Raw genomic sequence first — 53,390 nt, forward strand, 5'->3', positions numbered from 1 at the left:
CCATCCACGCCACCTCCGTCGCGCTGCTCGAGGAGGTGCGCTTCGACCGGCGCCGCGTCACCAGCGATTCCTGGGAGAGCTTCCCGATCCTCCGCTTCTCCGAGGTGCCGAAGGTCGCGGTGGACATCGTCGCCCGGCCGGAGCAGCCCTTCCTCGGCGCCGGGGAGGCCAGCATGGCGCCGACCATCGCGGCCATCGCCGGCGCGATCACCGAGGCCCTCGGCGTGCGGCCGCGCGCGCTGCCCTTCACGCCGGAGAGGCTGGCGACGGCGGAACCGTGACGGTTTGCCTGCGGGCACCGTAACGGCTTGCGCCAGATCAAGGCGCCTGGGCATCCCGTCTGCCATAGGCCAGTCTGCACCCGTCCTGCCGCGGGCCGTGACGCACGGGCGGCGGGGCGGGACCCGTGGCTCCAGGGGAGCCGTCCGCCGTCGGGAGGAAGCCGCCGTCATGACCCGCCTTGCCGTCACCGACGGTCCCGACACCGTCCCTGTCCGCCCCGGCCGCGACGTGCCGCGCTGATGGATCCGATCCTGATCGCCGGCGGCGGCATCGGCGGCCTCGGCGCCGCGCTCGCGCTCGCCCGGGCCGGCTTCCCGGTGCGGCTCTTCGAGCGCTCGGCGGAGTTCCGGGAGGTCGGCGCCGGCATCCAGCTCGGCCCCAATGTCTTCCACATGTTCGACCGCCTCGGCATCCGGACGGCGGTGGACCGCGACGCGGTGCGGCCGGACATGCTCTCCATGCGCTGCGCGGTGGGCGGGCAGGAGATCACCCGCGTGCCGCTGGACGGCATGGTGGCGCGCTACGGCAACCCCTATGCCGTGACGCACCGCGCCGACCTGCACCGCACGCTGCTCGAGGCCTGCGAGGCCGAGCCGGCCATCACGCTCGAGACCAACCGGCCCGTCGCCGTCTTCATCGAGGATGCGGCGGGCGTCACCCTGCGGCTCGAGGATGGCGAGTCGGTGCGCGGCAGCGGGCTGATCGGCGCCGACGGGCTCTGGAGCCGCACGCGGCAGGTGGTGATGGCGGATGGCCGCCCGACCGTCTCCGGCCACATCGCCTATCGCGCCGTGCTGCCAATGGAGAGCCTGCCGGAGGAGATGCGCGGCCACCGCGTCACCCTCTGGGCCGGGCCGCGGCTGCACCTCGTGCACTACCCGCTGCGGCGGGGGGAGGTGATGAACCTCGTCGCCGTCTTCCATTCCGACCACTATGTGGAAGGCTGGGACCAGGCCGGCGACCCGCGCCTGCTATGGCGGCACTTCGCGGCCACGCGGCCCGAGGTGCGGGAGATGCTCTCGCGCATCGAGACCTGGCGCTTCTGGGTGCTCTGCGACCGCGAGCCGCGGCGGGGCTGGACGCGCGGCCGCGTCACGCTGCTCGGCGATGCGGCGCATCCGATGCTGCAATACCTGGCGCAGGGCGCGAACATGGCGCTCGAGGATGCGGTCTGCCTGGCGGACCAGCTCCGCCGCTCCGACGGCGACGTCGCGCGCGCCTTCGCCGAGTACGAGGACCTGCGGGTGCTGCGCACCGGCCGGGTGCAGACCATGGCGCGGGTCTTCGGCGACATCTACCACGCCGGCGGCGTCCGGGCGGAGCTGCGCGACCAATGGCTCGGCGCCCGCGACCCGGTGGCGGCGCGGGAGGGCATGGCCTGGCTGTATGAGCGGCCGCGCTGGCCCGGCGACGAGGGATAGCCAGCGGCACGGCGTCCTCACGCCCCGCTGTTGCTGCCCTTGCTGCTGCCATAGGGCGGCGGCGTCGTCGCGGGCTGCAGCGGCCCGCAGGCGGCGGCGCCGAGCAGCGCCAGGAGGATCAGCCATCGCATCGCGCCGGTTGCAGCGCGCCGCCGGCGCTCGGGTCGCGCCGCCGCCCGATCAGGCCGGCGTGAGGCCACGCGTCACGGAATGCCGATCAGCTTGTGCGTCTGCAGGGAGAGCCGCCAGCGCGGATGCCGCAGGCAATGGGCGACCGCCGCCGCGGTATTCGCCGCGCGGTCCGGCCCGTCCATCGGCTGCAGGAAGAAGTGCCGGAAGTCGAGCTGCTCGACCGCCTCCGGCAGCAGCCCCGGCTGCGGGAAGACCAGCTTCAGCTCCTCGCCCCGCGTGACGCGCAGCGGCGCGCCGGCCTTCGGGCTGACGCAGAGCCAATCGATGCCCGGGGGCGGCTCGATCGTGCCGTTGCTCTCGACCGAGACGGAGAAGCCCGCCGCATGCATCGCCTCGACCAGCGGCGCGTCGAGCTGCAGCAGCGGCTCCCCGCCGGTGAAGACCACGTGGCGATGCGCCGCGCCGCCCGGCCAGGCGGCGGTGATGGCCTCGGCGAGTGCCGCGGCATCCGGGAAGCGCCCGCCGCCCTCGCCATCCAGGCCGATGAAATCGGTGTCGCAGAAGCGGCAGACCGCCGTGGCGCGGTCCTCCTCCCGCCCGCTCCAGAGGTTGCAGCCGGTGAAGCGGCAGAAGACCGAGACGCGGCCGGCCTGGCCGCCCTCGCCCTGCAATGTCGGGAAGATCTCCTTGACCGCGTAGCTCATGCCGCGGCGGCCTCCGGAGCGACGATGTCGTTGATGCTCATATCGGCGCGGCGCCACCAGCCCGCGCGCGCCGGCAGCCAGTCCAGCGGGTCGCCCGCGAAGCCGACGGTATTGGTCGGCGTCTCCTCGATCTCCAACGCTACCACCGCCAGCCGCCCGCCATCCTCGGCGAGGAAGGCGCCGAGCTTGGCGGCGAAGAGGCAGCAGAGCAGTTCCGTGGTCGGGTCGCCGGGCGTAACCAGGATGCGGTCGAGGCGATGCGGCTCCTGCGCCCGGAACCAGCCGAGCAGCGGATCGGCGGCGGAGAGCTGCAGCGCGTGGTCGACGCGGTCGTCGATCCAGCGATGCCAACGCCCCTTCGCGCGCTCGAAGGGCTCGACCATGTTGGCGGCGCCGTCCAGCGGCGCGGGCCGCGTCGCGCGCAGGCGGACCGTCACCGTCTCGGTATGGCCATGCGGCACGGCGCATTTCGGCGAGGCCTCGGAGAGCAGCCGGTGCGCCATGGCAAAGCGCCGGCGGAAGACGAGTTCAAGCATGCGCGTCCCGCCAGGCCTCCCAGCCCTTGCGGCGAAGCTCGCAGGCCGGGCAGGCGCCGCAGCCGAAGCCCCAGTCATGGCGATGCGCGCGGTCGCCGAGGTAGCAGCTATGCGTGTCCTCGCGGATCGCCTCCACCAGCGGCGCGCCGCCCAGCCGCTCCGCCAGCGCCCAGGTCGCCGCCTTGTCGCGCCACATCAGCGGCGTGTGCAGCACGAAGCGCCGCTCCATGCCGAGGTTGATCGCGACCTGCAGCGCCTTCAGCGTGTCGTCGCGGCAATCGGGATAGCCGGAATAGTCGGTCTCGCACATGCCGGCGACCAGGTGCTTCAGGCCGCGGCGATAGGCCAGCGCCGCGGCGAAGGTGACGAAGATCAGGTTGCGGCCGGGCACGAAGGTATTGGGCAGCCCGTCCGCCTGCATGGCGATGGCGGTGTCGCGGGTCAGCGCGGTGTCGGAGACGGCGCGCAGCGCCTCCAGCGCCAGGACATGGTCCTCGCCCAGCCTCGCGGCCCAGCCGGGGAAGTCGCGCACGAGCCGGGCGCGGAAGGCGTCGCGCACCTCCAGCTCCACGCGGTGGCGCTGGCCATAATCGAAGCCGATGGTCTCGACCCGCGCGAAGCGCTCCAGCGCCCAGGCGAGGCAGGTGGCGGAATCCTGCCCGCCGCTGAACAGCACCAGCGCCGCGTCGTCCCTCATGCCCTTGCCTCCAGCCGCATCGCCGCCCAGCGCGCGGCCTCCGCCACCACCGGGTCGGCATCCTCCGCCCGCGCCTGCGCGGCTTCGCGCAGCGCCGGATCGCCGCTGTTGCCGATGGCGATCATGACGTTCCGGACGAAGCGGTCGCGGCCGATGCGCTTCACCGGGCTGCCGCTGAACAGCGCGCGGAAGCCGGCGTCGTCCAGCGCGGCGAGTTCGGCCAGCCGCGGCGCCCGCAGCGCGGCGCGCGGCGCGAAGCCCGGCTCGGCATGCGCGCGGGCGAATTTGTTCCAGGGACAGACGGCCAGGCAGTCGTCGCAGCCATAGATGCGGTTGCCCATCGGGGCGCGGAATTCCTCGGGGATCGGCCCCTTGTGCTCGATCGTCAGGTAGGAAATGCAGCGCCGCGCATCCAGCCGGTAGGGGGCGGGAAAGGCGGCGGTCGGGCAGATGTCGAGGCAGCGGTGGCAGCCGCCGCAATGGTCGCGCTCCGGTGCGTCGGGCGGCAGCGCCAGCGTGGTATAGACCTCGCCGAGGAACAGCCAGGAGCCATGGCTGCGGCTGACCAGGTTGCTGTGCTTGCCCTGCCAGCCCAGCCCCGCCTGCTGCGCCAGCGGCTTCTCCGCGACCGGCGCGGTGTCGACGAAGACCTTCAACGCGCTGCCCGCGAAGCGCTGCACCATCCAGCGGCCGAGCTGCTTGAGGCGCGACTTCACCACGTCATGGTAGTCGCGCCCCTGGGCATAGACGCTGACGGCGCCGCGGTCGCGCCGCGCCAGGATCGCCAGCGGATCCTCCTCGGGGCCGTAATTCATCCCGAGGGCGATGACGCTCACCGCCTCCGGCCAGAGCGCGCGCGGCTGGGCCCGCTGCGCGGCACGGTCGGCAAGCCAGCCCATGCCGCCCTGCATCCCGGCCGCGAGGAAGGCGTCGAGCCGGGCGCGCACCGCCGCGGGCAGCAGGGCCTCGGTGAAGCCCACCCGGTCGAAGCCGAGGCGCAGCGCCTCGGCCCGGATCAGGTCGCGCGCCGCCGGGCCGGCCGGTGCGGCGGGCATGGCCGGGCGGGGCGCGGAAGGGGTGGGGGCCTCGGGCATGGCGCGCATCCCTAGGGCAGATGCGCCCGATGGGGAAACGCCCGCCGCCCGGGGCAGCCCCGAAACCCTGGAATATCCGGGCTTCGACGATCTAACGTTCCGGCAGAAGCGGCCGCAGGCCGCCGCAAAGGGGAGGACCGACCGCATGACCCGCTGCCCAGCCTTGCCACGCCGTGCCGTGCTCGGCCTTGCCGCCGCCCCCCTGGCCGCCCCGGGCCTGGCCCGCGCCCAGGCGGGCCGCAGCCCCGGCACCTGGCCGGAGCGGCCGGTGACCCTGGTGGTCGGCTTCCCGCCGGGCGGGCAGACGGACCTCGCCGCGCGGGTCCTGCAGAGCGGGCTGCAGGTGGCGCTCGGCCAGCCGGCGCCGATCGACAACCGCGCCGGCGCCGGCGGCAACATCGGCACCGAGCAGGTGCTGCGCGCCCGGCCGGACGGCTACACGCTCTGCGTCGGCAATGCCGGGACCTTCGTGCTGAACCCGCACACCATGCCGGGGATGGGCTTCGACCCGCTCGACCTCGTGCCGATCGGGCTGATGCTGCAATCGCCGCTGCTGCTGATGGTGCATGCCGGCATCCCTGTCCGGACCTTCCCGGAATGGCTGGCCTGGATGAAGGCCCAGCAGCCCGGCGGGATCGATGTCGGCACCACCAGCGCCGGCGGCATCGCGCATGCGGCGGCCGAGAAGCTGCGGACGCGCATCGGCGGCAACCCGACCTTCAACCTGGTGCATTACCGGGGCAGCGGGCCGGCGCTGCAGGACTTCATCGCCGGCCGCTACCAGACGCAGTTCGAGGCGCCCTCGCTGGTCCATGGCTTCGTGCAGGAAGGGCGGCTGCGGCCGATCTTCGTCACCGCGCCGACGCGCCTGGCGGCCTTTCCGGATGTGCCGACGGCGGAGGAGGCGGGGCTGCCCGGCTTCCACGTCGCGGCCTGGGTCGGGCTCTTCGGCCCGCGCGGCCTGCCGGCGGAGATCGTGCAGAAGGCCAATGCGGCGCTGAACCGGGCCTGCCAGGACCCGGTCGCGAAGCAACGCCTGGCCGAGCGCGGCGACGAGATCGGCGGCGGGACGGTCGAGGAATTCGCCGCGCGGGTGCGGCGCGACCATGCCGAATGGGGCGCAATCGTGCGGGAGGCGGGGATCCGCGCGGAGTGACCCCGGCAGCGCGGCGCGGTCAGCCGCGCCCGCGATAGGGCTGCACGCCCTGGTCCGGCACCCAGAGACCCTCCGGTACCGGGTCGGTCTGGTAGAAGACGTCGATCGGGATGCCGCCGCGCGGGTACCAGTAGCCGCCGATGCGCAGCCAGTGCGGCGAGAGCTCCTCCACCAGCCGGCGGGCGATGCCGACGGTGCAGGCCTCGTGGAAGGCGCCGTGGTTGCGGAAGCTGCCGAGATAGAGCTTCAGCGACTTGCTCTCCACCAGCCAGTCCCGCGGCACGTAGTCGATGACGAGATGCGCGAAGTCGGGCTGCGCCGTCAGCGGGCAGAGCGAGGTGAACTCCGGCGCGGCGAAGCGCACGAGGTACTGCAGGCCGGGATGCGGGTTCGGCACGCGCTCGAGCACGGCCTGCTCGGGGCTCTCCGGCTGCGCGGCGGGGCGGCCGAGCAGCGTCAGGCCGGAGGTGTCGGTGGTGGCGTCCGTCATCGCAATGCCTCGCGGTCCTCGGCGAGTTCGGCCTTGGCCGTGTCGTCGGGCGGGGAATCCCCGGCGGCCCAGGCCGCCTCCAGCGCCGCGGCGTGCGCGTCCAGCCGTCCGGCGGATATGGCCTCGCGCAGGCCGCGCGTCAGGTCCTGGTAGTACTGGATGTTGTGCCAGGTCAGCAGCATCGGCCCGAGCATCTCCTCCGCCTTGATGAGGTGGTGGAGATAGGCGCGGGAATGCCGCGCGCAGGCCGGGCAGGCGCAGGCGGGGTCGATCGGCCGCGCATCCTCGGCATGCCGGGCATTGCGCAGGTTCAGCACGCCGCGGCTGGTATAGGCCCGCCCCGTTCGCCCGCTCCGGGTCGGGATGACGCAGTCGAACATGTCGATCCCGCGCCGCACCGCGCCGAGAATGTCGGCCGGCGTGCCGACGCCCATGAGGTAGCGTGGCGCCTCCTGCGGCAGCAGCGGCACGGTGCAGTCGAGGACGGTGAACATCGCCGCCTGCCCCTCGCCGACGGCGAGGCCACCGACTGCATAGCCCTCGAAGCCGATGGCGGTCAGGGCGGCGACGCTCTCCGCCCGCAGCGCCGGATAGGTGCTGCCCTGGACGATGCCGAAGAGGCCATAGCCCTCGCGCGGAGAGAAGGCCTCGCGGCAGCGCTTCGCCCAGCGCATGGACAGGCGCATGGAGGTCGCGGCCTGCTCTTCCGTCGCCGGGAAGGGCGTGCATTCGTCGAGGCACATGGTCACGTCCGCATCCAGCAGCCGCTGGATCTCGACGCTCCTCTCCGGCGTCAGGCGGTGCCGCGTGCCGTCGAGATGGCTGCGGAAGGTGACGCCCTCCTCGTCCATCTCGCGCAGCTCGGAGAGGCTCATCACCTGGTAGCCGCCGGAATCCGTCAGGATCGGGCCGTGCCAGTCCATCAGGCGGTGCAGGCCGCCGAGCCGGCCGACGCGCTCGGCGCCCGGGCGCAGCATCAGGTGGTAGGTATTGCCCAGCACCATGCGCGCGCCCGTGGAGCGCACGGCATCCGCCGTCATCGCCTTGACCGTGCCGGCGGTGCCGACGGGCATGAAGACGGGCGTCTCCACCTCGCCATGCGCGGTCTTCAGCACGCCGCGGCGCGCGGCGCCGTCCTGCGCCAGCTTCGTCCAGTGCAGCGTCATGCGGCGGTTCCTTTGCCTTCGCTGGCCCCAGGGCCAGCTACGGCGTCCTCGTTCCGGAACAGCAGGCTGCCGTCGCCATAGCTGTAGAAGCGGTAGCCCTGCTCGATCGCATGCGCATAGGCCGCGCGCATGCGGGCGGTGCCGGCGAAGGCCGAGACCAGCATGAAGAGCGTGCTCCGCGGCAGGTGGAAATTGGTCATCAGCAGGTCCGCGGCGCGGAAGCGGTGGCCGGGGAGGAGGAAGATGTCGGTCAGCCCGCGCCAGGGCCGCACCGGGCGCAGCTTGTCCTCCACCCCATCCTCCTCCCCTCGGGCCGCCGTCTCCAGCAGCCGCAGCGCCGTCGTGCCGATGGCGAGGATACGCCCGCCCGCCGGCCGCGCCGCATTGATCAACGCCGCGGCCTCCTCCGTCACCTCGCCCCATTCGGCATGCAGGCGGTGCTGCCGCGGGTCCTCGGCGCGGAGCGGCAGGAAGGTGCCGGCGCCGACATGCAGCGTGACGGTCGCGCGCCGCACCCCACGCGCCTCGAGCGCGGCGAGCAGGTCCTCGGTGAAGTGCAGGCTCGCGGTCGGCGCCGCGACGGCGCCGGGGCGACGGGCGAAGACGGTCTGGTAGTCCGCCCGGTCCTCGGGGCGCGGCCCCTCGGGGCGGGTGATATAGGGCGGCAGCGGCACCTCGCCGGCCGCCTCCAGTGCCGCTGCCAGCCGTGCCGGGTCGGGGCCGAAATCGAGCCGCGCCGTGCCGCCCTCCCGCGCCAGGACGCGGCAGGGCAGGTCGGGCGCGCCCTCGATGGCGATGGCATCGCCCGGGCGCAGGCGGCGGGCATTGCGCACCAGCGCCTCCCAGGTGCCGTCCTCCGCCGCCCGGTTCAGCATGATCTCGATCGCGGCCTCCCCGCGCCGGCCGCGCAGCCGCGCCGGGATCACCCGCGTGTCGTTCACCACCATGACGTCGCCGGGGCCGAGCAGCCCGGGCAGGTCGCGCACGATCCGGTCCTCGGACCCCTCCGGCCGGACGACGAGCAGCCGCGCGGCATCGCGCGGGCGCATGGGCGCCTGGGCGATCAGCCGCTCGGGCAGCGCGAAGTCGAAATCCTCCGTCCGCAGGGCGGGCCGGTGAGGGGCGGGGGTGTCGGGCACCGCGGGGGGCTAGCGCGCCGGCCCGGCGAAGGCAACCGATCCGGCGGCGGGGGGTTCTCCGCTATTCCCACCCGTGTATAACGATCGCGGCTCCGCCCCTGCCTCGCCCCTGGCCCGCCGCTTGCTCCGCCGCCCGCATCCACTCGCGAAAGGACCCCTGCATGCGCCGCCGCACCCTCCTGCTCGCCGCGTCAGCGCTGGCCCTGCCGACCCTCGCCCGGGCGCAGGCGCCGCTCACGGTCTTCGCCGCCGCCTCGCTGCAGGATGCGCTGCGCGCGCTGGAGCCGGCCTGGCGCGCCGCGGCGCCGGGGAACCCGCCGCTGCGCTTCTCCTTCGCCGCCTCCTCCGCCCTCGCCCGGCAGATCGAGCAGGGCGCGCCCGCCGACCTCTTCCTCTCGGCCGACGAGCCCTGGATGGACTATGTCGCGCAGCGCGGCCTGATCCTGCCGGAGACGCGGACGAGTTCGCTGGGCAATGCCCTGGTGCTGGTCGCGCCGGCGGACAGCCCGCAGCCGCCGCTCGCGCTCGGGCGCGGCACGGACCTCGCCGCGCTGCTCGGCCCGCAGGGGCGCCTCGCCACCGGCGATCCGGCGCATGTGCCGGTCGGGCTCTATGCCAAGGCGGCGCTGGAATGGATGGGCCAGTGGGCCACCCTCGCGCCGCGCATCGCCCGCGCTGATTCGGTGCGCGCGGCGCTGCTGCTGGTCGAGCGCGGCGAGGCGCCGCTCGGCATCGTCTACCTGACGGATGCGAAGCTGAGCCAGGGCGTGAAGCTCCTCGGCACCTTCCCGGCGGAGAGCCATCCGCCCGTCACCTATCCCTTCGCGCTGACCAAGCGGGCGGAGGGCAATGCGCCGGCCCGCGCGCTGCTGGCCTTCCTCTCGGGGCCGGCCAGCATCGAGACCTGGCGCCGCTTCGGCTTCGCCGTCGCGCAGCCCTGAGCGCAGGCCCGGCACCGGCCATGCGGTCGGAGCCAGGTCAGGGCTGCGCCTTCGTCCTACCGGTGCGGGCAGCCCTCGCCGACCTCCTCGCGCGCGGGCGCGAGGCCGAGCCAGGCCTCGATCACCGCCGGCTCGAACCCCACCTCGCGCCGCCCGCCGCTCTCCAGCAGTGGCCGCCGGATCAGCAGCGGCTCCGCCAGCAGCAGCGCCATCGCCGCCTCCGCATCCAGGGTCTCCGGCCGCAATTCGCCGCGGGCGATGCGCGGCGCCGCGCGGTTGAACCAGGCGGCCACCGGCCTGTCGCCGAAGAAGCCGCGCAGCCGCTCCGCCGTCCAGGGCTCGCGCAGCAGGTCGCGCCGCTCCACCGCATGGCCGGCGGCACGCAGCACCGCCTCCTGCTGCGCATTGCCGGCGCAGCCTGGCTTGCCGAAGAAGACGACCTTCGCCATCACGCCGACCCCGCCATCGCGGCCTCCGCCCGGGCGACCCGCGCCGCATGCGCCGCCCTTCCCGGCGCGACACCAATGGCCGCGACGCGCGCGGCGAACCGATGGCTCTCCATCCGGAGCCTCCCCCTGACGCCGCCATGGGGCAGCAACGGCCGTGCCAGGGCGCGATGCGCCGGCATGCGGGGCTGGCGCACCGGGCCGAGCCGGCCGCGCTGTCGGAAAGCCGACAGCATTGTCGCTTGCCCGCGTTGTTCTTGCGCCGATATAGCGGAGCCCACCGCGGCCACCGGCCCGGTTCCAGCAGGGAATGCCCCGATGAAACTCTCCGCCCGCAACCAGCTCCCCGGCACGGTCGAGGCCGTCGCGCCCGGCGCCACCACCGCGCATGTGACCATCCGGCTGAACGGCGGCGGCACCGTTGTCGCCTCCATCACCAACGAGGCGGTGGCCGAGCTCGGCCTCGCGCCGGGCGACAGCGTGCATGCCGTCATCAAGGCCTCCGACGTCATGGTCGGGAAGGACTGAGCCGGGATCGGGCCGCCCGCCGCGCGGCCGGCCCGCCGGCCGCGCGCGCCACCCCGCCGGCGCCGGGGCTGCCCTGCGCAGGCCGCGGTTCCGGTCCCCGGCCTGCATGCCAGATTGGGGCGCACCGCCCCCACCGAGGCCGCCATGCCCTTCACCCTCTCCACCGCCCGCCTCGACGCCATGCTGCGGGAGGATGCGCCCTTCGGCGACATGACCACCCGCGCGCTCGGCATCGCCGACCGGCCGGGCCGCGCCCTGCTGCGGGCCGGCGCGCCGATGACGCTGTGCTGCGCCGAGGAGGCGGAGCTGGTCTTCCGCCTGGCCGGCGCCACCGATGTGCGGCGCTTCGGCTCGAGCGGCTGCCAGCTCGAGCAGGGGGCGGACATCCTGATCGCGGATGGCCCGGCCGGCGCGCTGCACCTGGCGATCCGCACGGCGCAGGTGCTGCTCGAGGTCGGCAGCGGCGTTGCGACGCGGGCGCGGCGCATCCTGCTCGCGGCGCGGCAGGGCAAGGCGGACATCGCCGTCGCCTGCACGCGCAAGCACCTGCCGGGCACGAAGGACGTGATGCTGAAGGCGGTGATGGCGGCCGGCTGCACGCTGCACCGCTTCGGGCTCTCCGAGAGCATCCTGGTCTTCGCGCAGCACCGCGCCTTCCTCGGCCGGGTGCCGCCGCGCGAATGGATCGCCGCCATCCGGGCGGCGCAGCCGGAGGGGCGGATCGTCATCGAGGCGGAGAGCGTGGACGAGGCGGTGCTCTTCGCCAATTCCGGCGCCGATTGCGTGCAGCTCGACAAGATGGCGCCGGAGCAGGTGGCCGAGGCGGTGCGCGCCATCGCCGCGCTCGGGCGGCGCGTGCCGGTCGCGGCGACGGGCGGGATCCATGAGGGCAATGCCGCGGCCTATGCCATGGCCGGCGCGGATGTGCTGGTGACCTCGGCGCCCTATGCCGCGCCGCCGCTCGACGTGAAGGTTGCCGTGACGGAGGGCTGAGCGCCAGAAGGGACGCCCGCTTGGACCCGCTGATCCCGGTCGTCGCGCTCGGCGCCGCCGCCGGCGGCTTCGTGCAGGGCCTCTCCGGCTTCGCCTTCGGGCTGGTGGCGCAGGCGATCTGGGCCTGGACGCTGGACCCGGTGCTGGCCGGGCCGCTGACGGTCTTCGGCTCGCTGGTCGGGCAGATGCTGGCGATCGGCACCATCCGCCGCGGCTTCGAGGCGCGGCGCGCGCTGCCCTTCATCCTCGGCGGCGTGCTCGGCGTGCCGCTCGGCGTGCTGCTGCTGCCGCGCATCGACCCCGGCGGCTTCCGCATCGCGGTCGGGCTGCTGCTGGTGGTGTGGTGCCCGGCCATGCTCCTGGCGCGCGACCTGCCGCGGATCGAGCGCGGCGGCCGCTTGGCCGATGGCGCCGCGGGGATGCTGGGCGGCATCATGGGCGGCCTCGGCGGGCTGACCGGGCCGGCGCCGACCCTCTGGGTCACGCTGCGCGGCTGGGGGCGCGACGCGCAGCGCTCGGTCTTCCAGGCCTTCAACCTGGCCATGCATGCGCTGACCATGGCGGCCTATCTGGCGAGCGGCACGGTGACGCCGCGGGCGGCCTCGCTCTTCCTCGTGGTGGCGCCGGCCATGCTGCTGCCGGCGCTGCTCGGCGCGCGGCTCTACCGGCGCTTCAGCGACATCGCCTTCCAGCGCCTGGTGCTGGGCCTGCTGGCGGCGACGGGACTCGTGCTGCTGGCGACGGCGCTGCTGCGCTGAGGTGCGCTGCAGCGGATGGGCGTGGAGCGGATCCGCGCGCCCGGACCTTCGCCTCCGTCCGCGATCCGCCCTATTCCGCCGCGACGCCCTGCACAGCCTGCAGCGCCGCCAGCACGCCGAGGGCGATGCGCGCGGCGCGCGGCGGGATGCCCTGCCAGGGCGCATCGGGGCGCGGGTCGATCTCCGCCAGCTTGGTGCCGCGCGGCAGGCCGGGGCGGGCACGCACCAGGCCGCGCACGATGCCCGCGAGCGGCGCGGCGACCGGCGCGCCGCCGAGATGGCCCAGCACCGCGCCGGCGGCCACCGCATCGCCGGGCGCCCGCAGCGGGACCCAGGTGCCGGGATGCGCGGCATGGACGAAGCGCTCGCTGCCGGCGCCGCCGAGCGGCACGGCCTGGCCACTCGGGCCGGCCGTCGCGCCCTGCACCAGCACGCGGCCTTCGGCGCCCGGCAGCGTCTCCACCGCCACATGCACCTGCTGCCCGGCGGTGAAGCCGGGACCGATGCCGATGGCGCGCGCGGCGAGCGGCCGCAGTTCTTCCGGCTCGGCATATTTCCGCAGGCGCGCGTCGACCAGCAGCGCCGGGAAGGGGAGGGCGCCGAGCACGACTGCGAGATGGCCGCGGGTGACGCTGATATGGCGATGGTCGGGCCGCTCGCCGGCGAGGGCGGTGACGCCGTCCAGCACGGCCTCGCCCGCCTCGATCGCGTCGTCGAAGGCCATGCCGCGGCGGAGCACCGGCACCGCCGGGTCGCGCAGCAGCAGCACGGCGTGACCCGCGCGATGGAGGTGCCAGCCGATCGCCGAGGCTATGTCGCCGGTGCCGAGCACCAGGGCGAGCGGGGCCGGGGGGCGGCTCGGGTCGGACATGGCGGCCCTCCATCGCGTGGTCGAAGGCGGTATTGCATCCGGCGTGCCAGCGCGAATCCCAGGCATTTGCGGCGATGGCGCGCCCAGCGGCAGGTCGGTTGTCGGACAAGGCACAGGACGGAAGGCCACAGCGCCGCGGTGGCGGGGCGCGCGCCGCTGCGCTAACCGCCTCGGCGACACATGGAGGGATTCTGCCGCATGCGCCGCCTGCTGCTCCTCGCCGGCCTGCTCGGCCTCGCGCTGCCCGCCCCCTACAAGCACGCCCTGGCCGAACCGGTCCGCTTCGTCGCCTTCGGCGACATGCCCTATTGCCGGCCGGAGGCGCCGGAGCGCTGCGCCGCGGAGGAAGGGCGCGTCGCGCGGCTGATGGCGCAGATCAACGCGGCGCGGCCGGCCTTCTCCATCTTCGTCGGCGACACCAAGGGCGGCGCGGAGCTCTGCACCGACGAGAAGGTGCTGCGCGCGCTGTCCTGGATGACGCTGGCCGACCAGCCGCTGGTCTATACGCCCGGCGACAACGAATGGACGGATTGCTGGCAGGACCGCGCCGGGCGCTATGACCCGCTGGAGCGGCTCGCGCTGATCCGGCAGCGCTTCTTCCCCCGCGCCGAGAGCCTCGGGCGGCGGCCCATGCCGCTCGCGCGCCAGGCGGCGCCGACCGTCGAGAATGCCCGCTGGCTGCGCGAGGGCGTGCTGTTCCTGACGCTGCATGTCCCCGGCAGCAACAACGGCCGCCCGGCGGAGCCCGGCGAGCCGGGTGCCGCCGGCCTGCCGGGCGGCGCGGCGGCGCTGGCGGAGTTCGAGGCGCGCGACGCCGCCAACCGCGCTTGGCTGGCGGCGAGCTTCGCCGCGGCGCCCGAGGCGCGCGGCGCCGTCATCGCGCTGCAGGCCGACATGTTCTTCCGGCAGGTCTGCGGCCAGGGCTATGACAGCGGCTACCGCGCGATGCGCGAGGCGATCGCGCGCGAGGCCGCCGCCTTCGGCCGCCCCGTGCTGCTGATCAACGGCGACAGCCATTTCTACATCCACCATGAGCCGCTGGAGGCGGCGCCGAACCTGACGCGGCTGCAGGTGCCGGGCGAGGCCGACGTGCAGGCGGTGGTCGTCACCTTCGACCCGGCCGCCGGGACGCCCTACCGCTTCGAGGTGATCGGCGAGGCGGGCAGCCCGCCGCAGCGACCGCCCTGCGCAGGCTATACCTCCTCGATGCGGTCGACCCGGTCCGGGTAGAAGGCGAGGTGGCCGGCGATGGCGGCGACCGCCGGGTAGGGTGACTCGTAGGTCCAGATTGCGTTCTCGGTGCGGCGGCCATCGGCGGCGATGCTGTAATAGGCGGCATCGCCCTTGTAGGGGCAATGCGTCGCGTGCGGCGTGCGCTCGAGCAGCGCCATCTCCGCATCCTCCCGCGGGATGTACTGCACCGCGGGGTAGCTCGCCTCCTTCAGCGTCAGGGCGCGCAGCGTATCGGCCACCACGCGGCCGTTGAAGGTCACGCGCACGCGCTTCGGGTTGGGCGCGATGGTGATGGGATGGTCGGGGCCGGGCAGCTTCATGCTCTCCTCCACGGTCGGTCGCGCGCCGCGCCATGCCGCGCGCGCATGGGGTCGATAAGGCAACGGCCTTGGCCGGGCCGGGTTCGCCCCGGCGAGACTGGCCTCGCTGTCGGTCGCGGCGCGGTAACCGCCGCGGCCGCCCCGACGAACCGGATGCCCAGGAGACCACGCGCATGACCCAGAGCACCACCCCCGCCGCGGGCTGCGGCACTGCGGAGGGCGCGCCATGACCACCACCGCCGATCGCGCGCTGCGCATCCTGGCCTGGATCGCCGCCCTCTGGATCGCCTACGAATTCCTCTGGTACGAGCAGTACAAGCTGGCCGGCCCGACGCTGGTCTTCGACCGCCTCTCGGACTGGAGCGGCATCCCGGAGAAGCCCTTCCGGCTCTTCGTCGCCAGCATGGAGATCTGCGCCGCGGTGCTGGTGCTGATCCCCCGCACGCGGGTCCTCGGCGCCGCCTTCGCCATGGGCATCATGTCCGGCGCGATTGTCTTCCACCTCTTCACGCCGCTGACGGTCGATCCCTACGGCGATGGCGGCAAGCTGTTCAAGGAGGCCTGCTTCACCTGGGTGATGGCGGGTTTCGTCCTCTTCGCCCATCGAAGGGAGGCGCTGGACCTGCTGCGGCGCTATGCTCCGCGGATCGGTGCGAGGATCGCCTGATCCCATGAGCCTGCAGCGCCCGCCGCGGGATACGCGGCTCGACCTGCTCCGCGGCTGGCTGCAACTGCAGATCTTCGCCTCCCATGCGCATGGCTCGTTGATCGGCGCCTGGCTGATCAGCGCGGCCTGGGGGCTGTCCGACAGTTCGGAGCAGTTCGTCTATCTCTCCGGCTTCGTGCTCGGCTCCGTCTTCACCCTGAAGGCGCATCGCGGCGGCTGGCGCGCCGGCCTCGCCGATCTGGGCCCGCGCATCCGGCGGCTCTGGACCACGCATATGGTCGTGCTCTGCGCCATGGCGGCGATGGTGCTGGCGGTGGAGATGACGGTGCCGCTGCCCGGCGAGGCGGCGCGGCTCGGCTGGTCCTGGCTGGCGGAGGCGCCCTGGCTGGCGCTGCCCGCCGCGGGCACGCTGCTGTGGCAGCCGATCGAGATGGGTATCCTGCCGGTCTTCATCTGGTCCATGCTGCTGCTGCCGGGCTTCCTGTGGCTGGCCGAACGCTTCGGGCCCTGGGCGCTCGCGCCCTCCCTCGCGCTCTACCTCGCGGTGCAGGAATGGGGCTGGCAGGTGCCCGGCCTCGGCGGGCGGGAGGTGGAGTTCAACCCGCTGGCCTGGCAGGCGCTGTTCCTGCTGGGCGCCTGGTTCGGCCGGCGGGCGCTGCTGCATGGCCGGGCGATCGGGTTGAACCGCTGGGGGTTGGGTGCGGCGCTGCTGGTGCTGGCGGCGGGGGCGGGGCTGCGCCTCGCCTCGCATCTCGGCGCGCTCGATGTCTCGGGGCTGGACGACAAGCAGCACCTGGCGCCGGCGCGGATGCTGCACAGCCTGTCGCTGGCCTATGCGGTGGTGGCGCTGTGGCGGGTGCGGGAGGTGGCGCTGCGCGGCCCGCTGCTGCGCGCCCTGGCCGCGGCGGGGCGGCAGAGCCTGCATGTCTTCTGCGTCGGCCTCTTCCTCAGCTACGGCCTGGCGGTGCTGTTCCGCCAGCAGGGCTGGCAGTGGTGGCTGGAGGCGCTGGTCGTGCTCGGCGGGCTGGCCCTGCTGGGCTTCGCGACGGCGGCCGAGTGGTCGCCCGGTCTGGCCCGCGGCGTGAAAAACCCGCAGAAATAGAAGGGGGACCGGGGGAATACCTTCCCCCGGACTCTTTTCTGCCGGGAGATCGGGATGCTCCTCTCCAACTGCCGCCTGCCCGACGGCCGCGCGGGCATGCATGTGCTGGTCCGTGGCGAGCGCGTGGCCGCCATCCTCGACGCGCCGGTGGAGGAGGCCGATGTAGTGGACCTCGGCGGCCATCTGCTGCTGCCGGCGCTGACCGATTTCCACCTGCATCTCGACAAGTCGCTGTTCGGCCTGCCCTGGATGCCGCATGCCGCCGGGCCCGACCGGATGAGCCGCATCGAGACCGATGCGCGGGTGCTGCCGGGCCTGCCGGTGGAGCCGCGCGCGACCGCCATGCTCCGCCGCTGCATCGCCGCCGGCACCGTGCATTTCCGCACGCATGTGGACATCACCCCCGCCTTCGGCCTGCGCAACCTGGAGGCCGTGCTGCGGGTGCGGGAGGCGCATGCGGATGCGTGCCACATCCAGACCGTCGCCTTCCCGCAGGCCGGCGTCATGCGCGCGCCCGGGACGCTCGACCTGTTGGAGGAGGCGCTGCGGATGGGGGCGGAGGTGCTGGGCGGCCTCGACCCCTGCGAGGTGGACCGGGACCCGAAGGGGCAGCTCGATGCGCTCTTCGCGCTGGCGGGGCGGCATGGCGTCGGGCTCGACATCCATCTGCACGAGGCGGGGGAGCTGGGGCTGTTCACGCTGGCCGAGATCTGCGCCCGCACGCGGGCGGCGGGCATGCAGGGGCGCGTCTGGGTGAGCCACGGCTTCGCGCTGGGGGCGGCGCCCGAGGCGCGGCTGGGGCCGGCGATGGAGGGCATGGCGGAGGCGGGGGTGGGGCTGGTGAGCCATGGCGCCGGCGCGGCGCCGCTGCCGCCGCTGCTGCGCCTGGCGGAGGCCGGGGTGCGCGTGTGCCTGGGCAACGACAACATGCGCGACACCTGGGGCCCCTACGGCACGGGGGACATGCTGGAGCGCGCGGCGATCGTCGGCTGGCGGCTGGATGCGCGGACGGATGCGGCGATCGGGCGGCTGTTCGCCATGGTGGCCGAGGATGGGGCGCGGGCGCTGGGGGTGGAGGTGCCGGCTGTCGCGGTGGCGGCGGTGGCGAGTTTCGTGGGCGTGCCGGCCGAGGGGGTGGCGGAGGCGGTGGCGCAGCATCCGGGGCGGGGAGTGGTGGTGTTCAGGGGGAGGGCGGTGAACGAAATTTGAAAGCACAGAGTCGAATTGATGGACAGCAGAAAAAGAAATGACCGATTCGAGACAATATTACGGCCGCGCCAAAAGCTGGCAGTCGCCTTTAACGCGGCCAAGACAAAAAAAAATACAATTGTCAGTCGTCTGAATCTTCTTCGAGATCAGAAATCTTTTGTGTGTCCTGTCTCAGACCGACTTCGGCTCCGCGAACTATATTTAACGAGGGTCTATAAAGTAGTGGAATTTCGAAGACGGTTCCATCTACGGATTCTATTCGCCTGAATACACCGATCGCTAGGAGTTGATCAATCCTATTGTATGTCTCTTTCGACTCCGTACTCCAAATCGCACCTAGTGTTTCAACTGATTGCAAGCTTTTTCTGCCTCTAAGCTCTTCTACCCAATTTTTGCAAAACGCGTATTCAGCGTAAATGGTATTAACCAGTCTGTTGTTTGACACCGGTAACAGAGCTGCTTTGAATGCTGCACGCTCAAACAGCAACTCAGCTAGCGGCGGGGCCAGCGATTTCTCAAATCGTTGAAGTTGCTGGTTCCTTAGGGCAGATAGAAATTGGATTAGTTCACGGGGCGTCGCTTGGTTGCGCCCATCTTGAAGGCGGCCACAAACCCAAGCAAAAGTCCGCGGATTTTTTCCTGTATCAATTTTATCAGGAAATATCCTGTCGACTAGCTGTTCTTGCGCAACGATATCATTCAAGACATCATCTTTCCTTATTTGGTAATCAATACATAGCAAGTCGCTTTGTAGTAGTCGACGAATAAAGACATTAAATAAAAGGCTATTGTCCCACGCAAGTGTAGTGCTTTTTTCTGGGCTCGCTGCGTGAGTAGCCTCTCGGAAGCCGGTCTTTATGATACGATCCCATATATCAGATCGGACAAAAAGCTTCGGTCGTATCCGATCTAGCCTCGCCATGTCTTTATAAGCCTGAAAAAGTGCTCGAAGAGCTCTGGATTCAATCTCATCATTGCCTGAAAAAGCGACATCTAACCTATCAAGCAACAACCAGATTGTTTGGCCAGAGGCTTCAAGCGAAGAATTCAGTTTTATGAGAATTTCTCTGATCGGGCGAACCCCTTTGTCTCTCGCTTCTAGTGAGGGTTCGGAGAATGAAATTTTCCCTGTGATACCGGTTATCGTACCGCTTTGATCGAAGTGGGTGGTTGTAGAAACATCTTTTGGGCGAAAAAATGAAGTAACATAGGCGGAGATTCTTTTTATAATTGTGTTGAGGCTTGGATCTCGATCAATCAGTTTAAGATCAGCAAGATACGAAAGTACATCTTGAAGTGCTTGGTTGTTAACTCCTGCATCTCGTGCGCGAACTGCAGCCACTGAGCATAGGTAAAGCTTCCAAAGCCCAATAAATTCGTCCTCAGTGGGCGGTAGTTCAGATCTTATTTCGTTGAATGCTGGATCTTCGTCGGGATTCTCAGCAGGAACAAGAAGAATATCACGATCGAAAAGTTCATCCTCTTTCGCCATCATTAAATGATAAATTGCACTTTTTCCTGATCCCTTTGCGCCATAGATAATGTCTACATTTCCACCGAATATCTTCTGCCACTGATCTGTTTCCACAAAATATTTTGCAAGTTCTTTTGCTTCGTGTTCCGCGACGTCGTGTCCGAAATGCAGGGACTGAATGACTTTCTTCTTGTCCATCCCGGGGTCTCCATAGTCGTAGATGAGTCGAATTTTCATAGCAGAAATGTCGCGACAATGGCAACCAAGGAAAATTTTCGTTTTTAAGCGCAACTTCTTCGTCGCTAAGGGCTAACCCAAGTTAGAGGATGGCATTATCTCCTAATTAGTTTATCTACCCTCACGCCAACCCTAACCAAACAAAAATAGGAAAATAGTCTTGATCTTCCCTGGCCCGCCGTCCTATCCTCCCAGCCAGGACCGCGCCGCCGAGGGAGCCCCCGCCATGCCCTTCACCCCCCGCCGCCCCTGGGAACCCCTCTCGGACGCCGAGTGGGACGCGCTGCGCCCGCATCTCCGGCCGGAGGACCGGCCGGGCCCCCCGCTCGTCGATCCCCGCGCTCGCATGGACGCCATCCTGCACATGGCGGTCACCGACCAGCCCTGGCGCCTGCTGCCGGAGCGCTGGGGGAAGGGCGCCACGGTGGGCCGGCATTTCCGCCGTCTCGCGCATGGCGGCCTCTGGTCCCGGCTGCTGGAGGCGCTGGCCGACCCCGACTGCCCGCGCGCCCTCTCGGCCATCGCCTATTGGCTCTGCCGCGCCGCCCGCCGCGCCATGCGGCTGTTGCAGATGGCGGGGATCACGCTGGCGCGGAGGCTCCGCCTCTACACGGCGCTGCCGATGCTCCCCTGGCTGATGCCCGACCCGGATTTGTCCGAACTGGTGTTCCGCGACATCGCCAAGGTCATCAAGGACATCCCCCGGCGCTGGCCGGGGAGGGGGGTGCTGCGCAATCTCGGCCATCTCCTGCGCATCGCGGGCGGGCGGCCCGTCTGGTCGAAGCGCTTCGCCCCGCCCTGATGCAGCCGGCGCCCGCGCTGCCCGCGCGGCGGGCACCGCGCGTCCCGCGGGCGCGGATCGTGCCTTGCGCGGGGGCTGGCGGGCCGGTTGCGGCATGGCAAGCTCCGGCGGCGGATGCAGCGCGACCGGCCTGCAGGGAGATGCTTGATGAGGAGAATGCTGCTCGGCGCCGTCGCGGCGCTCGGGCTCGGCGGGATCGCGCCGGCCCAGACCCTGTCGACGCCCACCGTGCCGGCGGGGCCGAAGGTTGGCATCGTCGCGGTCACGCAGCCGCTGCCGACGCAGCCGCAGTATACGCGCGTCGACGTGCCGGTGCTGAAGGAAGGCCTCGCCGCGGCGAGCAACGGCCGGATCGAGGTGCAGCTCTCGACGCATGCCGAGCGCAACCTCGCGGGCACCGAGATCGTGCGGCTGGTGCGCTCCGGCCAGGCGGATATCGGCGCGAGCACGCTGACGACGCTCTCGGGCGACGTGCCGATCCTCGATGGCGTGGACCTCGCCGGCCTCGCGCCCGAGATCGGCACGGCGCGCAAGATCGCCGAGGCGATGCTGCCCGTGGTGAACCGCGACCTCGAGCGATTCGGCGCCCGGCTGATGGTGATCTATCCCTTCCCGGCGCAGGTGGTCTGGTGCCGCCAGCCCTTCGCCAGCCTGGCCGAGCTGAAGGGCCGCAAGGTGCGGACCTTCGGCAACTCGCTGGTCGATTTCTTCACCGCCCTCGGCGCGCAGCCCGTCTCCATCGGCTTCCCCGAGGTCTATTCGGCGCTCGAGCGCGGCGTGGTGGACTGCGCCATCACCGGCACGGGCAGCGGCGTCGCGGCGCGCTGGCCGGAGGTGACGACGCATGTCTCGGCCCTGCCGGTCTCCTGGGCGCTGGCGGGGTACATGGTGAACCTCGCCTGGTGGAACCGGCTCGACCCCGCGGTGCGGGCGGCGGTGGAGGCGAGCCTCGCGGAGGTGAACGAGAAGCAGTGGGCGCTCGGCGCGGCGGCGACGCGCGACGGGCTCGACTGCGCCACCGGCAAGGCGGATGCCTGCCGCATCCACACCTTGGCGACGCGGCCGGTGACGGAGGTCCCGCCGACCGAGGCCGACCGCGCCATGATGCGCGAGATCCTGGACCGCACCGTGCTGCCCGGCTTCGTCAAGCGCTGCGGCGCCCGCTGTGGCGAGACCTTCAACCAGGTGATCGCGCCGCTCGCCGGCGTGCGCTTCGGCGGGTGAGCGACGCGGCTTCCATCCCGGCGCCGCTGCGTGCGGCGCGGCGCCTGCGGGCGGGCATCTCGGCGCTCGCCGCCGTGATGGCGCATGTCGCGGGCTGGAACTACGTGGCCTGCGCCCTCTTCATCACTTTCGACGTGGTGGCGCGCAGCCTGTTCGGCTTCTCATCGAAGGCCACCATCGAGGTCACCGGCTACATGCTGGCCGGCGGCATCGCCTGGGGCTTGGCGCATACCCTCGCGCGGCGGGCGCATATCCGGGTGGATGTCTGGGTGAACCGGCTGCCGCTGCGCATCCGCTCCGTCCTGCACCTGGTCTCGCTGCTGCTGCTGCTGGGCTTCGCGCTGTTCTGCGCCTGGGCCGCCTGGTCGCTGCTGGATGAGAGCCTGCTCTTCGATGCGCATGACAACAGCGCGCTGCGCCTGCCTCTGGCGGTGCCGCAGGGCATCTGGGGCTTCGGCATCCTGGCCTTCTGCCTGATGATCACGGTGCTGGCGGTGGAAGCCGCGCTCTCCCTGCTGCTCGGCCGCGCTGAGGAGCTCGACCGCCTGCTCGGCTCCCGCACGCTGGAGGACGAGACCGAGGAGGCGCTGGAAGCGGTGCGGATGGCGCGGGAGGGCGCCCACGCGCCCGATGGCCTGCAACGGACGGTCCAGCCATGATCGCGGTCGTCTTCCTGCTGGCCCTGCTGGCCGCCGCGATCGTTGCCGCGGCCTCCGGCGGGCAGGCGGTGCCGGTCGCGGAGATCCTGGCTCTGACCGGCGTCTTCCTCGTCTTCTTCGGCGCCGGCGTCTATGTCGCGGCGGTGCTGGGGCTGCTCGGCATCCTCATCGGCCTCACCTTTTCCGACCGGCCCTGGTGGGCCTTCGCCGGGCAGACGCTGTGGGGGCCGTCCTCCAATTTCGTGCTGGTGGCCGTGCCGCTCTTCCTGCTCATGGGGGAGATCCTGCTGCGCGCCGGCCTGTCGGACCGGCTCTACCGCGCGCTGAATGCCTGGCTCGGCCGGCTGCCCGGCGGGCTGCTGCACACCAACATCGTCTCCTGCGCGGTCTTCTCCGCAATCTCGGGCAGTTCGGTTGCGACCGCCGCCACCATGGGCTCGGTCGCGCTGCCCTATTTCAACAGCTCGGCCTATAGCCAGCGCATGGTGCTGGGCTCGCTGGCGGCCGGCGGAGCGCTGGGCAACCTGATCCCGCCCGGCATCACCTTCATCATCTACGGCCTGATCACCGAAACCTCCGTCGGCGCGCTCTATGTCGCCGCCCTGCTGCCCTCCCTGCTCGTCACCGGCCTGTTCATCGCCGTCATCCTGGTGCATGGGCTGACCCATCCGTTGGACCGGCCGGCACCGCTGCCGCTGGCGATGCGGCTGCGGGCGCTGCTGGACCTGGTGCCGACGCTGCTGCTGATGCTCCTCGTGCTCGGCTCCATCTATGCGGGCTATGCGACCCCGACCGAGGCGGCCGCGCTCGGCGTGGTCGGCGCCGCGCTCTTCGCCGCGGTCGAGGGCAAGCTCTCCTTCCGCCTGCTGAACGCGAGCGCCGAAGCGACGGCGCGCAACACGGCGCTGCTCGGCCTCATCATCTTCGGCGCCTACCTGCTGAACTACCTGCTGACCGCGATCAACGTGCCGCAGGCCCTGGCGCAGTTCATCGGCCACCTGCCGCTGCCGCCCTGGGCGATCATGGCGGCGATCCTGGCGCTCTATCTCGCGCTCGGCACCTTCATGGAGGGCTTCTCCATGATCATCACCACGGTGCCCGTGGTCTTCCCGGTCGTGACCGCGCTCGGCTACGACCCGATCTGGTTCGGGGTGATGGTGACCATGCTGGTGGAGATCGCGCAGATCAGCCCGCCGGACGGCACGGTGATGTATGTGCTGCAGGGCATGCGGCCGCGCCCCGGGCCGATCACCGACGTCTTCGTGGGCGTCACGCCCTTCCTGGCCGCCTATCTGCTGGCGGTTGCGCTGCTGATGATCTGGCCGGGGATTGCGCTCTGGCTCCCAAGGCTTATGGGTTGAGGCATGAGCGAACGTCCTGTCCGCATCGCCGTCGATATCGGCGGCACCTTCACCGACCTGCAGGTGCTCGATGCCCGCGATGGCAGCGTGCGCGCCTGGAAGACGCCGACCACGCCGGAGGACCCGAGCATCGGCCTGCTGCGCGGCGTTACCGAGGCGGCGGAGCGCTTCGGCTTCGCGCTCGCCGAGGTCGGCCTGCTGCTGCACGGCACCACCATCGCCACCAATGCGGTGCTGGAGCGGAAGCTTGCCCGCGGCGTGCTGCTGACCACGGCCGGGTTCGAGGACGTGCTGGAGATCACCCGCCATGTGCGGCGGGACCTCTACAAGGTGGACCTCGACCCCTTTCCCTGCCTGATCGAGCGCGACCGGCGCCTCGGCGTGCCCGAGCGCATGCGGGCGGACGGCACGGCCGAACTGCCGCTCGACGAATCCGCTTTGCCCGGCCTGATCGCGCGGCTGGACGCGCTGGGGGCGGAGGCGGTGGCGGTCTGCCTGCTGCACAGCTATGCCAACCCGGCGCATGAGCAGCGGCTGAAGGCGCTGATCGCCGCGGCGCGGCCCTCGCTGCCCGTGTCGCTCTCCGCCGAGATCAGCCCGGAGATCCGCGAATACGAGCGCAGCAGCACGACCGTGCTGAACGCGCTGCTGATGCCCGTCGTGAAGGCCTATCTCGACCGGCTGGAGGCGCGGCTGGGCGAGGGCGGATTCCACCCGCTGGTCTTCCTGGTGCAGTCCAATGGCGGCGTCTGCAGCCTGCGCCAGGCCGCCGCGCAACCGGCGCGGCTGCTGCTCTCCGGCCCCTCCGGCGGTGCGCTGGCCGCGGGGCGCATCGCGCAGTTGCTGGCGCGGCCGAACCTGGTCGCGGTCGACATGGGCGGCACCAGCTACGACGTCTCCGTCGTGCAGGATGGCCGCGTCAGCGTGGTGACGCAGGGCGAGATCGACCGGCTGCCGGTGCGCCTGCCGATGGTGGAGATGCGCACCATCGGCGCCGGCGGCGGCTCCATCGCCAGCGTCGATCATGGCGGGCGGCTGACGGTCGGCCCGCGCAGCGCCGGCTCGCGTCCCGGTCCGGTCGCCTATGGCCGCGGCGGGGAGGAGCCGACGGTGACGGATGCCAACCTCGCGCTCGGACGGCTGGATCCGGACTACTTTCTCGGCGGCATGATGAAGCTCGACATGCCGGCGACGCGCGCGGCGATCGCGGCGAAGGTCGGCACGCCGCTCGGCCTCGCGGTGGAGCCGGCGGCGCAGGGCATGCTCACCGTGGTGAACGCCAATCTCGGCGCGGCGGTGCGACTCTCGCTGTTCGAGAAGGGGCTGGATCCGCGCGACTTCTCGCTGCTCTCCTTCGGCGGCGCCGGCGGGCTGCACGCGACCGACGTGGCGGCGGAGATGGGCATCCGCGAGGTGATCTTCCCGCGCGAGCCCGGCACGCTCTCCGCCTATGGCATTCTCTACTCGGACCTCGTGCAGGACATCGCGCGCTCGCGCGTGATGCCGGCGGTGCCGGCCAGCCTGCCCATGGTCGAGGCGCTGGTGGCCGAGTTGCGGGCGGAGGCGGAGGCCGGCCTGGCGCGGGACGGCGTGCCGCCCGGGCAGCGCGAGGTCGCGGTCGCCGCCGACATGCGCTACCACGGCCAGGCCTTCGAGCTGTTGGTGCCCTGGCCGGAGGCGACGGCGCTCGCGCCGCTGCTGGCCCGCTTCCACGCCATGCACCGCCAGCGCTTCAGCTACGCCGACGAGGCCGAGGCGGTCGAGATCGTCACCCTGCGGGCCATCGCCACCGGACGCCTGCCGAAGCCCGATGCTGCGGAGGCGACGCCCGCCGCACGCCCGGCGCTGAAGGGCAGCCGCCGCGTCTTCGAGGACGGCGCCTGGCGCGACGTGCCGGTCTGGGACCGCGAGGCGCTGCCGCCCGAGGACCGCATCATCGGCCCCGCCATCGTCGAGGAACCCTTCGCCACCCATTGGATCGGACGCGGCTGGACCGCCATGCTCGGCGCTGCCGGCGCCCTCATCGCCCAAATGGACGCAAGGAGTGTTGGCGCATGACCCTCGGCCCCATCGAGATCGAGGTCATCCGCAACGCGCTGACGGCCGCCGCGGCGGAGATGGACGTGACGGTCTGGCGCACCAGCCGCAGCACCATCGTGCGGGAGTTGCTGGACTATTCCACGGCCGTCTTCGATGCCGAGGGCAACAACCTGGCGCAGTCCGCCCGCATCCCGAGCCATCTCAACAGCATGTCGCATTTCCTGCGGGAATTGCTGGACAAGTGGGTGGACCCCGCGACCTGGGGCCCGGACGACGTCGTCATCTCCAACGACCCCTATTGCGGCGGGCAGCACCTGCCGGACATCTGCGCCTTCAAGCCGGTCTTCCACGAGGGCCGGCGCATTGCCTTCGTCGGGACGCTCTGCCACCACATCGATGTCGGCGGGCTGGTCGCCGGCAGCTATGCCGCCAAGGCGATCGAGATCTTCCAGGAAGGCCTGCGCATCCCGCCGCTGAAGCTGATCGAGAACGGCAGGCGGAACGAGGGCGTCTGGGCGATGATCCGGCAGAATATCCGCAAGCCCGAGCTGCTGCTGGGCGACCTGCAAAGCCAGATCGCCTCGCTGGAGGTCGGCGCCGCGGCGCTGCGGCGGCTCGCCACGCGCTACGGCGCCGAGGGGATGATCGAGGCCGGGCGCCGGATCCTCGACATGAGCGAGCAGGCGATGCGCGCCGCCATCTCCCGCATGCCGGACGGAACCTACGAGTTCACGGATTGGCTGGACGATGACGGCATCGACCTCGACAAGCCGATCCGACTGCATGTCGCGCTGACGATCCAGGGCGACAGCATCTCGGTGGACCTTTCGGGCTGCTCGCCGCAGGTGCAGGGGCCGACCAATGCGACCCTGGCCAGCAGCAATGCCGCCGTGATGTTCGCTGTCATGTGCGCCTGCGACGAGCCCTTCGCCGCCAATGCCGGCTGCTATCGCCCGGTGACCACCATTGCGCCGGAGGGGCTGGTGGTGAATGCCCGCCATCCCGCGCCGGTGGTGCACCGCATCGCGGTGACGCATCGGCTGCTGAATGCCATGTTCGGCGCGCTGCATCAGGCGGTGCCGGACCGCATCCCCGCGGCCTATTACGGCAATTCCTACGTCTGCACCTTCCAGACGGTCGGGGAGGACCAGCGGCGCGAGGTCCTCGTGGAAATCGAGATCGGCGGCACCGGTGCGCATCCGGCGAAGGATGGCGTGAACGCCCTCTCGGCGGGCATGCACAACAACAGCAACATCCCCATCGAGATGATCGAGGCGCAGGCGCCGCTGACCATCACGCGCTACGGCCTGCTGCCGGACAGCGGCGGCGCCGGGGAACGGCGCGGCGGCCTCGGCCTGCTGCGGGAATGGCGGGTGGACAGCCCGCGCTGCTTCTTCACCGCCAACATGGACCGCTTCGTCCATGCGCCCTATGGCCTCGCGGGCGGCGGCCCGGCCTCGGTCGGGCGGCTGGTGCTGACGCGCGACGGCGCGGAGAGCCCGCTGCCGCCCAAGTCCGACAACGTCCCGCTGCAGCGGGACGACCGGGTGCGGCTGGAGACCTCGGGCGGCGGCGGCTTCGGCGATCCGGCGAAGCGCGACCCGGCGGCGTGGGCGCGCGACCTGGCGCTGGGCTACGTGACGACGTGACGTTCGACCCACGGCAGCACCGGCTGGTGCCGGAGCAGCGCTGGTTCGAGGATTTCTCGCTCGGCGAGCGCTTCCCGCTGCCGAGCCGCACCATGACCAGCGGCCTCTTCGCTGCCTTCCAGGCCGCCTCGGGCGACAACCACCCGATCCACTACGACGTGGAGTACTGCAAGGCGCATGGCCTGCCCGGCATGCTGGCGCATGGCTACCAGGTGACGATCCAGACCTGCGCCGGCGCCGGCCTCTTTCCGCACATGGTCGAGGAGTCGCTGAAGGGCTTCCTCGAGCAGTCCACGCGCTTCCTGCACCCGGTGGTGCTGGGCGACACGCTCTACCCCCTGCTGGAGGTGGACGAGCTGACGCCGCAGCGAAGCACCGGCATCCTCGGCCTGCGGGCGACCATCCACAACCAGCACGGCGTGCAGGTGCTGGAGGGGCGCCATCGCTACCTGCTGCGCCGGCGCCCGGCCTAGTCGGCCTGCTTCAGGCCGGAGGCGGCGATCAGCTCGGCATATTTCTCCACCTCGGCGCGCACGTAGCGGGCGAACTGCCGGTGGTCGAGATAACGGATGGGATGCGAGGCGCGCGTCATCCCCTCCACCACGCTCGGTGTGCGCAAGGTGCGTGCGCAGGCGGCGTCGAGCCGCTCCAGCACCGCCGGCGGCAGGCCAGCGGGTGCGAAGATCCCGGTCCAGAGCGGATAGACGAGGTCGTGCCCCAGTTCCCGCAACGTCGGCGCCTGCGGCATGTCGGCGACGCGCGCCTCGGCGAAGACCGCGATGGCGTGGAGCTGGTACTGCGCCACCAGGTTCGCCTCCGCCGCCAGCATCAGCACCGTGCCGGACTGCATCGCCAGCACGCTGTCGCCGGAGCCGCGGAAGGGCACGTGGTTCATCTCGATCCCGAGCGAACGCGTGAGGCCGGTCATCGCGAGATGGCCGAGGCCGCCGACGCCGCCCGAGGCATAGGGCGCCTGGCCCGGCGTCGCCTTCGCCCGCGTCACGATATCGGCCACGGTGCGGATGCCGGTTGTCTTCGGCGTCATCAGCGTCAGCGGCGCCTCCGCCACCAGGCAGACGGGCGCGAGGCTGTCGGCGCGATAGGGCAGGTTGGCGCGGAAGCTCGGCTGGACGGCGACGGGCGACATGGAGGTCAGCATCAGCGTCAGCCCGTCGGGCTTCGAGCGCGCGACCTCCGCCGTGCCGATGGTGCCGGTGGCGCCGCCGACATTGCGGATGACGAGCTGGCTGCCGAGTTCCTCGGCGAAGACCGGCTGGATCAGGCGGCCGATGATGTCGGTGCCGCCGCCCGCCGGCCAGGGAATGATGAGCTGCGTCTGGGCCGGCTGGCTCCGGGCCAGCCCGGCCCAGAGCAGCAGCCCGATCGCCAGCGTGGCCAGGCGCGATGCGTGGCGCATCCCGTCGTCTCCTCTCCCATCGGCCCCGCTTGTCGCCGCGGGTGCCCTGGGGGGAGAGGCTAGCGAAGGCGCCGCCGCGGATTCAATCGACGAGTCGCCGCACGTAGCGGCGAGTGCTCCGGAAGAGCGGCCGCACCCGGTCGCACCAGGGGGTGCTGCGGGCCTTGATCCACTCGGCCGATTGGTTCACCTCCGGCCGCTCGAAGCGGTAGGCCGCCAGCAGGTTCGGCGCGCCGCCGTCCAGGCGGCGGTAGCGTGTGCCGCCGATGCAGCCGGGCACCGAGGTCAGCAGCGGCAGGTGCTCCTGCTCGTACCACTCGTAGATCGCGGGCAGGTCGGGTTCCGCGATGTCGAGCTCGACCGTGTAGAGGAAGGGCGCGGGGCGGGACACGTCGCCGAGCGATGCGATGAAGGCATAGGGAATGCCCCCCGTCGCGCCGGCCGGCGGGTTCTCCAGCCAGTGCCAGACATCGGCGGGGTTCTCGAGGTCCTGGTAGCGCACGCCCTCGCCTCGCCCCGGTTGGATCAGCAGGTCGGCCATCGGGTTTCCTCCTGTCGCTTGTCGGGGCAGTATCGCCGGCACCGAGGGAACGACAAGCGGGGGGACCGCCCGATGCAGGGCTATGAGTGGCTGGCGCGCAGCCTGAAGGCCTCCGGCCAGACGCATTTCTTCTTCGTGGACGCGGTGCTGCGGCGGACGCTGCTGGAGATGGAACGGATCGGCCTGCAGCCGGTGCTGGCGCATACCGAGAAGGCAGCGGTCTACATGGCCGACGCCTATGCCCGCGTCTCGGGCCGGCCGGGCGTGGTGGCGGCGCAGTCGGTCGGCACGGCGAACCTCGCCGCGGGGCTGCAGGACGCCTTCCTCGCGTGCAGCCCGGTGCTGGCGCTGACCGGGCACAAGCCGATCGGCCACCAGCACCGCAATGCCTACCAGGAGGTGGCGCATGCGCCGCTCTTCGCGCCCGTCACGAAATTCGCGGCGCAGGTGCATGAGGCGGCCGATCTGCCGCGGCAGTTCCGCCAGGCCTGGGCGGCCGCCGTCTCGGTCCCGCCGCGGCCGGTGCATCTCGACCTCAACGGGCTGATGGGGGAGTTCGTCGAGACCTCCGAAACAGCGGAGGAGCCCGCCGCGCTCGGGGCCTGGACGGCGCCGCGGCACCGGCCCATGGCGGATGCGGCCTCGGTGCAGGCGGCGGCGGAGGCGTTGCGCTCCTCGCTGCGCGTCGTGATCGTCGCCGGCGACGGCGCGGCGCTGTCCGGCTGCGGGGCGGAGCTGCTGGCGCTGGCGGAGGCGCTGCGGACGCCCATCGCCACCTCGCTCGGCGCGCGCGGCCTGGTCTCGACCCAGCATCCGTTGCATGTCGGCGTGGTCGGCAACTACTCGGCGCCGCCCGCCAACCAGGTGGTGCATGCGGCGGATCTCGTGCTCTTCGTCGGCTGCGACACCGGCGACCAGGTGACGCATACCTGGCGCGTGCCGCGGCCGGGCACGCGGGTGGTGCAGATCGATGTCGATCCGCTGGAGTTCGAACGGAGCTATGCGGCGGAGGTCGCGCTGCTCGGCGATCCCAGGGCGTCGCTCGCGGCGCTGGTCGCGGCGCTCGGCCGGCCGACGCGGGACGGCGCCTTCCTGGCGGAGGCGCAGGGTATCATGGCGGCCTGGCGGAAGGCGATGGCACCGCGCCTCGCCAGCGAGGCCGTCGCCATCGACCCGGCGCGGCTTTGCGCCGAGATCAGCCGCGCGCTGCCGGCGGATGGCATCCTGGTCGCCGATACCGGCTATTCCGGCATCTGGACCGGCACGCTGGTCGAGCTCGAGCCGACGCAGACCTATCTGCGCGCCGCGGGCTCGCTCGGCTGGGCCTTCCCGGCCTCGCTCGGCGCGAAGCTGGCGGCGCCCCGGCGCAAGGTGGTGTGCTGGTCGGGTGACGGCGCGCTCTACTACCACCTGCCGGAGCTGGAGACGGCGAAGCGGCGCGGGATCGCGGTGACGCTGGTGGTGAACAACAACTCCGGCTTCGGCCAGGGCTGGCCGGGCTACCTGAAGCAGGCCGGCAACCGGCCGGTGGCGGCGGAGCAGGTGCTGCGCTTCGGCCCGACCGACTTCGCCGCCGTCGCGCGGCAATTCGGCCTGCAGGGCATCCGCGTGGAGCGGCCGCAGGACATCGCCGGCGCGCTGGCCGAGGCGATGGCGAGCGACGAGACCGTGGTGGTGGACGTCGCCACCGACATCGACTGCAGGGCGCCTGAGCCCTGGACACCCTAAGCAAACCCCTCGGGGTTTGCGCTGCAACAAAACCCTAAACAGGGTCGTCCGATCGTCGCCGCGCCGCAGGCGCGGCGGCGTGAATCGGCCGGCCGAATATCGAAGGAGGCTTGAACATGGCACGCGTGGCGGTCATCGGCGCCGGCACCATGGGGCATGCGCTGGCGCTGGTCTTCGCGCTCGGCGGGCACCGGGTGCGGCTGACCGACAGCAATCCGGAGACCTTGGCAAAAGCACAAGGGCTGATGGAGACGGCGCTGGCGACGCTCGTCGAGGGCGGCGAGGCGCCGAAGGACTGGACATCCGGCCATCTCGCCCAGGCGGTGACGCGGCACGAGAGCCTGGAGGAGGCGGTGGACGGCGCCGAGCTGATCGTGGAGGCGATCATCGAGGTGCCGGAGGCCAAGCGCGCGCTCTACGAGCGGCTGGATGCCTGCGCGCCGCCGGATGCGGCGATCGCCAGCAATACCAGCCATCTCGACGTCTTCCCGCTGATCCCGGCAGCGCGGCAGCGGCGCGCCATGATCGCGCACTGGTACACGCCGCCCTACCTGGTGGATTTGGTGGACATGATCCCGGGTCCGCAATGCGAGCCGGCGGCCTTCGAGCAGGTCTTCGGCATGCTGAAGGCCATGGGCAAGCAGCCGCTGGGCCTGAAGAAATTCGTCCCCGGCTATGTCGCCAACCGCATCCAGGCGGCGATCGGGCTGGAGGTGCAGCACCTGCTGGACGAGGGCGTGGCGACGGCGCCCGAGATCGACGCGGCCATCATCCATGGCCTGGCGCTGCGGCTGCCGATCCTCGGCTACTACGCCAAGGCGGACTTCACCGGCCTGCCGCTGATGCAGGCGGTGGGGCGGAACAAGAGCTACACGCCGCCCGAGCCGCGCGGCAGCAGCCCGGTGCTCGACAGGCTGGTGGCGGAGGGCCGCACCGGCGTCCTCGCCGGCGCCGGCTACTACGATTGGCCGGACGATCCCGCGAAGCTCTTCGAGGCGCGGGACCGCAGGCTCATCGCCCTCAAGCAGGCGATGCGGGAGATCGGCACCATGGCGGGACTGGAGCGCGACGCATGATCCGCTACGAACTCACGGGCCGGACGGCCCTCGTCACCGGCGCCGCCTCGGGCATCGGCCTTGCCCTGGCGACGCAATTGGCGCGCAACGGCGCGAAGGTGGCGATCAACCACCTGGCCGATGACGCGCGCGGGCCGGAGCAGGTGGAAGCATTGCGGGCCGAGGGGCTGGATGTCATCGCCGCCCCCGGCAATGTCGGCGATCCCGCGGATTGCGTGCGGATGGTGGAGCAGGCGGTCGCCGATCTCGGCCGGCTGGACTACCTCGCCAACAATGCGGGCACGCCGGGCAGCCGCACCAGCATCGCGCCGAAGGAGCTGGACCGCATCACCGAGGAACTCTGGGACACGCTGGTGCAGGTGAACCTGGTCGGCGTCTTCCGTTGCACCAAGGCTGCGGCGCCGGCGCTGCGGGCGGCGAAGGGCGCGGTGGTGAACACTGCCTCCATCGCGGGGCTCGGCGCGGTCGGGTCCTCCATGGCCTATGGCGCGACCAAGGCGGGCGTGGTCAGCCTGACGAAGAACCTGGCGCGGGCGCTCGCGCCCGAGGTGCGGGTGAATGCCGTGGCGCCGGGCGCGGTGGACAGCGCCTGGATGATCGAATGGACGAACGAGCAGCGCAGCAGCTCGATCGACAAGGCGCTGCTGAAGCGGCGCTGCACCACGGACGACCTGGCGGAGGTGATGCTGTTCCTGCTGGCCGGCGCCGCCATGGTGACGGGGCAGACGATCACGGTGGATGGCGGGCTGACGCTCGCCTGACACGAAGGGGGACCGCGATGCGTGCGATGCGGCTGCATGCCCCGGGGCGGCTGGTGGCGGAGGCGGTGCCGGATCCGCGGCCCGGTCCCGGCCAGGTGCTGATCCGCGTCGCCGCCTGCGCGGTCTGCCGCACCGACCTGCATGTGGTGGATGGCGAGCTGCCCGCGCCGAAGCCATGCGTCGTCCCGGGCCATGAGATCGTCGGTCGCGTGGTCGAGGCAGGGCCGGGCGCGGAGCGCTTCGCGCCAGGGCAGCGCGTCGGCGTGCCCTGGCTGGGCCATGTCTGCGGCTCCTGCCGCTTCTGCCGCTCCGGCCGCGAGAACCTCTGCGGGCAGGCGCGCTTCACCGGCTACCAGATCGATGGCGGCTATGCAGAATATGCCGTCGCCGATGCGCGCTTCTGCCTGCCGGTGCCGGAGGGCTATGCGGATGCCGAGGCCGCGCCGCTGCTCTGCGCCGGGCTGATCGGGCATCGCGCGCTGCGCATGGCGGGCGACGCGCGCCGCCTCGGCCTCTACGGGTTCGGCGCGGCCGCGCATATCGTGGCGCAGGTGGCGCGGCACGAGGGGCGGGAGGTGTTCGCCTTCACCCGCGACGGCGACCGCGCGGCGCAGGACTTCGCCCGCGGCCTCGGCGCCGTCTGGGCCGGCGGGTCGGAGGAGGCGCCGCCCGAGCCGCTCGATGCCGCCATCATCTTCGCGCCCATCGGCGCGCTGGTGCCGGCCGCCCTGCGCGCGGTGGACCGCGGCGGCACCGTGGTCTGCGCCGGGATCCACATGAGCGACATCCCGGCCTTTCCCTACGCCATCCTCTGGGAGGAGCGCAGCCTCCGCTCCGTCGCCAATCTGACGCGCGCCGATGGCGAGGCCTTCATGGCGCTCGCGCCGCGCGTGCCCGTCCGGACGGAGGTGGAGGTGCTGCCGCTGGACCAGGCCGTGCAGGCGCTGGACCGGCTGCGGGCGGGGCAGGTGACGGGGGCGCTGGTCCTGGCGCCCTGAGGCCGGCTTGCCGCGCGGCGGGGCGGGCGCCAGACTGCCGGCAAAGGAACGACCGAGGACACGCCCATGAGCCCGCAACCCGGCCCCGATTATGCGCGCCTCTTCCGCAAGGGCGCGCCCGAGCCCACGCCGCGCTTCACCGGCTTCCCCAAATACAATTTCGTCGGCGGCCACAACGACCCGACGCGTGTCCCGGTCGCGGCGCTGGCCGAGGCCGCCGCGGCGGCGCTGACGCGGGAGGGGGCGAGCCTCGCGCTCTACAACCTGGGCCACGGGCCGCAGGGTCATGCGGGCATGCGCGACCTGGTCGTGGACAAGCTGCGGCGCCACCGCGGCGTCGCCTGCACGCGCGACGACGTGCTCATCACCTCCGGCTCGCTGCAGGGCCTCGACCTGGTCAACGACCTGCTGCTCGAGCCCGGCGACACGGTGCTGGTCGAGGAGCTTTCCTATGGCGGCGCGCTCTCCCGCATCAGGAAGCGCGGCGTCACCATCGTGCCGGTGGCGCTGGACGGGGAGGGGATGCGGATGGACGCGCTCTCCGATGCGCTGGACGGCCTGAAGGCGCGCGGCGTGGTGCCGAAATACCTCTACACCATCCCGACCATCCAGAACCCGACGGGGTCCATCCTGCCGCTCGAGCGGCGGCAGCAGATGCTCTCGCTGGCCCGCGCGCATGGCGTGCCGGTCTTCGAGGACGAGTGCTATGCCGACCTGATCTGGGCCGGGGCGCAGGCGCCGCCCGCGCTCTATGCGCTGGACCCGGCGCAGGTCATCCATATCGGCTCCTTCTCCAAGACCCTCGCGCCGGCGCTGCGCGCCGCCTATGCGGTCGCGCCCTGGCCGGTGCTGTCCCGCCTGCTCTCGTTGAAGACCGATGGCGGCACCGGCGCCGTGGAGCAGATGCTGGTCGCCGAGTATTTCTCGAAGCATTTCGACAGCCATGTCGCGGCGCTGTCGGGCGTGCTGGAGGGGAAGCTGCAGGCGATGCTGGAGGCGGTGGCGCGCGAGTTCGGCAGCGCCGCCGAATGCTTCGTGCCGAAGGGCGGCATCTTTCTCTGGCTGAAGCTGCCGGAGGCGGTGGATGTGCGCAAGCTGGTCAAGCCGGCGGCGGAACGCGGCATCCAGTTCAACCCCGGCCCCGAATGGGCCTGCGACCCGGAGAGCGCGAAGTCGCAGCTCCGGCTCTGCTTCGCGCTGCCCTCGAAGGAGGAGATCCGCGAGGGCGTCGCCGCCTTCGCCCGCGTCTGCTACGAGCAGACCGGCATCCCGGCGCAGAGCGGCAATATCCGCCACGCGCCGGGCTGACGGGTTCAGCCCTTCGGCTTGTCGAGCTCCGCGAAGACCTCCATCGCCGCGCGCACCGCGGCGACGGCGGTCGGCACGCCGGCATAGATGCCGACATGCAGGAAGATCTCCTTCAGCTCCTCCCGCGTCAGGCCGTTGTTCAGGCCCATGCGGATATGCGACTTCAGCTCCTCTGTCCGGCCGAGCGCCGTCAGGACGGAGATGGTGATGGTGCTGCGGGTCGCGCGCTCCAGCCCCGGGCGGTTCCAGACCGCGCCGAAGCAGTGCTCGAACAGGTATTGCCGCAGGTCGCGTGTCATCTCGTGCTGCGCGGCCTCGTCCATCGCCTTCTGCGCGACGGCGGGGCCGCGCATCTCGAACCAGACTTCCTTGCCGGCCTTGAAGAACTCGTTCTCGTCCCAGTCATGGGTCGCCATCGCTGCCTCCCTTTGGAATTCCGCTCCAGGCGGGCAGGCTAGACCCGGGCTTTCCGGCTGCGAAGGGCCACGCGCAGGTTGCGCCGCGGCCGGCCTAGGCGCAGGCTTGGCGGCAAGAGCAAGACCCAGGAGGACGGCCATGGATGGGCTGCGCAATAGCGAGTACCGCCATCTCGAGGTCAACCGCATCGCCGGCTCGCTCGGCGCCGAGGTTTCCGGCGTCGACCTCTCGCAGGACCTGCCGGAGGCGGTGCTGAGCGAGATCCGGAAGGCGCTGCTGGACAACCTGGTGATCTTCTTCCGCGATCAGCGGCTCACGCCGCCGACCCAGCTCGCCTTCGCGCGGCGCTGGGGGGAAATCCACCTGCATCCCTACATGGCCGGGATGGACGACTATCCGGAGGTGCTGGAGATCCGGAAGACGCCGGCGGACAAGAAGAATTTCGGCGGCTCCTGGCACTCCGACCAGGCCTTCACCGCCAAGCCGGCGATGGGGACCATCCTCTACGGCGTCGAGATCCCCTCGGCCGGCGGCGACACGCTATGGACCAACCAGTATCTGGCCTATGAGACGCTCTCGCCGGGGATGCGGCGGATGCTGGATGGGTTGAAGGGCGTCTATCGCGGCGACAATTTCAGCAGCCACGACGGCAAGACGCGCCGGGAATACTACGCCGACAAGATCTCCATGAAGGTGATCGATCCCGGCGACACCCAGACCATCTCGACCCATCCGCTGGTGCGGACGCATCCGGAGACGGGGCGCAAGGCGCTCTTCGTCGGCGGCCACCTGCACCGGTTCGAGGACATGACGGAGGCCGAGAGCCGGCCGCTGATCGACTTTCTCATGCAGCATGCGACCCGGCCGGAATTCACCTGCCGCTTCCGCTGGCGCAGCGGGTCGCTCGCCTTCTGGGACAATCGCTGCACGATGCACTTCGCGATCAACGACTACCCCGCGGAGACGCGCATCATGCACCGCGTGACCATCTGCGGCGACACGCCGTTCTGAGGCGAAGGCGCGGGGGCAGGGCGCCCCCGCGTCGCATCCGCGTCAGACCACGCGGATGTTCTTGAACTGCCAGGGGTCGCTGGTGTCCAGATCCTCCGGGAAGAGCCCGCCGCGGTCCTGCAGCGGGGTCCAGTCGGAATAGACGCCCACGACCTCGCCCAGATAAGGGCGGCAGATCTCCAGCGCGCGGTCGTGGTCGATCTCGTCGCTCTCGACCACGCCGCGGCGCGGGTTCTCGATGGCCCAGATCACACCGGCCAGCACCGCGACCGTCACCTGCAGGGAGGTGGCGTTGTTGTGCGGCACCAGGCGGCGCGCCTCCTCGATCGTCAGGCGCGAGCCGTACCAGTAGGCGCCCTTCCCGTGGCCCATCAGCAGCACGCCGAGTTCGTCCATGCCGCGGACGATCTCGTCGGTCATCAGCCGCTTCTCCGGCTGCATCTGCCAGTTCTTGCCGGCCAGCTCATGCACCGAGAGCACCGCGTCGTCGCAGGGATGGTAGGCGTAATGCGCCGTCGGGCGGTACACCGCCTTCCCCTGTTCGTCACGGACCGTGTAGTAGTCGGCCAGCGAGATGCTCTCGTTATGGGTGATCAGGAAGCCGTGGAAGGGGCCTTCCAGCGGCGTCCAGGTCCGCACGCGCGTGCTGGCCCCCGGGCGCATCAGGTAGATCGCCGCGTCGCAGCCGAAGCCGTGGCGGTGGCCATCCGCCGGCAACGCCGTCTCATGCGTGCCCCAGCCGAGCTCGGCGGGCTGGCAGCCCTCGCCGACGAAGCCGTCGACCGACCAGGTATTGACAAACTCGCCCGGCTTTTTCGGGCGGTTGGCCACCTGGGTGTCGCGCTCGGCGATGTGGATCACCTTCACGCCCAGGTCCTGCGCGATCCGCGCCCAGGCCGCGCGGTTGGAAGCCGGCGGCGGCGAGGCGATCGGCGCGCCGGTGTCGCGGGCGATGTCGAGCAGCGCCTGCTTCACGAAATGGCTGACCAGGCCCGGATTGGCGCCATGCGCGGTGATGGAGGTGGGGCCGCCCTTCGCATATTCCCGGAGCGCGATCGCCTCCTCCCGCATCGCGTAGTTGGAGCGCTGGGAGGGCGTGAGCGAGGGATCGGTGTAGCCGCCGGCCCAGGGCTCGACCACCGTGTCGAGGTAGAGCACGTCGAGCTCCTGGCAGAGCTTCATCAGCTCGACCGAGGAGACGTCGACCGAGAGGTTCAGCAGGAAGTCGCCCTTCTTCAGGCGCGGCACCAGCACGTCGCGGAGGTTGTCGCGCGTGACCGGCTCGACCGTGAAGGTGATGCCGTATTCGGCCGCGACCTCGCGGCCGCGCTCCTCGGCGGTGACGATCGCGATGTTCTCCCGCGGGATGGCGATGTGGCGCAGGATGAGCGGCAGCACGCCCTGGCCGATGCTGCCGAAGCCGAGCATCACCAGGCGGCCGGAGAAGGTGGCATGGATCATTGAAGCGGACCTCCAGGGCACATGGCGGCGCAACACCGCCGGCACGGGGCCGGCGGCGTTGCAACAGGATTGTCGTTCGGGACGGTCAGGCCGCGAGCGCGGCCTCGACCTCCTCCTCCGCGCCCAGCATCGGGCGGTCGCGGACCTCGACCAGGCGGGCCCGGTCGAAGCCGTTGAAGGCGGTGCGCAGGCAGGCGCCATAGGCGCCGAGCTGGCCGATCTCGATCCAGTCGCCCTCGCGCACATCCTCCGGCAACCAGAAGGGGCCGGCCATGCGGTCGGCGCTGTCGCAGGTGGGGCCGTAGAAGGCGAAGCCCCGCAGCGCGTCGCTGGCCTCCGCGTCCGGCCGGATGAGCCGGCAGGGGAAGTGGAAGCCCGGCGCCCCGGCATCGGAGAGCGAGCCGTAGACGCCGTCGTTCACGTAGAGCGTGTCGCCGCGGCGCTGCAGCACCTGCACGACCACGCTGCCGCCGCCGGCGACGAGCGCCCGGCCCGGCTCCGCCCAGAGGGTCGCGCCGGGCAGGTCCAGCGCCTCGAAGGCCGACTCGATCTCGGCGAAGAAGGCGCCGAGCGGGGGCGGGGTGACGTCGGGATAGGCGACCGGGAAGCCGCCGCCGACATCCACCACCTCCACCGGCACGCCCGCGGCGCGGATCACCCGGCCGGCCAGCTCCATCGCGCGGCGCCAGGCCAGCGGATCCAGGCACTGCGACCCGACATGGAAATGCAGGCCGAGGCGCGCCGCATGCGGCCTGGCCGCGCGCAGCAGCGCGACGGCTTCCGCCGGCTCCGCCCCGAACTTGCCGGAGAGGTCGTAGCGCGCCACGCCCTTCGGCAGCGCCAGCCGCACGAAGAGGCCGAGGCCCTGCGCCGCGTCGCCGCCGGTCTCCTCGCGGATCTTGGCCAGTTCCTCGGCGGTGTCCAGGACGAAATCCTGCACGCCATGGCGCTGCCAGGCCTCCCGGATCGCCGAGCGCGCCTTCACCGGATGCATGAAGTGGATGCCGCCCTCGGGGAACATGCTGCGGACCAGCGAGACCTCGGCGGCCGAGGCGCAGTCGAAATGGCGCACGCCGCCCTCCCAGACCGCGCGCAGCACGGCCGGGTCCGGGTTGCACTTCACGGCATAGAGCGTCTCGCCGGGGAAGCCCTGCACGAAGGCGGCGCTGGCGCCGGCGATGGCGGCCGGGCGCAGGCAGTGCAGCGGCTCCTCCGGCCGCGCGACGGCGACCAGGGCATCCACGGTGGGCAGGGCGGTCGCGGCCTCGAGATCGCGGCGGAGCGGGGCGACGGCGGCGCGGACGCGGAGCAGGTCCATGATACGCAAGTCCTCACGGCATCCCGGCACGCGCGGGCGCGCGCCGGCAGGGCGGCAGTGGCAGGCGATGGGCCGGGCCGGCGCCACAGGGGCGGCCGGGTCGGCCTTGGCTGGACGGACCGATTCCGGTCGGGACGCCGCGGGGCGCACCGGCCATCGGGCCGACTCAGGCGATGCGGTGTGGACTTCGCATCGCGGCGAACCGTTCGAGCGACACAGGCAGATCCCTCACGACCCCGGAACCTCGCGGCCCCGGCATGGACGAAAAGGACGCGTCCCGTCGTTGCTGTGCCCCGGGTCGGCGGACCCAGACGGGGCTCTCGGCCAGATGGCCTTCGGCACGTGCGATGGCGTCAGCGCCCCCGTGACGGGCGGCGCGGCCGGAGAAATAAGGGGTGCCGGTGGAGATTTCCAGTGTTTTTTTCAGGGACCCCGTGGGATGGCTGGCAGGACCGCCGGATGACCCCCTGGATTGCCGGAAACTTGCCGGGCGGGAAGCGACCGGAAAGGTCCGGCCCCGGCCGACGTCATGGTCTTGCGAGGAGCGACAGGTACTCCCAGGCCATGGTGGCGCCGGCGAGGGCGGTGATCTCGGCCGTGTCATAGGCGGGCGAGACCTCCACCAGATCCATCCCGGCCCAGGCGAGGCCGCCCAGGCGCCGCAGGATGCCCTGCGCCTGCCAGGAGGCGAGGCCGCCCACCTCCGGCGTGCCGGTGCCGGGGGCGAAGGCGGGGTCGAGCGCGTCGATGTCGAAGGAGAGGTAGCAGGGACCGTCACCGAGAACCTGCCGCACCCGGGCGGCGAGGGCCGCGGGCGTCGCCTCATGCGCCTCCTGCGCCGTCACGACGGTGACGCCCTGGCCGAGGGTCCAGTCCCAGGTCTCCCGGTCCACCGGGCTGCGGATGCCGATCTGGATCATCCGCTTCGGCTCCACCAGCCCTTCCCGGATGGCGTGGAAGAAGACCGAGCCATGGGCGAGGCTCTGGCCGAAATTGGTCTCCCAGGTGTCCACATGCGCGTCCAGGTGCAGCAGCCCGACCGGGCCGCCGAGGCGCCGCGCGAGCGCACGCAGCAGCGGCAGCGTGACCAGGTGCTCGCCGCCGAAGGCGAGGAGATGGGCGCATTCCGCCGCCTGCCGCTCGATCAGCGCGAGGCTCGCCGGGATGTCGCCGAGCGCGATGGCGAACTCGCCGCAATCCGTGATGTCGAGGTCGCGCGGGTCCACCCAATGCGCCGGATGGACCCCGTCCACCAGCATGCGGCTGGCCCGGCGGATGGCCGCCGGGCCGTCACGGGTGCCGCTGCGGTTGGTGGTGCCGATGTCGAGGGGGATGCCCGCGACGCAGACGGAAGCACCCCGGTCCTGGCGCGTGATGCCGAGAAAGCCCGGCGGGGTCGCGAAGGTCGGGGTGCCGGCCATCGGACTACTTCACCGAGGAGAAGCTGGTCGGTTGCAGGAACATGTTCTCCACCCGCTCCAGGATCGGCCCATCGGCCTCGGAGGCCGAACGCGCGGCCAGCCAGTCCGGATCGGCGGCGAAGGCATTCCACTTCTGCTCGCGCTCGGCCAGGCTCTCCCAGGCCAGCAGGTAGTAGAGCGCGTGGTTGGACGGGCCGACCAGCGTGGTCCAGAAGCCGGCCTGGCGGATGCCGTACTTCTCCCACATCTTCAGCGTGACGGTGTCGAAGCGCTTGGTCAGCGCCGGCAGGCGGTTGGGCAGGCAGTGGTAGATGCGCAACTCGTAGATCATCCCTGGTCCCTCCCTTTCGATGGGCGGGCGGATGCTAGCGCGGCTTCGCGCGGCGCCATAGGCTGCGCGCGGAGGCGGCGATGGGGTATGAGGGGTTCAAGCTGCTGCACCTGCTGGGCGTGGTGCTGCTGATCGGCAATGTCACCGTCACCTCCATCTGGAAGCTCTATGCCGACCGCACGCGGGACGTGCGCATTATCCGCTTCGCCCAGCGCCTGGTGACCATCACCGACTGGTTCTTCACCTTCTGGGGCATCGTGCTGCTGGTGGTGGGCGGCTTCGGTGCCGCAGGGCTGGCCGGGATGGACCCGCTGCGCGACGGCTGGCTGGTGTGGTCGGAGGTGCAGTTCCTCCTCGCCGGCCTGGTCTGGCTGGGGCTGCTGGTGCCGATCCAGATCCGCCAGGCGCGGCTGGCGCGCGGCTTCGAGGAAGGCGTGCCGATCCCTGTGGAATACTGGCGGCTCGGCCGGCGCTGGATCGCCTGGGGGCTCGTCGCCACGGTGCCGCTGGTCGGCGCCATGTGGAGCATGATAGCCAAGGGCTGACATCCCGGGGGGAAACGATGCTGCTCTACGATTCCATCGGGCCCAACCCGCGCGTCGTCCGCATGTTCATGGCGGAGCGCGGGGTGGAGATCCCGAAGACCACCATCGACCTGCGCGGCGGCGAGAACCGGCGGCCGCCCTACCTCGCGAAGAATCCGGCGGGGCAACTGCCCTGCCTCGAGCTCGACGACGGCACGGTGCTGGCCGAGATCACCGCCATCTGCGAGTACCTCGACGAGATCGCGCCGGGTCCCAGCCTGATCGGCAATACGCCGCGGGAGCGCGCGGAGACGCGCATGTGGGTGCGCCGCATCGACCTCAACATCATCGAGCCGATGACGAACGGCTTCCGCTTCAGCCAGGGCCTCAAGCTCTTCCAGAACCGCATCCGCTGCATTCCCGCCGCGGCCGACGACCTGAAGCTGACGGCGCAGGAGAAGCTGGCCTGGCTGGACGGCCTGATCCAGGGCCGCGAGTTCATCTGCGGCAGCCGCCTGACGCTGGCCGATATGATGCTGTTCTGCTTCCTCGATTTCGCCGCGCAGGTCGGCCAGCCGCTGAACCCGGCGCTGCAGGCAGTGACTGCGCTGTACGGGCGGATGAAGGCGCGGCCGAGCGCGGCGGCCTAGGGCGCTTGCGTCCCTAGGCGATGCGCCTGCGCCGCCGGTGCGCCGGCGGGTCGGCCGGGAAGGTGATGCCGCTGGCATCGACGCCGAGATGCACCATCAGCCGCGCCAGCTCGATGCCGCAGCGATAGCCCTCCAGCACCGGCACGTCCCAGCCGAGCGAGGCGAGCCGGGCCTGCAGCGGCGCCTGCAGCCAGAAGGCGCCGGAGCAGCCCAGCAGGATCACCTCCGCGCCGTCCTCCTCCAGCGCCGCCAGCGCGGCCTTCACCGCCGCCTCCAGCATGCCGCTGTGCTCGCCCTGCGCATGCTTCTCCGCCTCGCCCCGCAGGGTGTGCCGGCCGCGATGCGCCGGGCGCGGCAGCGGGTAGTCGATGTTGCGGATGGAGGCGAGGCCATGCGTCATCCGGTAGCGCACCACCAGCTCCGCCATATGGGCGTTGTGCGTCTCCGAGATGTCGATGATGGAGAAGCGGTTGCCCAGCGTCATGGCGATGTGCATCTGCGCATGCGCATTCGCGGTGACGGGCACACGGTGGCGGCGGCCGATCTCCCGCGCCTCCATATAGCCCGGATCGCCGCCGCCGAGCAGCACGATGGCATCGTAGGTCCCGCTCTCGCAGGCCTGCCGGACGATGGGCAGGCGGGCGACGCCGGCGATGGCGAATTCCTCCCGCGTCTCCACCGGCCAGTCGCCATGCGGCGCGATGGGACCCGGGTGCAGGTCCCAGTCGATATCGGCCAGCAGCGGCGCCACCGCCGCGTGGTTCATCAGCTTCGCTTCCTTCGTGTCGCCATCGTCGCGGTAGCGGTTGGGCGAGGCCGGCGGCAGGGTGAAGGCCTGCACCAGCAGGAAGCGGAGCCGGCGGGACGGATCGCGCATGGTCAGACCGCCTTCTGCGCGCGCAGCCCGGCGATCTGCGCCGGCGTGTAGCCCAGTTCGCCAAGCACGGCATCGGTATCCGCGCCCAGCATCGGCGGCGGGCTGTCGACCCGCGGGCCGCCATGGGCAAGCGTGAAGGCGGCGACGGGCACGCCGAAGGGCTGCGGCACGCCAGGCGCGCCTTCGGGGAAGCGGTGGACGACGCCGCGGCTCTCGAGATGCGGGTCGGCCAGCGCTTCCTCCATCCGCCGCACCCGTGCCGCCGGGACGTGGCGCGCCTGCAGGTATTCCTCCCACTCGTCGGCGGTGCGGGTCAGCATGATCTCCGCCAGTACGGCTTCCTCGCGGTCGCGGTCGGCAAGGCGCTGCTCGTTGGTCTCCTTCGCCATGTCAGGCCGGCCGAGCGCCGCCCAGAGCCGGCGCTGTTGCCGCAGGTTGCTCGCGCCCAGCATCACCAGCCCAGCCTTCGTCGGATAGGCGCTGTTGGTCGCCTGCGCGTGCTTGTTGCCGTTCGGCTTCGCGGCCTTGCCGGAGGCGAGATAGGCCGTGACATGGCTCGCCTGCATCATCAGCGCGACGTCGAGCATGGCGAGGTCGATGCGCTGGCCCCGGCCGGTCCGCTCCCGCTGGAACAGCGCCGCGCTCAGCGCGAAGGCGCCCATGGTGCCGGTGGCGTAGTCGATCGCCGGGGCGCCGAACTTGATCGGGTTCACCTCGGGCGTGCCGGTCGCGGCCATGATGCCGCTGGTCGCCTGGATGACATGGTCATAGGCGGTCTGCACGCCGCGCGGGCCGGATTGCCCGAAGGCGGACATGGAGCAGTAGATCAGCCGCGGGTTGAGGGCGCTCAGCGCCTCCCAGCCCAGGCCCAGCGCCTCGAAGGCGCCGGGGCGGAAATTCTCGACCAGCACATCGGCGCCGGCGACGAGCTTCCGCAGCACCTCCCGCCCCGCTTCCTGTTTCAGGTCCAGCGTGATCGCGCGCTTGTTGGCGCCCTGGGTCAGGAAGTAGCTGCCCATGTTGGCGCGGTTCAGCGCCAGGTCGGGGCCGCTGTCGCGGCTCTGGTCCGGCTCGTCCGGCGGCTCCACCTTGATGACGTCCGCGCCCAGCAGGGCGAGCTGGTAGGCCGCGAAGGGCCCCGCCAGCACATGCGTGATGTCGATGATGCGGATGCCTTCGAAGGGGCGCATGGCTGTCATTCCGGGACGTTGTTTCCTGGCAGCATGCCAGCCCTGGCGGCCTGCCTCAATCGGCGCCACCATGCCGGGATGGAGGGAACGACCCGTCTCGCCGCGGAGGCGCCGCCGCGGCCCTTCGCGCTGCCCGATTTCCGCCGCCTCTGGGCCGTGGGCCTGGTCGTCTTCATCGTCCGCTGGCTGGAGATGCTGGCGGTCTCCATCTTCGTCTGGCAGGCGACCCATTCCGCCTTCCTCGTGACCATGATGGGCATGCTGCGCATCCTGCCGATGGGGCTCTTCGGCGCACCGCTCGGCGTGCTGGCGGAGCGGGTGGAGGCGCGCACCAGCCTCGTCATCGTCGTGCTGGCCAGCCTCGTGACCTCGGCCGCGCTCGCCGCGCTGAGCTTCGCCGGCGCGCTCGCCGTCTGGCACCTGGCGCTGGCGAGCTTCGTCAACGGCATCGCCTGGGCCGCCGACAACCCGGTGCGGCGGATGATGATCGGCCAGGTGGTGGGGCCGGAGCGCATGGGCCAGGCCATGTCCTTCGACGTCGGCAGCAACAATGCCAGCCGCATGCTGGGCCCGACCGTCTCCGGCCTGCTCTTCGCCGCCGTCGGCATCGAGGGGACCTTCGTCGTCTCGGTGCTGCTCTATGGCGGCGCGCTCCTCGCCGCGGTCACGCTGCGCTACCGCAGCGGCCGCGCCGCGGCGGGCGGGGAGGGCGTGCTGGCGCGGATCGGGGAGGGGCTGCGCGCCGTGCGGCAATCGCCGCGGCTGCGCGGCACGCTGGTCGTCACCATCCTCTTCAACATCTTCGGCTGGCCCTTCACCGCCCTGGTGCCCGTCGTGGCCCAGGACCGCTTCGCCCTGGGGCCGGAGGCGACCGGGCTGCTCGCCAGCATGGACGGCGTCGGCGCCTTCGCCGGCGCGCTGCTGATGGCCTGGCTGGCGCGGCCGCGCTGGTATGCGCGGGCCTATGTCGGCGGCCTCGCGCTCTACCTCGCCATGGTCTCCGGCTTCGCCCTTGCGCCGGGGCCGGTCGCGGCCGGCGCGGCGCTGCTGCTGGTCGGGTTCGGCCAGTCGGGCTTCAGCATCATGCAGGCGACGCTGGTCTACCTGCTCTCGCCGCCCGAGGTGCGCACGCGCGTGCTCGGCCTGCTCTCGGTCTGCATCGGCATCGGGCCGGTCGGATTCCTGGCGATGGGGCTGCTGGCGGACCGGCTGGGCGCGACCGCGACCTGCGCCATCACGGGCATCGCGGGCCTGCTGGCGCTGGCCCTGACGGCGCCGCTCTGGCGTGCCATCCTCGCCCTGGGAGAGGATACCAAGACATGACCGACCTGACGATCCGCGAGCTCCGCACGACGCTGCTGCGCCTGCCCTGGGCGGAGGATCCGTGGCTGAAGGGCCATGCCCTCGGCCCGCAGCGGGACCTGGTGGTGGTGGAGGTGGTGACGCAGTCGGGCCTAGCCGGCATGGGCTACCTGCACCTGCTGAATCTGCCGCTGCAGCGCACCATCGCGGCCTGCCTGGAGGAGGCGATGGTGCCGCGCATCATCGGGCGCAGCGCGACGGAGGTGGAGGGGATCTGGCGCGACCTCTGGCGCGCGACGCTGACGGGCGGGCGCGGCGGCGTGACCATGATGGCGCAGTCCGCCATCGACATCGCGCTGTGGGACGTGGTCGGCAAGGCGGCGGGGCTGCCGCTGCACCGGCTCTGGGGCCATGTGCGCGGGCGCATCCCGATCTATGGCAGCGGCTGCTTCCGCGGCGCGCTGGGGGAGGGGATGGCGGCCAAGGCGAAGTGGTATGTCGATCAGGGCTACCGCGCCATCAAGATGCAGGCCGCGCATATCGGCGACTGGCGGCAGGACGTGCGGAACCTGCGCATGGTGCGCGACGCGGTCGGGCCGGATGTCGAGATCATGATCGACATCAACATGGGCTGGACCGCCGACCAGGCGATCATCGCCGGCCGCGCCTTCCAGGACTACGACCCCTACTGGATCGAGGAACCCGTCACCGCCGACGATTTCGCCGGCTATCTCCGCTGCGCCGAGGCATTGACGACGCGCGTGGTGGGCGGCGAGACGCATTTCGGCCGGGCCGACCTGAAGCCGGTGCTGGAGAATCCACGCCTGCCCATCCTGCAGCCGGACCCCATGCGCGGCGGGCTGACGGAGTTGCGGAAGATCGCGACCGTCGCCGATACCTGGGGCATGACCTTCGCGCCGCACCTCTTCCCGGAACTGAACGTGCATCTGCTGGCCAGCCTCCCGAACGGGCTCTGGGCGGAGCAGATGGGGCTGCTGGACGACCTCTGGGTGGCGAAGCCGGTGATCGAGGACGGGCACATCGTCGCGCCCGAGACGCCGGGCCATGGGTTGACCTTCAGGCCGGAGGTGCTGCGGGACTTTGTCCTGAAGTAAGAAAGATCGGGGGAAGGTATTCCCCCGAACCCCCTTCTATTTCTGTAAGTTTGGCGCACGCTGGAACGACGATCCGCCAGACTCGGAGAAAGCGAAGGGGGGCTCGGGGGGAAGTGCCTTCCCCCCGTCTTTCACCCCAGTGCCGCCAGCGCGGCATCGACGCCGCCTGCCTGGTGCGGCACGCCGCAGACCTTCATCGTCAGCTCGATCGTCGCCAGCGTCCCCAGGATCATCGGCTCATTCAGGTCGCCGAGATGGCCGATGCGGAAGACCTTGCCGCCGAGCGGGCCGAGACCGCCGCCGAGCGAGAGGTTGAAGCGCTGCAGCGCCGTCGCGCGGAAGCTGTCGCCGTCATGCCCTTCCGGCATCATGACAGCCGTCACGCTATCGGAGTAGCGGGCGGGGTTGAGGCAGAAGAATTGCGGCCCGTTGTTGCCCGACCAGTGCTGCACCGCTGCCCGCACCGCGCGGGCGAGGCGCGTGTGCCGGGCGATGACGTTGTCCAGCCCTTCCTCCTGCAGCATCAGCCGCAGCGATTCCTGCAGCCCGTAGAAGAAGCTGATGGGCACCGTGCCGACGAAGCTGCGGTGCCGCCGCGTCATCATCTTGGACCAGTTGAAGTAGAATTTCGGCAGGCGGGAGGTCTTGTGCGCCTCCATGCCCTTGGCCGAGACACCGGTGAAGCTCATGCCGGTCGGCAGCATCAGCCCCTTCTGGCTGCCGCCGACACAGGCATCGATGCCCCATTCGTCCATCCGGTAGTCGAGGCTGCCGAGGGAGGAGATGGTGTCCGAGAGCAGCAGCGCGGGATGGCCGGTCGCGTCCAGCGCGGCACGCACCTCGGGCAGCGGGATCATCATGCCCGTCGCCGTCTCGTTGTGCACCACGCAGACCGCCTTGATGGCATGCGCCGTGTCGGCGGCCAGCGCCGCCCGAACATCAGCGATGTCCACGCCGCGCCGCCAGTCGGCGGCGACCATCTGCACCTCGAGGCCGAGATCCTTGGCCATCTGCGCCCAGCTATCGGAGAAATAGCCGCTCTCCAGGATCAGCACCGTCTCGCCGGGGGAGAGCAGGTTGACCAGCGTCGCCTCCCAGGCGGCGTGGCCGGAGCCAGTATAGAGGAAGACCTCGTGCTGCGTCCGCAGCACCTGCTTCAGCCCGGCGATGCAGCCGTCATAGACCTCGAGGAAGTTCGGGTCGTTGAAGTCCATCGTCTGGTGCGCCGTTGCCAGCAGCACGCTGTCCGGGATGTTGGTCGGCCCGGGATTGGCGAAGAACTGGCGGCCGCGGGGCTTGCGGGGCGTCTCGCTCGCGCTCATGCGTGGATCCTCGACGGGGGTCTCAGGCTAGACCGGGAAAGGGTGCTTGCGGAGATAGGGCATGTAGCTCTCCTCGACATCCACCTCCAGCGAGGCCAGCACCCGCACCACGGCGCAATAGAAGCTGGCGGTGACCGTCAGATCGACAATGCTCTCGTTGTCCAGGGCGGCGCGCAGCGCGGCGAAGGTCTCGTAGCCGATGCCCGGCCCGGCATGGACCTCCCGCGCCGCCTTCAGCACCAGGCGCGCCACGGGCTCGAGCGCCGAGGCCTCACCGCGGCTCTCCTGCTTGACGGCCTCGATATCCGCGTCGGTGACGCCGAAGTCGTAGCCGATCTTGACGTGGTGCGACCACTCATACGGGGAGCGGGCGAGCCAGCCGATCTGCAGGATCGCAAGCTCCCGCAACCGCGGGTCGAGCTTCGCGCCGTGGCGGATGTACTGGCCGAGGCCGCCGAAGGCGCGCGCCGCGCCGGGGCTGTTCACCAGCGCCTTGTGCAGCGTGATCTCGCGCGTCAGCAGGTCCTGGTCCTCGGGCTTCAGGTCGGATTTCTCAAGGTAGGGCAGGCGGGCCATACGGCGTCTCCGGGTCGTGCTTACAGGAACTTCCAGTCGAAGCCGCCGGCGCGGCCCTGGATGCGGCCTGCGGTCTGGCCGGGGAAATGGATGGGCAGGACGACCGTCGGTGTGTCCACGACCCCATGGAAGAATTTCCGCCGCGACTCTGCCGCCATCGTCGGGTCCCAGTCGAAGATGGTGGACCACTGCGGCTCCCGCACCTGCAGCGCGTGGTGCATCAGGTCGCCGGTGACGACCGCCGTCTGCCCGCGGGAGCGGATGTTCACGCAGCAATGGCAGGGCGCATGGCCGGGGGTCGGCGTCAGCGAGACGGTGTCGTCGAGCTGGAAGTCGTCGTCCACCAGCAGCGCCTGCCCGGCCTCGACCACCGGCTCGCAATTGTAGCGCCAGACATTGCCGGGCGGGTTGGTGCCGCGCCGCGTCGCCTCCTCCCAGGCCGCGTATTCCCGCTTGTGGAAGACGTACTTCGCCCTGGGGAAGGTCGGCACCCAGCGGCCGTTCACCAGCCGCGTGTTCCAGCCGCAATGGTCGATGTGCAGGTGGGTGCAGAAGACGTAGTCGATATCCTCGAAGCGCAGCCCCTCCGCGGCGAAGCCGTCCAGCCAGGGTTGCTTCGGGAAATCCATCGGCGGCGGGTAGCCCTTGTCCTCCCCGGTGCAGGTGTCGACCAGGATGGTGTGCTTCGAGGTCCGCACCACGAAGGTCTGGTAGGTGATGACCATGCGGCCCGAGGCGGGGTCGAAGACCACGGGGTCGAGTTCCGCCAGATGCCGCGCCCCGACCGCCTCATCATAGGTGGGGAACATGTCGGCCGGGCGGCGCCAGGGACCGTCGCGCTCGACGATGCTGGTGATCGTGACGTCGCCGATCCGCAAGGGCTGCATGGCCTGGCTTCCTCCGTTTGGGAGAGAGCCTAGCGCTGCCGCCGCCGGCGGGCCAGTCGGCGCCGGGGCCGGCCCGCGGCCGCCTCGCCTGTCGGGCGAGCCGCTTCAGGCCTCCGCGGCTTGCGGCGCGGCGGTCATCGGGTCGCCTCACCTGGCGGGCGGGCCGCTCCAGGGCGCTGCCTTGGACGGCCTCCGCGCCCTCCGGCGCCGCGGCCATCGGGCCGCTCAGGCGTCGACATGCTCCGTTGCCTGGACCGAGGGCCGGGCGGCGAAGCCGGCGTGCCAGTCGGCGAGCGCCGGATGCGACAGCCGCCAGCCGGCCTGCGGCCAGCGGAAGTCTAGGTAGGAGAGGGCGCAGCCGATCCCGATCTGGCCGATGCCGAAGGAGCCCTCGTCCAGCCGCGGCGCCTCCCGCTCCAGCGCCGCCAGCACCGCCGCCTGCTTCTCGGCGAAGCCGTCGAGGATGCGGCGGTCCGGCTGCGGCCGCGCCATCTCCGTCCGCCAGAGCAGCAGGAAGTCCATGAATCCGTTGCCGAGCGCATGGCGCCGCAGCGCCTCGATCCGCGCCGGCCCGGCGGCGGGGAAGAGCCGGGGCGGGCCGGCCAACTGGTCCAGGTACTCGCAGATCACGACCGAATCGTAGAGCGCCGTCCCGTCCTCCAGCACCAGGGTCGGGATCTTGCCGAGCGGATTGGTCGGCAGCAGGGCAAGGTCGGGCTTGGTCAGCGCCACCACGGTCGGCACGCGCTCGATCCGGTCGGCCAGGCCCACCTCGTGCGCCGCCACCATGACCTTGCGGACGAAGGGGGAGCGGGAGGACCAGTGCAGCCGCATCATGCCGATTCGCCTCTGCCCGCGACTCGCATCCTGCCCATGCCGTCCTCCGCAACCCTTGCGCAGATCCTGCGCCGGGGCGGGGCGGGCATGAAGCCCCGACTCGGCGCCGCATCGAGGGCCCCAAAACGGCGAAGCCGCGGTCCACGGGTCATCCCCGCGCCGCGGCTGCCTTCGTCAGTCGTCGTCCCGCCGGAGGGGCGGGGCGGTCCGGCTCAGAAACCCTCGCGCTCCAGGCGCTTGCGCTCGACCTTGCGGGCGCGGCGGACGGCCTCGGCGGCCTCGCGGGCGCGGCGCTCGGACGGCTTCTCGTAGTGCCGGCGGAGCTTCATCTCGCGGAACACGCCTTCGCGCTGCAGCTTCTTCTTGAGCGCCTTCAGCGCCTGGTCGATGTTGTTGTCACGGACGACGACTTGCACGCGGGACAGCCTCCTGTCGCAGTGGGGATCAAACGAAACGAAGCAGGCGGCAGGCGGTTCCGGCTGGCCCCGGGATGGCCCGGGACCCCGCTCGGTACCCCCTACCGGTCTGCGGAGACGCGCTGCATAGCACGGGTCGGGGGACAACTGGAAGCCCTCGCGGATGGCCGGAACCCGCCCTATCTGCGGAAAAACGACAGCGCGGAGGCCCCGATGGCCATCCTGAAGATCGCCCGCATGGGCCACCCGGTCCTGCTGCGGGAGGCCGAGCCGGTGGACGACCCGACCCATCCCGAGATCCGCCGGCTGATCGCCGACATGGCGGAGACCATGCAGGATGCCTCCGGCATCGGTCTGGCGGCGCCGCAGGTGCATGTGCCGCTGCGCCTCTTCGTCTTCCGGGAGGCCAACGGCGTCTCCGCCCTGGTGAACCCGGAGCTCGAGCCGCTGGGCGAGGAGGCCGAGGGCGCCTGGGAGGGGTGCCTCTCCATCCCCGGCCTGCGCGGCAGCGTCACCCGGCCGAAGCGCATCCGTTTCCGCGGCCTGGACGCCGAGGGCAATCCCGTCGCCGGCGAGGCCGAGGGGCTCACCGCCCGGGTCATACAGCACGAGACCGACCACCTCGACGGGATCCTCTACCCCATGCGCATGCAGGACCTCTCCCTCTTCGGCTTCACCGAGGAACTGGCCCGCGCCGCCGGGAGCGCCCCGCGGTGACCGAGCGCAGCGAGATCCGCGACCGCGCCCTCCGCGCCATGCTGCCCCTCGCGGCGGCGGAGGGCTGGACCTGGGCCACCCTCCGCGCCGGGCTGCGGGCGGCCGGTGAGGATCCGGCGCTGGCCCCGAGCCATTTCCCGCAGGGGCCGGTCGGGGCGGTGCTGGCCTGGATCGACCTGGTGAACCGGGAGATGGTCGAGGCCGCAGCGGCGGAGGGCGTGACCTCGCTCCGCGTCTCGCAGCGCATCCGCCGGGTGGTGGAATTGCGCCTGATCGCGCTCGCGCCGCACAAGGCGGCGCTGCGCCGCGCACTCAGCCTGCTGGCGCTGCCCTGGAACGCCCCGCACGGCCTTCGGATGACCGCCGAGGCGGTGGATGCCATGTGGCACGCGGCCGGCGACAGCTCGGCCGACTTTTCCTGGTACACCCGCCGCGCGACGCTGGCCGCGATCTATACCGCGACCATCGCCTGGTGGTTGCGGGACGAGGACCCCTCGATCTTCGGGGCCATGCAGTTCCTCGACCGGCGTCTCGCCGACCTCAAGCGGCTCTCCTCTCTCCGGGCCCGGCGCGCAGCCGCCGCCTGAACCCCGCCCGTCCTGCCGCGCTGAAGCCTGCAACGGGCAACGGGGCAGGCAGGCATGGCATCGCGGCGGCAATGGGCGTGGGGGCTGGGGGTCGGGTTGCCGCTGGTGGCGCTCGCGCTCTTCCTTGCGCTCTTCCGCTGGGACTGGCTGATTCCCATCATCGAGGCGCAGGCGGCGGTCCGCCTGGGCCGGCCGGTGACGCTGCAGCACCTGCATGTCAGCCTGGGCCGGACCATCCGGGTGACGGCGGAGGGGCTGCGGGTCGGCAACCCCGAGGGCTTCCCCGAGGACCCGCCCTTCGCCGAACTGCCGCGTGGCACGGTCGATGTCGCCTTCGCCCCGCTGCTGCGCGGCAAGGTGGTGATTCCGGCGGTCGAGCTGGAGCAGCCGAAGGTCGAGATGATCGGCCGCCCCGATGGCAGCACGAACTACGCCTTTCATGCCGCCGGCCCGGCGGGCGAGGGCAGCGGCGAGGGCGGGCCGCAGATCGGCGCGCTCCGCATCCGGGACGGCCATGTCCATGCCGCCATCGCCAACCTGAAGGCGGATTTCGCGGTCAACCTGAACACCGAGGATCCAGCCGGCGGCGACCCAGCGCTGCTGGCCGATGCCAAGGGCACCTATGCCGCCCTGCCAATCGAGGCGCGCTTCCGCGGTGGCGCGGTGCTGAACCTGCGCGATGCGGAGAAGCCCTGGCCGGTGCAGCTCGACCTCTCCAACGGCCCGACCCGCGTGGCGCTGCGCGGCACGCTGAAGGATCCGGTGAAGCTGGCCGGCGCCAACCTGCGGCTCGACGTGCAGACGCCGGACATGGCGCTGATCTCGCCGCTCATCGGCGTGCCGATCACCCGCACGCCGCCCTTCCGCGCGACCGGCCGGCTGGACTATGCCGAAGGGCGCTTCCGCTTCACCGATGTCGAGGGCCGGGTCGGCAACAGCGACGTCTCCGGCGCCTATACCGTCAGCACTGGCGACCGCACGGTCTTCACCGCCGACCTGCATTCCCGCCGGGTGGACCTGGCCGATCTCGGCGGCCTGATCGGCGGGACGCCCGGCCGCGCCGGCACGCCGGGCCAGACGCCGGAGCAGCGGCGGGAGGTCGCCCGCGCCGAGGCCAGCCCGCGCCTGCTGCCGACCACGCCCATCAGCATACCCAGCCTGAAGAAGGCGGACATGCATGTCCGCTACTCCGCCGACAGCATCCGCGGCCAGGGCATCCCCTTCGACGGGCTGGAGATGGTCCTCGACATCGAGGACGGCGTGATCCGGCT

56 protein-coding genes (2 of these 56 only partly in view) are annotated in these 53,390 nt (G+C 71.3%); 31 read left to right on the forward strand and 25 right to left on the reverse strand.

Translation table 11 applies throughout. From position 1 onward, the window contains the following. Together Q7A36_RS02680 and Q7A36_RS02685 are read left to right on the forward strand one after the other, a co-directional pair. A protein-coding gene (locus Q7A36_RS02680; RefSeq protein ID WP_305102101.1) for a xanthine dehydrogenase family protein molybdopterin-binding subunit crosses the window boundary here: on the forward strand, positions 1-281 show its end. Its footprint begins 1,897 nt before the window's first position; only the last 281 of its 2,178 coding nucleotides appear in the window; its start codon lies beyond the left edge, outside the window; its stop codon occupies positions 279-281. Between the two features lie 240 nt (positions 282-521). Further along, complete coding sequence (locus Q7A36_RS02685; RefSeq protein WP_305102102.1) at positions 522-1,703, forward strand: 3-hydroxybenzoate 6-monooxygenase; 1,182 nt, start codon at positions 522-524, stop codon at positions 1,701-1,703. A 203-nt stretch (positions 1,704-1,906) separates the two neighbouring features. On the opposite strand, the gene queE is transcribed toward Q7A36_RS02685, so the two are convergent. From queE to queG, 4 genes are read right to left on the reverse strand one after another with little or no spacing between them, the layout of a single operon-like run. Further along, positions 1,907-2,539 carry a 7-carboxy-7-deazaguanine synthase gene (queE, locus tag Q7A36_RS02690; protein WP_305102103.1) on the reverse strand — a complete coding sequence of 211 codons (633 nt, stop codon included), beginning with the start codon at positions 2,537-2,539 and terminating at the stop codon, positions 1,907-1,909. After that, on the reverse strand, positions 2,536-3,075 hold the full coding sequence (locus Q7A36_RS02695) for a 6-pyruvoyl trahydropterin synthase family protein (protein ID WP_305102104.1): 540 nt from the start codon (positions 3,073-3,075) through the stop codon (positions 2,536-2,538). Before Q7A36_RS02695 ends, queE begins: the two co-directional genes overlap by 4 nt. Continuing rightward, positions 3,068-3,772: a 7-cyano-7-deazaguanine synthase QueC gene (gene queC / locus Q7A36_RS02700; RefSeq protein WP_305102105.1), complete on the reverse strand. Its 705-nt coding sequence runs from the start codon at positions 3,770-3,772 to the stop codon at positions 3,068-3,070. The genes Q7A36_RS02695 and queC overlap by 8 nt, the downstream gene beginning before the upstream one ends. Further along, a complete protein-coding gene (gene queG / locus Q7A36_RS02705; RefSeq protein WP_305102283.1) occupies positions 3,769-4,827 on the reverse strand; it encodes a tRNA epoxyqueuosine(34) reductase QueG in 1,059 nt (352 codons plus the stop codon). Before queG ends, queC begins: the two co-directional genes overlap by 4 nt. Before the next feature lie 184 nt (positions 4,828-5,011). Between queG and Q7A36_RS02710 the strand changes: the two genes are divergently transcribed. Next, complete coding sequence (locus Q7A36_RS02710; protein ID WP_305102106.1) at positions 5,012-6,022, forward strand: Bug family tripartite tricarboxylate transporter substrate binding protein; 1,011 nt, start codon at positions 5,012-5,014, stop codon at positions 6,020-6,022. Between the two features lie 19 nt (positions 6,023-6,041). On the opposite strand, the gene queF is transcribed toward Q7A36_RS02710, so the two are convergent. From queF to queA, 3 genes are read right to left on the reverse strand one after another with little or no spacing between them, the layout of a single operon-like run. Further along, positions 6,042-6,512: a preQ(1) synthase gene (queF, locus tag Q7A36_RS02715; protein WP_305102107.1), complete on the reverse strand. Its 471-nt coding sequence runs from the start codon at positions 6,510-6,512 to the stop codon at positions 6,042-6,044. After that, a complete protein-coding gene (gene tgt, locus Q7A36_RS02720) occupies positions 6,509-7,678 on the reverse strand; it encodes a tRNA guanosine(34) transglycosylase Tgt (RefSeq protein ID WP_305102108.1) in 1,170 nt (389 codons plus the stop codon). The genes queF and tgt overlap by 4 nt, the downstream gene beginning before the upstream one ends. Continuing rightward, complete coding sequence (queA, locus tag Q7A36_RS02725) at positions 7,675-8,727, reverse strand: tRNA preQ1(34) S-adenosylmethionine ribosyltransferase-isomerase QueA (RefSeq protein WP_456306774.1); 1,053 nt, start codon at positions 8,725-8,727, stop codon at positions 7,675-7,677. Before queA ends, tgt begins: the two co-directional genes overlap by 4 nt. A gap of 251 nt (positions 8,728-8,978) precedes the next feature. On the opposite strand from queA, the gene modA reads away from it, so the two are divergent. Further along, complete coding sequence (gene modA / locus Q7A36_RS02730) at positions 8,979-9,758, forward strand: molybdate ABC transporter substrate-binding protein (RefSeq protein WP_305102109.1); 780 nt, start codon at positions 8,979-8,981, stop codon at positions 9,756-9,758. Positions 9,759-9,814: 56 nt separating this feature from the next. Here the strand turns inward: modA and Q7A36_RS02735 are convergent, their stop codons facing one another. Then, positions 9,815-10,207 carry an ArsC/Spx/MgsR family protein gene (locus Q7A36_RS02735; RefSeq protein WP_305102110.1) on the reverse strand — a complete coding sequence of 131 codons (393 nt, stop codon included), beginning with the start codon at positions 10,205-10,207 and terminating at the stop codon, positions 9,815-9,817. A gap of 315 nt (positions 10,208-10,522) precedes the next feature. Here Q7A36_RS02735 and Q7A36_RS02740 point away from each other — a divergent pair, with 315 nt between their 5' ends. The 3 genes from Q7A36_RS02740 to Q7A36_RS02750 all read left to right on the forward strand — a co-directional run bounded on the left by Q7A36_RS02740 (position 10,523) and on the right by Q7A36_RS02750 (position 12,483). Next, the gene (locus Q7A36_RS02740) at positions 10,523-10,732 is read left to right on the forward strand and encodes a TOBE domain-containing protein (RefSeq protein ID WP_305102111.1); all 210 of its coding nucleotides are present in this window, start codon (positions 10,523-10,525) and stop codon (positions 10,730-10,732) included. Positions 10,733-10,846: 114 nt separating this feature from the next. Continuing rightward, positions 10,847-11,725, forward strand: a complete 879-nt coding sequence (gene modD, locus Q7A36_RS02745; RefSeq protein ID WP_305102112.1) for a ModD protein — start codon at positions 10,847-10,849, stop codon at positions 11,723-11,725. Positions 11,726-11,745: 20 nt separating this feature from the next. After that, complete coding sequence (locus Q7A36_RS02750) at positions 11,746-12,483, forward strand: sulfite exporter TauE/SafE family protein (RefSeq protein WP_305102113.1); 738 nt, start codon at positions 11,746-11,748, stop codon at positions 12,481-12,483. A gap of 70 nt (positions 12,484-12,553) precedes the next feature. Here Q7A36_RS02750 and Q7A36_RS02755 read toward each other — a convergent pair whose 3' ends face one another. Then, positions 12,554-13,354, reverse strand: coding sequence for a hypothetical protein (locus tag Q7A36_RS02755; RefSeq protein ID WP_305102114.1), 801 nt, complete (start codon positions 13,352-13,354; stop codon positions 12,554-12,556). Positions 13,355-13,552: 198 nt separating this feature from the next. Between Q7A36_RS02755 and Q7A36_RS02760 the strand changes: the two genes are divergently transcribed. Further along, the gene (locus Q7A36_RS02760) at positions 13,553-14,584 is read left to right on the forward strand and encodes a hypothetical protein (RefSeq protein WP_305102115.1); all 1,032 of its coding nucleotides are present in this window, start codon (positions 13,553-13,555) and stop codon (positions 14,582-14,584) included. On the opposite strand, the gene Q7A36_RS02765 is transcribed toward Q7A36_RS02760, so the two are convergent. Next, the gene (locus tag Q7A36_RS02765) at positions 14,548-14,907 is read right to left on the reverse strand and encodes a DUF427 domain-containing protein (protein WP_305102116.1); all 360 of its coding nucleotides are present in this window, start codon (positions 14,905-14,907) and stop codon (positions 14,548-14,550) included. The two genes, Q7A36_RS02760 and Q7A36_RS02765, sit on opposite strands and share 37 nt — an antisense overlap. 226 nt (positions 14,908-15,133) lie before the next feature. Between Q7A36_RS02765 and Q7A36_RS02770 the strand changes: the two genes are divergently transcribed. The 3 genes from Q7A36_RS02770 to Q7A36_RS02780 are packed head-to-tail and all read left to right on the forward strand — an operon-like array spanning position 15,134 to position 17,885. Beyond that, positions 15,134-15,574, forward strand: a complete 441-nt coding sequence (locus Q7A36_RS02770) for a DoxX family protein (protein WP_305102117.1) — start codon at positions 15,134-15,136, stop codon at positions 15,572-15,574. 4 nt (positions 15,575-15,578) lie between these two features. Further along, positions 15,579-16,676 (forward strand): OpgC domain-containing protein, encoded by a 1,098-nt coding sequence (opgC, locus tag Q7A36_RS02775; RefSeq protein ID WP_305102118.1) that lies wholly within the window; start codon positions 15,579-15,581, stop codon positions 16,674-16,676. A gap of 54 nt (positions 16,677-16,730) precedes the next feature. Further along, complete coding sequence (locus tag Q7A36_RS02780; RefSeq protein ID WP_305102119.1) at positions 16,731-17,885, forward strand: amidohydrolase; 1,155 nt, start codon at positions 16,731-16,733, stop codon at positions 17,883-17,885. Positions 17,886-18,006: 121 nt separating this feature from the next. Here Q7A36_RS02780 and Q7A36_RS02785 read toward each other — a convergent pair whose 3' ends face one another. Continuing rightward, on the reverse strand, positions 18,007-19,557 hold the full coding sequence (locus Q7A36_RS02785) for a P-loop ATPase, Sll1717 family (protein WP_305102120.1): 1,551 nt from the start codon (positions 19,555-19,557) through the stop codon (positions 18,007-18,009). A 265-nt stretch (positions 19,558-19,822) separates the two neighbouring features. Between Q7A36_RS02785 and Q7A36_RS02790 the strand changes: the two genes are divergently transcribed. From Q7A36_RS02790 to Q7A36_RS02820, 7 genes are all read left to right on the forward strand, one after another. Further along, the gene (locus tag Q7A36_RS02790; RefSeq protein WP_305102121.1) at positions 19,823-20,398 is read left to right on the forward strand and encodes a transposase; all 576 of its coding nucleotides are present in this window, start codon (positions 19,823-19,825) and stop codon (positions 20,396-20,398) included. A 147-nt stretch (positions 20,399-20,545) separates the two neighbouring features. Further along, on the forward strand, positions 20,546-21,622 hold the full coding sequence (locus Q7A36_RS02795; RefSeq protein ID WP_305102122.1) for a TRAP transporter substrate-binding protein: 1,077 nt from the start codon (positions 20,546-20,548) through the stop codon (positions 21,620-21,622). Continuing rightward, a complete protein-coding gene (locus Q7A36_RS02800) occupies positions 21,619-22,281 on the forward strand; it encodes a TRAP transporter small permease subunit (protein ID WP_305102123.1) in 663 nt (220 codons plus the stop codon). Before Q7A36_RS02795 ends, Q7A36_RS02800 begins: the two co-directional genes overlap by 4 nt. Beyond that, a complete protein-coding gene (locus Q7A36_RS02805) occupies positions 22,278-23,642 on the forward strand; it encodes a TRAP transporter large permease (RefSeq protein ID WP_305102124.1) in 1,365 nt (454 codons plus the stop codon). Before Q7A36_RS02800 ends, Q7A36_RS02805 begins: the two co-directional genes overlap by 4 nt. Before the next feature lie 3 nt (positions 23,643-23,645). Then, on the forward strand, positions 23,646-25,700 hold the full coding sequence (locus tag Q7A36_RS02810) for a hydantoinase/oxoprolinase family protein (RefSeq protein WP_305102125.1): 2,055 nt from the start codon (positions 23,646-23,648) through the stop codon (positions 25,698-25,700). Beyond that, positions 25,697-27,331 carry a hydantoinase B/oxoprolinase family protein gene (locus Q7A36_RS02815; RefSeq protein WP_305102126.1) on the forward strand — a complete coding sequence of 545 codons (1,635 nt, stop codon included), beginning with the start codon at positions 25,697-25,699 and terminating at the stop codon, positions 27,329-27,331. Before Q7A36_RS02810 ends, Q7A36_RS02815 begins: the two co-directional genes overlap by 4 nt. Beyond that, the gene (locus tag Q7A36_RS02820; RefSeq protein WP_305102127.1) at positions 27,328-27,804 is read left to right on the forward strand and encodes a MaoC family dehydratase; all 477 of its coding nucleotides are present in this window, start codon (positions 27,328-27,330) and stop codon (positions 27,802-27,804) included. The genes Q7A36_RS02815 and Q7A36_RS02820 overlap by 4 nt, the downstream gene beginning before the upstream one ends. Here Q7A36_RS02820 and Q7A36_RS02825 read toward each other — a convergent pair. Both Q7A36_RS02825 and Q7A36_RS02830 read right to left on the reverse strand, forming a co-directional pair. Next, positions 27,801-28,748, reverse strand: a complete 948-nt coding sequence (locus tag Q7A36_RS02825; RefSeq protein ID WP_305102128.1) for a Bug family tripartite tricarboxylate transporter substrate binding protein — start codon at positions 28,746-28,748, stop codon at positions 27,801-27,803. The genes Q7A36_RS02820 and Q7A36_RS02825 overlap by 4 nt on opposite strands. 82 nt (positions 28,749-28,830) lie before the next feature. Beyond that, positions 28,831-29,289: a hypothetical protein gene (locus tag Q7A36_RS02830; protein WP_305102129.1), complete on the reverse strand. Its 459-nt coding sequence runs from the start codon at positions 29,287-29,289 to the stop codon at positions 28,831-28,833. Positions 29,290-29,361: 72 nt separating this feature from the next. Here Q7A36_RS02830 and Q7A36_RS02835 point away from each other — a divergent pair, with 72 nt between their 5' ends. The 5 genes from Q7A36_RS02835 to Q7A36_RS02855 all read left to right on the forward strand — a co-directional run bounded on the left by Q7A36_RS02835 (position 29,362) and on the right by Q7A36_RS02855 (position 35,160). After that, complete coding sequence (locus Q7A36_RS02835) at positions 29,362-31,017, forward strand: thiamine pyrophosphate-binding protein (RefSeq protein WP_305102130.1); 1,656 nt, start codon at positions 29,362-29,364, stop codon at positions 31,015-31,017. A 116-nt stretch (positions 31,018-31,133) separates the two neighbouring features. Next, on the forward strand, positions 31,134-32,093 hold the full coding sequence (locus Q7A36_RS02840; RefSeq protein WP_305102131.1) for a 3-hydroxyacyl-CoA dehydrogenase family protein: 960 nt from the start codon (positions 31,134-31,136) through the stop codon (positions 32,091-32,093). Then, a complete protein-coding gene (locus Q7A36_RS02845; protein ID WP_305102132.1) occupies positions 32,090-32,854 on the forward strand; it encodes an SDR family NAD(P)-dependent oxidoreductase in 765 nt (254 codons plus the stop codon). Before Q7A36_RS02840 ends, Q7A36_RS02845 begins: the two co-directional genes overlap by 4 nt. Positions 32,855-32,871: 17 nt before the next feature. Then, a complete protein-coding gene (locus Q7A36_RS02850) occupies positions 32,872-33,852 on the forward strand; it encodes a zinc-dependent alcohol dehydrogenase family protein (protein WP_305102133.1) in 981 nt (326 codons plus the stop codon). Between the two features lie 66 nt (positions 33,853-33,918). Further along, positions 33,919-35,160 carry an aminotransferase-like domain-containing protein gene (locus tag Q7A36_RS02855; RefSeq protein ID WP_305102134.1) on the forward strand — a complete coding sequence of 414 codons (1,242 nt, stop codon included), beginning with the start codon at positions 33,919-33,921 and terminating at the stop codon, positions 35,158-35,160. 5 nt (positions 35,161-35,165) lie between these two features. Here the strand turns inward: Q7A36_RS02855 and Q7A36_RS02860 are convergent, their stop codons facing one another. After that, positions 35,166-35,576: a carboxymuconolactone decarboxylase family protein gene (locus Q7A36_RS02860; protein WP_305102135.1), complete on the reverse strand. Its 411-nt coding sequence runs from the start codon at positions 35,574-35,576 to the stop codon at positions 35,166-35,168. A 139-nt stretch (positions 35,577-35,715) separates the two neighbouring features. Between Q7A36_RS02860 and Q7A36_RS02865 the strand changes: the two genes are divergently transcribed. After that, the gene (locus tag Q7A36_RS02865; protein WP_305102136.1) at positions 35,716-36,588 is read left to right on the forward strand and encodes a TauD/TfdA dioxygenase family protein; all 873 of its coding nucleotides are present in this window, start codon (positions 35,716-35,718) and stop codon (positions 36,586-36,588) included. A gap of 42 nt (positions 36,589-36,630) precedes the next feature. Here Q7A36_RS02865 and Q7A36_RS02870 read toward each other — a convergent pair whose 3' ends face one another. From Q7A36_RS02870 to Q7A36_RS02885, 4 genes are all read right to left on the reverse strand, one after another. Continuing rightward, a complete protein-coding gene (locus Q7A36_RS02870; RefSeq protein WP_305102137.1) occupies positions 36,631-38,049 on the reverse strand; it encodes a homospermidine synthase in 1,419 nt (472 codons plus the stop codon). Positions 38,050-38,134: 85 nt separating this feature from the next. Further along, the gene (locus Q7A36_RS02875; protein WP_305102138.1) at positions 38,135-39,367 is read right to left on the reverse strand and encodes a type III PLP-dependent enzyme; all 1,233 of its coding nucleotides are present in this window, start codon (positions 39,365-39,367) and stop codon (positions 38,135-38,137) included. Between the two features lie 527 nt (positions 39,368-39,894). Continuing rightward, positions 39,895-40,788 carry an agmatinase gene (speB, locus tag Q7A36_RS02880; protein ID WP_305102139.1) on the reverse strand — a complete coding sequence of 298 codons (894 nt, stop codon included), beginning with the start codon at positions 40,786-40,788 and terminating at the stop codon, positions 39,895-39,897. A 4-nt stretch (positions 40,789-40,792) separates the two neighbouring features. Next, positions 40,793-41,119 (reverse strand): NIPSNAP family protein, encoded by a 327-nt coding sequence (locus Q7A36_RS02885; RefSeq protein ID WP_305102140.1) that lies wholly within the window; start codon positions 41,117-41,119, stop codon positions 40,793-40,795. A gap of 80 nt (positions 41,120-41,199) precedes the next feature. Here Q7A36_RS02885 and Q7A36_RS02890 point away from each other — a divergent pair, with 80 nt between their 5' ends. Both Q7A36_RS02890 and Q7A36_RS02895 read left to right on the forward strand, forming a co-directional pair. Continuing rightward, the gene (locus Q7A36_RS02890) at positions 41,200-41,664 is read left to right on the forward strand and encodes a DUF2269 family protein (protein WP_305102141.1); all 465 of its coding nucleotides are present in this window, start codon (positions 41,200-41,202) and stop codon (positions 41,662-41,664) included. Positions 41,665-41,681: 17 nt separating this feature from the next. After that, entirely contained in the window at positions 41,682-42,293 is a 612-nt protein-coding gene (locus tag Q7A36_RS02895) for a glutathione S-transferase family protein (protein WP_305102142.1), read from the forward strand. Positions 42,294-42,306: 13 nt separating this feature from the next. Here Q7A36_RS02895 and Q7A36_RS02900 read toward each other — a convergent pair whose 3' ends face one another. Together Q7A36_RS02900 and Q7A36_RS02905 are read right to left on the reverse strand one after the other, a co-directional pair. Then, entirely contained in the window at positions 42,307-43,170 is an 864-nt protein-coding gene (locus Q7A36_RS02900; protein WP_305102143.1) for an aspartate/glutamate racemase family protein, read from the reverse strand. Between the two features lie 2 nt (positions 43,171-43,172). Continuing rightward, on the reverse strand, positions 43,173-44,360 hold the full coding sequence (locus Q7A36_RS02905) for a CaiB/BaiF CoA transferase family protein (RefSeq protein ID WP_305102144.1): 1,188 nt from the start codon (positions 44,358-44,360) through the stop codon (positions 43,173-43,175). A gap of 78 nt (positions 44,361-44,438) precedes the next feature. On the opposite strand from Q7A36_RS02905, the gene Q7A36_RS02910 reads away from it, so the two are divergent. Together Q7A36_RS02910 and Q7A36_RS02915 are read left to right on the forward strand one after the other, a co-directional pair. Then, a complete protein-coding gene (locus Q7A36_RS02910) occupies positions 44,439-45,683 on the forward strand; it encodes an MFS transporter (protein WP_305102145.1) in 1,245 nt (414 codons plus the stop codon). Continuing rightward, positions 45,680-46,777, forward strand: a complete 1,098-nt coding sequence (locus tag Q7A36_RS02915) for a mandelate racemase/muconate lactonizing enzyme family protein (protein WP_305102146.1) — start codon at positions 45,680-45,682, stop codon at positions 46,775-46,777. The genes Q7A36_RS02910 and Q7A36_RS02915 overlap by 4 nt, the downstream gene beginning before the upstream one ends. A gap of 131 nt (positions 46,778-46,908) precedes the next feature. Here Q7A36_RS02915 and Q7A36_RS02920 read toward each other — a convergent pair whose 3' ends face one another. The 5 genes from Q7A36_RS02920 to rpsU all read right to left on the reverse strand — a co-directional run bounded on the left by Q7A36_RS02920 (position 46,909) and on the right by rpsU (position 50,815). After that, positions 46,909-48,099, reverse strand: coding sequence for a pyridoxal-phosphate-dependent aminotransferase family protein (locus tag Q7A36_RS02920; protein WP_305102147.1), 1,191 nt, complete (start codon positions 48,097-48,099; stop codon positions 46,909-46,911). A 27-nt stretch (positions 48,100-48,126) separates the two neighbouring features. Then, entirely contained in the window at positions 48,127-48,675 is a 549-nt protein-coding gene (locus tag Q7A36_RS02925; RefSeq protein WP_305102148.1) for a carboxymuconolactone decarboxylase family protein, read from the reverse strand. A gap of 20 nt (positions 48,676-48,695) precedes the next feature. Beyond that, complete coding sequence (locus tag Q7A36_RS02930; RefSeq protein ID WP_305102149.1) at positions 48,696-49,562, reverse strand: MBL fold metallo-hydrolase; 867 nt, start codon at positions 49,560-49,562, stop codon at positions 48,696-48,698. Between the two features lie 225 nt (positions 49,563-49,787). After that, the gene (locus Q7A36_RS02935; RefSeq protein ID WP_305102150.1) at positions 49,788-50,399 is read right to left on the reverse strand and encodes a glutathione S-transferase family protein; all 612 of its coding nucleotides are present in this window, start codon (positions 50,397-50,399) and stop codon (positions 49,788-49,790) included. 212 nt (positions 50,400-50,611) lie between these two features. Next, the gene (gene rpsU / locus Q7A36_RS02940; protein ID WP_007006360.1) at positions 50,612-50,815 is read right to left on the reverse strand and encodes a 30S ribosomal protein S21; all 204 of its coding nucleotides are present in this window, start codon (positions 50,813-50,815) and stop codon (positions 50,612-50,614) included. Between the two features lie 213 nt (positions 50,816-51,028). On the opposite strand from rpsU, the gene def reads away from it, so the two are divergent. The 3 genes in view from def to Q7A36_RS02955 are tightly spaced (at most 54 nt apart) and all read left to right on the forward strand, a layout consistent with a single transcriptional unit that may run on beyond the window. Beyond that, positions 51,029-51,532, forward strand: a complete 504-nt coding sequence (gene def, locus Q7A36_RS02945) for a peptide deformylase (RefSeq protein WP_305102151.1) — start codon at positions 51,029-51,031, stop codon at positions 51,530-51,532. After that, positions 51,529-52,119 carry a COQ9 family protein gene (locus tag Q7A36_RS02950; protein WP_305102152.1) on the forward strand — a complete coding sequence of 197 codons (591 nt, stop codon included), beginning with the start codon at positions 51,529-51,531 and terminating at the stop codon, positions 52,117-52,119. Before def ends, Q7A36_RS02950 begins: the two co-directional genes overlap by 4 nt. Before the next feature lie 54 nt (positions 52,120-52,173). Then, positions 52,174-53,390: the 5' portion of an AsmA family protein gene (locus Q7A36_RS02955; protein ID WP_305102153.1), read on the forward strand. 733 nt of this gene lie beyond the right edge of the window; the window shows 1,217 of its 1,950 coding nt (coding positions 1-1,217); it begins with the start codon at positions 52,174-52,176; its stop codon lies beyond the right edge, outside the window.

Origin of the sequence: Paracraurococcus lichenis (assembly GCF_030657435.1) — a bacterium.
In the GTDB taxonomy this organism is placed as follows: Bacteria; Pseudomonadota; Alphaproteobacteria; order Acetobacterales; family Acetobacteraceae; genus Paracraurococcus; species Paracraurococcus lichenis.

What these genes read in the sequence shown, in the direction of transcription:
- Q7A36_RS02815 (WP_305102126.1), top strand. Translation starts at nt 25,697, where the DNA reads ATGACCCTCGGCCCCATCGAGATCGAGGTCATCCGCAACGCGCTGACG.
- opgC (WP_305102118.1), top strand. Translation starts at nt 15,579, where the DNA reads ATGAGCCTGCAGCGCCCGCCGCGGGATACGCGGCTCGACCTGCTCCGC.
- modA (WP_305102109.1), top strand. Translation starts at nt 8,979, where the DNA reads ATGCGCCGCCGCACCCTCCTGCTCGCCGCGTCAGCGCTGGCCCTGCCG.
- Q7A36_RS02810 (WP_305102125.1), top strand. Translation starts at nt 23,646, where the DNA reads ATGAGCGAACGTCCTGTCCGCATCGCCGTCGATATCGGCGGCACCTTC.
- Q7A36_RS02685 (WP_305102102.1), top strand. Translation starts at nt 522, where the DNA reads ATGGATCCGATCCTGATCGCCGGCGGCGGCATCGGCGGCCTCGGCGCC.
- def (WP_305102151.1), top strand. Translation starts at nt 51,029, where the DNA reads ATGGCCATCCTGAAGATCGCCCGCATGGGCCACCCGGTCCTGCTGCGG.
- Q7A36_RS02790 (WP_305102121.1), top strand. Translation starts at nt 19,823, where the DNA reads ATGCCCTTCACCCCCCGCCGCCCCTGGGAACCCCTCTCGGACGCCGAG.
- queG (WP_305102283.1), bottom strand. Translation starts at nt 4,827, where the DNA reads ATGCCCGCCGCACCGGCCGGCCCGGCGGCGCGCGACCTGATCCGGGCC.
- Q7A36_RS02885 (WP_305102140.1), bottom strand. Translation starts at nt 41,119, where the DNA reads ATGATCTACGAGTTGCGCATCTACCACTGCCTGCCCAACCGCCTGCCG.
- Q7A36_RS02930 (WP_305102149.1), bottom strand. Translation starts at nt 49,562, where the DNA reads ATGCAGCCCTTGCGGATCGGCGACGTCACGATCACCAGCATCGTCGAG.
- Q7A36_RS02795 (WP_305102122.1), top strand. Translation starts at nt 20,546, where the DNA reads ATGAGGAGAATGCTGCTCGGCGCCGTCGCGGCGCTCGGGCTCGGCGGG.
- queC (WP_305102105.1), bottom strand. Translation starts at nt 3,772, where the DNA reads ATGAGGGACGACGCGGCGCTGGTGCTGTTCAGCGGCGGGCAGGATTCC.
- Q7A36_RS02925 (WP_305102148.1), bottom strand. Translation starts at nt 48,675, where the DNA reads ATGGCCCGCCTGCCCTACCTTGAGAAATCCGACCTGAAGCCCGAGGAC.
- Q7A36_RS02935 (WP_305102150.1), bottom strand. Translation starts at nt 50,399, where the DNA reads ATGATGCGGCTGCACTGGTCCTCCCGCTCCCCCTTCGTCCGCAAGGTC.
- Q7A36_RS02735 (WP_305102110.1), bottom strand. Translation starts at nt 10,207, where the DNA reads ATGGCGAAGGTCGTCTTCTTCGGCAAGCCAGGCTGCGCCGGCAATGCG.
- Q7A36_RS02900 (WP_305102143.1), bottom strand. Translation starts at nt 43,170, where the DNA reads ATGCGCGATCCGTCCCGCCGGCTCCGCTTCCTGCTGGTGCAGGCCTTC.
- Q7A36_RS02890 (WP_305102141.1), top strand. Translation starts at nt 41,200, where the DNA reads ATGGGGTATGAGGGGTTCAAGCTGCTGCACCTGCTGGGCGTGGTGCTG.
- Q7A36_RS02770 (WP_305102117.1), top strand. Translation starts at nt 15,134, where the DNA reads ATGACCACCACCGCCGATCGCGCGCTGCGCATCCTGGCCTGGATCGCC.
- Q7A36_RS02905 (WP_305102144.1), bottom strand. Translation starts at nt 44,360, where the DNA reads ATGCGCCCCTTCGAAGGCATCCGCATCATCGACATCACGCATGTGCTG.
- Q7A36_RS02865 (WP_305102136.1), top strand. Translation starts at nt 35,716, where the DNA reads ATGGATGGGCTGCGCAATAGCGAGTACCGCCATCTCGAGGTCAACCGC.
- Q7A36_RS02765 (WP_305102116.1), bottom strand. Translation starts at nt 14,907, where the DNA reads ATGAAGCTGCCCGGCCCCGACCATCCCATCACCATCGCGCCCAACCCG.
- queE (WP_305102103.1), bottom strand. Translation starts at nt 2,539, where the DNA reads ATGAGCTACGCGGTCAAGGAGATCTTCCCGACATTGCAGGGCGAGGGC.
- Q7A36_RS02920 (WP_305102147.1), bottom strand. Translation starts at nt 48,099, where the DNA reads ATGAGCGCGAGCGAGACGCCCCGCAAGCCCCGCGGCCGCCAGTTCTTC.
- Q7A36_RS02825 (WP_305102128.1), bottom strand. Translation starts at nt 28,748, where the DNA reads ATGCGCCACGCATCGCGCCTGGCCACGCTGGCGATCGGGCTGCTGCTC.
- Q7A36_RS02695 (WP_305102104.1), bottom strand. Translation starts at nt 3,075, where the DNA reads ATGCTTGAACTCGTCTTCCGCCGGCGCTTTGCCATGGCGCACCGGCTG.
- Q7A36_RS02785 (WP_305102120.1), bottom strand. Translation starts at nt 19,557, where the DNA reads ATGGACAAGAAGAAAGTCATTCAGTCCCTGCATTTCGGACACGACGTC.
- Q7A36_RS02760 (WP_305102115.1), top strand. Translation starts at nt 13,553, where the DNA reads ATGCGCCGCCTGCTGCTCCTCGCCGGCCTGCTCGGCCTCGCGCTGCCC.
- Q7A36_RS02855 (WP_305102134.1), top strand. Translation starts at nt 33,919, where the DNA reads ATGAGCCCGCAACCCGGCCCCGATTATGCGCGCCTCTTCCGCAAGGGC.
- Q7A36_RS02845 (WP_305102132.1), top strand. Translation starts at nt 32,090, where the DNA reads ATGATCCGCTACGAACTCACGGGCCGGACGGCCCTCGTCACCGGCGCC.
- tgt (WP_305102108.1), bottom strand. Translation starts at nt 7,678, where the DNA reads ATGACGCTGCACTGGACGAAGCTGGCGCAGGACGGCGCCGCGCGCCGC.
- Q7A36_RS02915 (WP_305102146.1), top strand. Translation starts at nt 45,680, where the DNA reads ATGACCGACCTGACGATCCGCGAGCTCCGCACGACGCTGCTGCGCCTG.
- Q7A36_RS02805 (WP_305102124.1), top strand. Translation starts at nt 22,278, where the DNA reads ATGATCGCGGTCGTCTTCCTGCTGGCCCTGCTGGCCGCCGCGATCGTT.
- Q7A36_RS02850 (WP_305102133.1), top strand. Translation starts at nt 32,872, where the DNA reads ATGCGTGCGATGCGGCTGCATGCCCCGGGGCGGCTGGTGGCGGAGGCG.
- Q7A36_RS02835 (WP_305102130.1), top strand. Translation starts at nt 29,362, where the DNA reads ATGCAGGGCTATGAGTGGCTGGCGCGCAGCCTGAAGGCCTCCGGCCAG.
- Q7A36_RS02830 (WP_305102129.1), bottom strand. Translation starts at nt 29,289, where the DNA reads ATGGCCGACCTGCTGATCCAACCGGGGCGAGGCGAGGGCGTGCGCTAC.
- Q7A36_RS02780 (WP_305102119.1), top strand. Translation starts at nt 16,731, where the DNA reads ATGCTCCTCTCCAACTGCCGCCTGCCCGACGGCCGCGCGGGCATGCAT.
- Q7A36_RS02870 (WP_305102137.1), bottom strand. Translation starts at nt 38,049, where the DNA reads ATGATCCATGCCACCTTCTCCGGCCGCCTGGTGATGCTCGGCTTCGGC.
- Q7A36_RS02910 (WP_305102145.1), top strand. Translation starts at nt 44,439, where the DNA reads ATGGAGGGAACGACCCGTCTCGCCGCGGAGGCGCCGCCGCGGCCCTTC.
- queF (WP_305102107.1), bottom strand. Translation starts at nt 6,512, where the DNA reads ATGACGGACGCCACCACCGACACCTCCGGCCTGACGCTGCTCGGCCGC.
- Q7A36_RS02895 (WP_305102142.1), top strand. Translation starts at nt 41,682, where the DNA reads ATGCTGCTCTACGATTCCATCGGGCCCAACCCGCGCGTCGTCCGCATG.
- Q7A36_RS02755 (WP_305102114.1), bottom strand. Translation starts at nt 13,354, where the DNA reads ATGTCCGACCCGAGCCGCCCCCCGGCCCCGCTCGCCCTGGTGCTCGGC.
- queA (WP_456306774.1), bottom strand. Translation starts at nt 8,727, where the DNA reads ATGCGCCCGCGCGATGCCGCGCGGCTGCTCGTCGTCCGGCCGGAGGGG.
- Q7A36_RS02740 (WP_305102111.1), top strand. Translation starts at nt 10,523, where the DNA reads ATGAAACTCTCCGCCCGCAACCAGCTCCCCGGCACGGTCGAGGCCGTC.
- Q7A36_RS02875 (WP_305102138.1), bottom strand. Translation starts at nt 39,367, where the DNA reads ATGGACCTGCTCCGCGTCCGCGCCGCCGTCGCCCCGCTCCGCCGCGAT.
- Q7A36_RS02710 (WP_305102106.1), top strand. Translation starts at nt 5,012, where the DNA reads ATGACCCGCTGCCCAGCCTTGCCACGCCGTGCCGTGCTCGGCCTTGCC.
- speB (WP_305102139.1), bottom strand. Translation starts at nt 40,788, where the DNA reads ATGGCCGGCACCCCGACCTTCGCGACCCCGCCGGGCTTTCTCGGCATC.
- Q7A36_RS02860 (WP_305102135.1), bottom strand. Translation starts at nt 35,576, where the DNA reads ATGGCGACCCATGACTGGGACGAGAACGAGTTCTTCAAGGCCGGCAAG.
- Q7A36_RS02840 (WP_305102131.1), top strand. Translation starts at nt 31,134, where the DNA reads ATGGCACGCGTGGCGGTCATCGGCGCCGGCACCATGGGGCATGCGCTG.